The organism is Curvibacter cyanobacteriorum (genome assembly GCF_028649475.1).
Classification (GTDB): Bacteria; Pseudomonadota; Gammaproteobacteria; order Burkholderiales; family Burkholderiaceae_C; genus Curvibacter; species Curvibacter cyanobacteriorum.
The window spans coordinates 1-57,211 of sequence record NZ_JAQSIP010000014.1; the positions used below are offsets into that span (position 1 = coordinate 1).

General features: G+C 67.8%; 48 protein-coding genes and 1 riboswitch. Of the genes, 18 read left to right on the top strand and 30 right to left on the bottom strand.

What is annotated here, in order from left to right:
• On the top strand, positions 1-478 hold a 478-nt coding region (locus PSQ40_RS20455; RefSeq protein ID WP_273953746.1), incomplete at its 5' end, for a hypothetical protein.
• 257 nt (positions 479-735) lie between these two features.
• Here the strand turns inward: PSQ40_RS20455 and glmS are convergent.
• Positions 736-2,637: a glutamine--fructose-6-phosphate transaminase (isomerizing) gene (gene glmS / locus PSQ40_RS20460; protein WP_273953747.1), complete on the bottom strand. Its 1,902-nt coding sequence runs from the start codon at positions 2,635-2,637 to the stop codon at positions 736-738.
• A gap of 194 nt (positions 2,638-2,831) precedes the next feature.
• On the opposite strand from glmS, the gene PSQ40_RS20465 reads away from it, so the two are divergent.
• Positions 2,832-3,353 (top strand): Lrp/AsnC family transcriptional regulator, encoded by a 522-nt coding sequence (locus PSQ40_RS20465; RefSeq protein ID WP_273953748.1) that lies wholly within the window; start codon positions 2,832-2,834, stop codon positions 3,351-3,353.
• Between the two features lie 61 nt (positions 3,354-3,414).
• Here the strand turns inward: PSQ40_RS20465 and PSQ40_RS20470 are convergent, their stop codons facing one another.
• Positions 3,415-4,236: a sensor histidine kinase gene (locus PSQ40_RS20470; RefSeq protein WP_273953749.1), complete on the bottom strand. Its 822-nt coding sequence runs from the start codon at positions 4,234-4,236 to the stop codon at positions 3,415-3,417.
• 7 nt (positions 4,237-4,243) lie between these two features.
• Positions 4,244-5,656, bottom strand: a complete 1,413-nt coding sequence (gene glmU, locus PSQ40_RS20475; protein WP_273953750.1) for a bifunctional UDP-N-acetylglucosamine diphosphorylase/glucosamine-1-phosphate N-acetyltransferase GlmU — start codon at positions 5,654-5,656, stop codon at positions 4,244-4,246.
• Between the two features lie 55 nt (positions 5,657-5,711).
• Between glmU and PSQ40_RS20480 the strand changes: the two genes are divergently transcribed.
• Positions 5,712-6,575 (top strand): DUF6279 family lipoprotein, encoded by an 864-nt coding sequence (locus PSQ40_RS20480; protein WP_273953751.1) that lies wholly within the window; start codon positions 5,712-5,714, stop codon positions 6,573-6,575.
• 110 nt (positions 6,576-6,685) lie between these two features.
• On the opposite strand, the gene PSQ40_RS20485 is transcribed toward PSQ40_RS20480, so the two are convergent.
• Positions 6,686-7,228 carry a DUF2917 domain-containing protein gene (locus PSQ40_RS20485; protein WP_273953752.1) on the bottom strand — a complete coding sequence of 181 codons (543 nt, stop codon included), beginning with the start codon at positions 7,226-7,228 and terminating at the stop codon, positions 6,686-6,688.
• 149 nt (positions 7,229-7,377) lie between these two features.
• Between PSQ40_RS20485 and PSQ40_RS20490 the strand changes: the two genes are divergently transcribed.
• Positions 7,378-8,373, top strand: coding sequence for a LysR substrate-binding domain-containing protein (locus PSQ40_RS20490; protein WP_273953753.1), 996 nt, complete (start codon positions 7,378-7,380; stop codon positions 8,371-8,373).
• 132 nt (positions 8,374-8,505) lie between these two features.
• A complete protein-coding gene (locus tag PSQ40_RS20495; RefSeq protein WP_273953754.1) occupies positions 8,506-9,642 on the top strand; it encodes a GGDEF domain-containing protein in 1,137 nt (378 codons plus the stop codon).
• Here the strand turns inward: PSQ40_RS20495 and tyrS are convergent.
• Entirely contained in the window at positions 9,629-10,864 is a 1,236-nt protein-coding gene (tyrS, locus tag PSQ40_RS20500; protein WP_273953755.1) for a tyrosine--tRNA ligase, read from the bottom strand. The two genes, PSQ40_RS20495 and tyrS, sit on opposite strands and share 14 nt — an antisense overlap.
• A gap of 181 nt (positions 10,865-11,045) precedes the next feature.
• Here tyrS and PSQ40_RS20505 point away from each other — a divergent pair, with 181 nt between their 5' ends.
• A complete protein-coding gene (locus PSQ40_RS20505) occupies positions 11,046-12,401 on the top strand; it encodes a peptidoglycan DD-metalloendopeptidase family protein (RefSeq protein ID WP_273953756.1) in 1,356 nt (451 codons plus the stop codon).
• A 9-nt stretch (positions 12,402-12,410) separates the two neighbouring features.
• Positions 12,411-13,574 carry an anhydro-N-acetylmuramic acid kinase gene (locus PSQ40_RS20510; protein WP_273953757.1) on the top strand — a complete coding sequence of 388 codons (1,164 nt, stop codon included), beginning with the start codon at positions 12,411-12,413 and terminating at the stop codon, positions 13,572-13,574.
• Positions 13,575-13,758: 184 nt separating this feature from the next.
• Here the strand turns inward: PSQ40_RS20510 and mdtD are convergent, their stop codons facing one another.
• From mdtD to PSQ40_RS20550, 8 genes are all read right to left on the bottom strand, one after another.
• Entirely contained in the window at positions 13,759-15,207 is a 1,449-nt protein-coding gene (gene mdtD / locus PSQ40_RS20515; RefSeq protein WP_273953758.1) for a multidrug transporter subunit MdtD, read from the bottom strand.
• Positions 15,208-15,290: 83 nt separating this feature from the next.
• On the bottom strand, positions 15,291-15,656 hold the full coding sequence (erpA, locus tag PSQ40_RS20520) for an iron-sulfur cluster insertion protein ErpA (protein WP_273953759.1): 366 nt from the start codon (positions 15,654-15,656) through the stop codon (positions 15,291-15,293).
• 58 nt (positions 15,657-15,714) lie between these two features.
• Positions 15,715-16,110: a bactofilin family protein gene (locus PSQ40_RS20525; RefSeq protein ID WP_273953760.1), complete on the bottom strand. Its 396-nt coding sequence runs from the start codon at positions 16,108-16,110 to the stop codon at positions 15,715-15,717.
• 40 nt (positions 16,111-16,150) lie between these two features.
• A complete protein-coding gene (locus tag PSQ40_RS20530; protein ID WP_273953761.1) occupies positions 16,151-16,858 on the bottom strand; it encodes a DUF6776 family protein in 708 nt (235 codons plus the stop codon).
• Between the two features lie 92 nt (positions 16,859-16,950).
• The gene (gene rpsI / locus PSQ40_RS20535; protein ID WP_273953762.1) at positions 16,951-17,343 is read right to left on the bottom strand and encodes a 30S ribosomal protein S9; all 393 of its coding nucleotides are present in this window, start codon (positions 17,341-17,343) and stop codon (positions 16,951-16,953) included.
• A 9-nt stretch (positions 17,344-17,352) separates the two neighbouring features.
• The gene (gene rplM, locus PSQ40_RS20540; RefSeq protein ID WP_273929256.1) at positions 17,353-17,781 is read right to left on the bottom strand and encodes a 50S ribosomal protein L13; all 429 of its coding nucleotides are present in this window, start codon (positions 17,779-17,781) and stop codon (positions 17,353-17,355) included.
• A 358-nt stretch (positions 17,782-18,139) separates the two neighbouring features.
• Positions 18,140-19,168 (bottom strand): porin, encoded by a 1,029-nt coding sequence (locus tag PSQ40_RS20545; protein ID WP_273953763.1) that lies wholly within the window; start codon positions 19,166-19,168, stop codon positions 18,140-18,142.
• A 423-nt stretch (positions 19,169-19,591) separates the two neighbouring features.
• The gene (locus PSQ40_RS20550) at positions 19,592-21,535 is read right to left on the bottom strand and encodes a serine/threonine protein kinase (protein ID WP_273953764.1); all 1,944 of its coding nucleotides are present in this window, start codon (positions 21,533-21,535) and stop codon (positions 19,592-19,594) included.
• 153 nt (positions 21,536-21,688) lie between these two features.
• Here PSQ40_RS20550 and PSQ40_RS20555 point away from each other — a divergent pair, with 153 nt between their 5' ends.
• On the top strand, positions 21,689-22,615 hold the full coding sequence (locus PSQ40_RS20555) for a 23S rRNA (adenine(2030)-N(6))-methyltransferase RlmJ (protein ID WP_273953765.1): 927 nt from the start codon (positions 21,689-21,691) through the stop codon (positions 22,613-22,615).
• Positions 22,616-22,722: 107 nt separating this feature from the next.
• On the opposite strand, the gene PSQ40_RS20560 is transcribed toward PSQ40_RS20555, so the two are convergent.
• The 4 genes from PSQ40_RS20560 to ahcY all read right to left on the bottom strand — a co-directional run bounded on the left by PSQ40_RS20560 (position 22,723) and on the right by ahcY (position 26,528).
• Positions 22,723-23,250, bottom strand: coding sequence for a septal ring lytic transglycosylase RlpA family protein (locus tag PSQ40_RS20560; protein WP_273953815.1), 528 nt, complete (start codon positions 23,248-23,250; stop codon positions 22,723-22,725).
• A gap of 2 nt (positions 23,251-23,252) precedes the next feature.
• Positions 23,253-24,128, bottom strand: coding sequence for a methylenetetrahydrofolate reductase [NAD(P)H] (gene metF / locus PSQ40_RS20565; protein ID WP_273953766.1), 876 nt, complete (start codon positions 24,126-24,128; stop codon positions 23,253-23,255).
• Positions 24,125-24,913 carry a TlyA family RNA methyltransferase gene (locus tag PSQ40_RS20570; RefSeq protein WP_273953767.1) on the bottom strand — a complete coding sequence of 263 codons (789 nt, stop codon included), beginning with the start codon at positions 24,911-24,913 and terminating at the stop codon, positions 24,125-24,127. The genes metF and PSQ40_RS20570 overlap by 4 nt, the downstream gene beginning before the upstream one ends.
• Positions 24,914-25,094: 181 nt before the next feature.
• The gene (gene ahcY / locus PSQ40_RS20575) at positions 25,095-26,528 is read right to left on the bottom strand and encodes an adenosylhomocysteinase (protein ID WP_273953768.1); all 1,434 of its coding nucleotides are present in this window, start codon (positions 26,526-26,528) and stop codon (positions 25,095-25,097) included.
• Positions 26,529-26,592: 64 nt separating this feature from the next.
• Positions 26,593-26,671, bottom strand: a riboswitch (S-adenosyl-L-homocysteine riboswitch).
• A 258-nt stretch (positions 26,672-26,929) separates the two neighbouring features.
• Between ahcY and PSQ40_RS20580 the strand changes: the two genes are divergently transcribed.
• The 8 genes from PSQ40_RS20580 to PSQ40_RS20615 all read left to right on the top strand — a co-directional run bounded on the left by PSQ40_RS20580 (position 26,930) and on the right by PSQ40_RS20615 (position 37,115).
• Entirely contained in the window at positions 26,930-28,558 is a 1,629-nt protein-coding gene (locus tag PSQ40_RS20580) for a peptide chain release factor 3 (RefSeq protein WP_273953769.1), read from the top strand.
• A gap of 253 nt (positions 28,559-28,811) precedes the next feature.
• Positions 28,812-29,768 (top strand): glycosyltransferase family 2 protein, encoded by a 957-nt coding sequence (locus PSQ40_RS20585; RefSeq protein WP_273953770.1) that lies wholly within the window; start codon positions 28,812-28,814, stop codon positions 29,766-29,768.
• Positions 29,765-30,187, top strand: coding sequence for a GtrA family protein (locus PSQ40_RS20590; RefSeq protein ID WP_273953771.1), 423 nt, complete (start codon positions 29,765-29,767; stop codon positions 30,185-30,187). The genes PSQ40_RS20585 and PSQ40_RS20590 overlap by 4 nt, the downstream gene beginning before the upstream one ends.
• Positions 30,188-30,284: 97 nt before the next feature.
• A complete protein-coding gene (locus tag PSQ40_RS20595; RefSeq protein ID WP_273953772.1) occupies positions 30,285-31,037 on the top strand; it encodes an SGNH/GDSL hydrolase family protein in 753 nt (250 codons plus the stop codon).
• Between the two features lie 64 nt (positions 31,038-31,101).
• On the top strand, positions 31,102-32,922 hold the full coding sequence (locus PSQ40_RS20600) for an ArnT family glycosyltransferase (RefSeq protein ID WP_273953773.1): 1,821 nt from the start codon (positions 31,102-31,104) through the stop codon (positions 32,920-32,922).
• A 286-nt stretch (positions 32,923-33,208) separates the two neighbouring features.
• Positions 33,209-34,414, top strand: a complete 1,206-nt coding sequence (locus PSQ40_RS20605; protein WP_273953774.1) for an acyltransferase family protein — start codon at positions 33,209-33,211, stop codon at positions 34,412-34,414.
• Positions 34,415-34,503: 89 nt separating this feature from the next.
• Complete coding sequence (locus PSQ40_RS20610) at positions 34,504-36,279, top strand: ArnT family glycosyltransferase (RefSeq protein WP_273953775.1); 1,776 nt, start codon at positions 34,504-34,506, stop codon at positions 36,277-36,279.
• A 17-nt stretch (positions 36,280-36,296) separates the two neighbouring features.
• Positions 36,297-37,115: an HAD-IIB family hydrolase gene (locus tag PSQ40_RS20615; protein ID WP_273953776.1), complete on the top strand. Its 819-nt coding sequence runs from the start codon at positions 36,297-36,299 to the stop codon at positions 37,113-37,115.
• Here PSQ40_RS20615 and PSQ40_RS20620 read toward each other — a convergent pair.
• From PSQ40_RS20620 to PSQ40_RS20640, 5 genes are all read right to left on the bottom strand, one after another.
• Positions 37,095-37,487 carry a hypothetical protein gene (locus tag PSQ40_RS20620; RefSeq protein WP_273953777.1) on the bottom strand — a complete coding sequence of 131 codons (393 nt, stop codon included), beginning with the start codon at positions 37,485-37,487 and terminating at the stop codon, positions 37,095-37,097. The two genes, PSQ40_RS20615 and PSQ40_RS20620, sit on opposite strands and share 21 nt — an antisense overlap.
• Before the next feature lie 41 nt (positions 37,488-37,528).
• Positions 37,529-38,491, bottom strand: coding sequence for a tripartite tricarboxylate transporter substrate binding protein (locus PSQ40_RS20625; RefSeq protein WP_273953778.1), 963 nt, complete (start codon positions 38,489-38,491; stop codon positions 37,529-37,531).
• A gap of 219 nt (positions 38,492-38,710) precedes the next feature.
• Positions 38,711-44,458: an excinuclease ABC subunit UvrA gene (gene uvrA / locus PSQ40_RS20630; RefSeq protein WP_273953779.1), complete on the bottom strand. Its 5,748-nt coding sequence runs from the start codon at positions 44,456-44,458 to the stop codon at positions 38,711-38,713.
• A 163-nt stretch (positions 44,459-44,621) separates the two neighbouring features.
• Positions 44,622-44,855: a hypothetical protein gene (locus PSQ40_RS20635; RefSeq protein WP_273953780.1), complete on the bottom strand. Its 234-nt coding sequence runs from the start codon at positions 44,853-44,855 to the stop codon at positions 44,622-44,624.
• Positions 44,856-45,026: 171 nt separating this feature from the next.
• Positions 45,027-46,691 carry an MFS transporter gene (locus PSQ40_RS20640; RefSeq protein ID WP_273953781.1) on the bottom strand — a complete coding sequence of 555 codons (1,665 nt, stop codon included), beginning with the start codon at positions 46,689-46,691 and terminating at the stop codon, positions 45,027-45,029.
• A 383-nt stretch (positions 46,692-47,074) separates the two neighbouring features.
• Here PSQ40_RS20640 and PSQ40_RS20645 point away from each other — a divergent pair, with 383 nt between their 5' ends.
• Both PSQ40_RS20645 and PSQ40_RS20650 read left to right on the top strand, forming a co-directional pair.
• Positions 47,075-47,383, top strand: a complete 309-nt coding sequence (locus PSQ40_RS20645) for a DUF485 domain-containing protein (protein ID WP_273953782.1) — start codon at positions 47,075-47,077, stop codon at positions 47,381-47,383.
• Positions 47,380-49,110, top strand: coding sequence for a cation acetate symporter (locus PSQ40_RS20650; RefSeq protein WP_273953783.1), 1,731 nt, complete (start codon positions 47,380-47,382; stop codon positions 49,108-49,110). Before PSQ40_RS20645 ends, PSQ40_RS20650 begins: the two co-directional genes overlap by 4 nt.
• Before the next feature lie 100 nt (positions 49,111-49,210).
• Here PSQ40_RS20650 and PSQ40_RS20655 read toward each other — a convergent pair whose 3' ends face one another.
• The 8 genes from PSQ40_RS20655 to PSQ40_RS20690 form a co-directional block, all read right to left on the bottom strand.
• A complete protein-coding gene (locus tag PSQ40_RS20655; protein WP_273953784.1) occupies positions 49,211-49,879 on the bottom strand; it encodes a 3'-5' exonuclease in 669 nt (222 codons plus the stop codon).
• Complete coding sequence (locus PSQ40_RS20660; RefSeq protein WP_273953785.1) at positions 49,876-51,702, bottom strand: DUF294 nucleotidyltransferase-like domain-containing protein; 1,827 nt, start codon at positions 51,700-51,702, stop codon at positions 49,876-49,878. The genes PSQ40_RS20655 and PSQ40_RS20660 overlap by 4 nt, the downstream gene beginning before the upstream one ends.
• Before the next feature lie 95 nt (positions 51,703-51,797).
• Positions 51,798-52,430, bottom strand: coding sequence for a 2-hydroxychromene-2-carboxylate isomerase (locus PSQ40_RS20665; RefSeq protein ID WP_273953786.1), 633 nt, complete (start codon positions 52,428-52,430; stop codon positions 51,798-51,800).
• Positions 52,431-52,462: 32 nt separating this feature from the next.
• Complete coding sequence (locus PSQ40_RS20670) at positions 52,463-52,702, bottom strand: DUF1289 domain-containing protein (RefSeq protein ID WP_273953787.1); 240 nt, start codon at positions 52,700-52,702, stop codon at positions 52,463-52,465.
• Positions 52,699-53,205: a YbaK/EbsC family protein gene (locus tag PSQ40_RS20675; RefSeq protein ID WP_273953788.1), complete on the bottom strand. Its 507-nt coding sequence runs from the start codon at positions 53,203-53,205 to the stop codon at positions 52,699-52,701. The genes PSQ40_RS20670 and PSQ40_RS20675 overlap by 4 nt, the downstream gene beginning before the upstream one ends.
• Positions 53,206-53,278: 73 nt before the next feature.
• On the bottom strand, positions 53,279-54,187 hold the full coding sequence (locus PSQ40_RS20680; protein ID WP_273953789.1) for a hydroxymethylglutaryl-CoA lyase: 909 nt from the start codon (positions 54,185-54,187) through the stop codon (positions 53,279-53,281).
• A gap of 37 nt (positions 54,188-54,224) precedes the next feature.
• Positions 54,225-55,154: a 2-hydroxyacid dehydrogenase gene (locus PSQ40_RS20685; RefSeq protein WP_273953790.1), complete on the bottom strand. Its 930-nt coding sequence runs from the start codon at positions 55,152-55,154 to the stop codon at positions 54,225-54,227.
• A gap of 47 nt (positions 55,155-55,201) precedes the next feature.
• Entirely contained in the window at positions 55,202-57,199 is a 1,998-nt protein-coding gene (locus tag PSQ40_RS20690) for an acetyl/propionyl/methylcrotonyl-CoA carboxylase subunit alpha (RefSeq protein WP_273953791.1), read from the bottom strand.
• Positions 57,200-57,211 lie beyond the last annotated feature (12 nt).

Consider the following 57,211-nt stretch of genomic DNA (forward strand, 5'->3'; position numbering starts at 1 on the left):
TGTCCAGGACCAGGGCCGTCTTTCTCTTGGCCGTCCAACGCTTGATGTCGTCTTCCATCAGGGTGCTCATCTGTGTTTCCTTTCAACGATAACACCTGAGCAGGAAATTTCTGGGTCAATACAACCTTGCACCAGGCCAGAACATCCGTGGTCATCTGGCGCACGGACTCCAACGAAGTCAGACCACGCAGCAGCCTGGGCCGCATACCACCGGCTCGTTTTGCCGAGTTGCATCGCCAGCGCGCTGGCGATGCAACTCAACAACCTTCAATTCAAAAACAAATCGATTAACCTTGAACTTGGACTTCCACTTTTGATTGGTACGTCTGCAGGGGGCAGGTCAGACTTCCCCTTTGACCATCAAGTGATCCTGACTGAGAAGTACAGAAGGCTCACTGAAGATGAGTGGGAGCCAACCCGGGAACTGATGGAGCCACTGTTGAAAAAGATGTACGACGCAACCCTCTCGCAAAGCTGAAGAGCGCCCAACTCGCTGCAGCTAACGCATTGAGTGCCCAGCGCTGATGAGCAAGCCCCCTCGCGGCAACAGTCACTGTACGACACACATCTATTGAGGGTCGCGCACGGGGTTCCTGTTCTCTCCTACAAGACTTTGTGACAGTCCGGGAGTTCTTCAGCGCACTTTGTCTCAGACTCTGTTGCTTCGTCTGAGACTATGTTGCGCTGTCTCAGACTCTATTGCCCGTGAACACTCGTGTCGGGGAACCCCGCCCCTCACTCCACCGTCACACTCTTCGCCAGGTTCCGCGGCTTGTCCACATCGGTGCCACGCGCGCAGGCGGTGTGGTAGGCCAGCAGCTGCAGCGGCACCACATGCAGCAGCGGGGACAGAGCGCCGTAGTGCTCGGGCATGCGGATCACGTGCAGACCCTCGCCAGTTTCGATGCGGGTGTCGGCGTCGGCCAGCACATACAGCACGCCGCCGCGCGCGCGCACCTCTTGCAGGTTGCTCTTGAGCTTTTCCAGCAGCGCGTCGTTCGGCGCCACGGTGACCACGGGCATCTCGCTGGTCACCAGCGCCAGCGGGCCGTGCTTGAGTTCACCGGCGGCATAGGCCTCGGCGTGGATGTAGGTGATCTCTTTGAGCTTGAGCGCGCCTTCCAGCGCGATGGGGTAGTGCAGGCCACGGCCCAGGAACAGGGCGTTTTCCTTGCGCGCAAAGTCCTCGGCCCAGCTGATGATTTGGGGCTCCAGCGCCAGCACCGCCTGCAAGGCCGCGGGCAGGTGGCGCATGGCCTTGAGGTGCTCGGCTTCGGCCTCGGCGCTCAGCAGGCCGCGGCTCTGGGCCAGCGCCAGGGTCAGCAGGAACAGGCCCGCCAACTGGGTGGTGAAGGCCTTGGTCGACGCCACCCCGATCTCCACGCCGGCGCGGGTGATGTAGGCCAGTTTGCACTCGCGCACCATGGCGCTGGTGGCCACATTGCAGATGGTGAGGGTGTGCTCCATGCCCAGGCTGCGCGCGTGGCGCAGGGCGGCCAGGGTGTCGGCGGTTTCACCGGACTGGCTCACCGTGACCACCAGGCTGCGCGGGTTGGGCACGGATTCGCGGTAGCGGTATTCGCTGGCGATCTCGACCTGGGTCGGGATCTTGGCGATCGACTCCAGCCAGTACTTGGCGGTGCAAGCGCTGTAGTAGCTGGTGCCACAGGCCAGGATCAGCACGGAGTCGATTTCCTTGAAAACGCGCCACGCGGCGGCACCGGTCTCGCCGGGCTGCGCACCCAGCCCATCGAACAGCTCGGGCACGATGCCAGCCACGCCTTCGAGGGTGTCGGCAATGGCACGGGGCTGCTCGAAGATCTCTTTTTGCATGTAGTGGCGGTACGGCCCCAGCTCGGCCGCGCCGCTGTGCGCCTGCACGGTGCGCACAGGGCGGGTCACGGGCTGGTAGCCGCCTTGGTCGTCGCGGCCCAGCACCCAGTAACGGCCCAGTTGCACGTCCACCACGTCGCCCTCTTCCAGGTAGACGATCTGGTCGGTCACACCGGCCAAGGCCATGGCATCGCTGGCCAGGAAGTTCTCGCCCGCGCCCTCTCCTTGCGTGGCGCCCACCCCCAGGATCAGGGGCGAGCCCGCGCGGGCCCCGATGACCCGGTGCGGCTCGTCCTTGTGGAACACCGCGATCGCATACGCGCCGTGCAGCTGCACCAGCGCGGCGCGCACCGCATCGAGCAGATCGCCGTCGTACAGGCTGTCGATCAAATGGGCAATGACCTCGGTGTCGGTCTGGCTGGCAAACACATAGCCGCGCGCTTGCAGGGCGGCGCGCAGCTCGTCGTGGTTCTCGATGATGCCGTTGTGCACCAGGGCGACCCGGGCTGCGCGTTGCGGCTCGGCCCCCGGGCCATGGCTGAAATGCGGGTGCGCGTTGTGCACCGCCGGCGCGCCGTGCGTGGCCCAGCGCGTGTGGGCGATGCCGGTGACGCCCTGCACGTCGTCGGTGGCCACTTGGGTCAGCAACTCGGCCACGCGTGAAGTGCTGCGCGTGCGGCGCAGACCATCCGACCAGACCGCCACACCGCAGGAGTCATAGCCCCGGTACTCCAGGCGCTGCAGGCCCTGAACCAGCACGGGAACGATGTTGCGGGTAGAGACGGCGCCGACGATGCCACACATGGGGAGGTCCTTGTAGGTTCAAAAAAATGAAAAGGGGGCCCGGGGTTGGGTGCCTTGGGCACCGGGCCAACCGCAGAGACTGGAACGGATGTTAGAAAGAAGTCTGAAAAATAAATGATCTAAATTTCAGCTCATGTGAAATTAAAATTCACCCCGTCCATTTGTTGAAATAAAAATTCATTTAAATAGCTTTTATGGAACAAATACCACTCGACAGCATCGACCTGCAGCTGCTGGAGCAACTGCAGCGTGACGCCAGCCTGAGCAACCAGGCCTTGGCCGCGCGCGTACATGTGTCGCCACCCACCTGCTTGCGGCGGGTCAAACGCCTGCTGGACGCGGGCCTGATCGAGCGCCAGGTGGCGCTGCTGAGCCCCGACCGGCTGGCCCCCTTGCTGGGCCACGGCCTGACCGCCCTGGTCGAGGTCACGCTGGACCGCCAGGACGCCGAGCGCCTGGCTGCGTTCGAGCAGCGCGTAGCGGCCGACGACGCGGTACAGCAGTGCTACCGCGTGTCGCCCGGGCCGGACTTCGTGTTGGTGGTGGGTGCGCCGGACATGCCGGCTTACCTGGCGCTGGCGCAGCGCCTGTTCACCAGCGATGCCAATGTGCGCAATGTGAAGGCCTTCTTCAGCATCAAACGCAGCAAGTTCGAGCCGCGCTTGCCTTTGCCGCTGACACCCGGGCCCGCCAGCGCCGCCAGCGCCGCGCGCTGAGGACCGAGGCGGGTGACGGGCCAGAGGGCGGGGCTGGGCGCCCCTGGTTCGCCCGGAACGCTCAGGCCAATGGCAATTGCAGCGTGACCGTACAGCCCTGGTTCAGTTCGCCATGCAGGCTGATCTGGCCGCCCAGGCGGTCCACGATGCGCCGTGCCGCGGCCAGGCCGAGGCCCAGGCCCTCAAAGTCGCGCGTGGCGTGCAAGCGCTGGAACACCCCAAACAACTGCGCCTGGTGCTCGGGGTTGTAGCCGGCGCCGTTGTCACGCAGGGTCAGCACCAGCTGTGTGCCGTCCACCGCGGCGGTCAGTGCGATCTCGGCGTCGGGGCGCTGGCGGGTGAACTTGAGCGCGTTGTCCAGCAGGTGCCGCAGCAGATCGCGCAGCAAGGCCAGGTCGGCGCGCACCGCCGGCAAGGCCGCCAGCTCAGGCACCTGCCACTGCACACAGCGGTCGGGCGCGCTGGCCTGGGCTTGGCGCAGGGCATCTTGCAGCACCTCGCCCAAGGGCAGCGCCTGCAGTTGCAGCTCGGCGGTGCCGATGCGGCCCAAGGCGATCAAGCCGTCAATCATGCGGCCCAGCTGCTGGGCCGACTGGGTGATGGTGTCCAGGAACTGCAGCGCCGCGGGGTCGGCATTGCTCTCCAGCACCAGCTCGCGCACCAGTTGGCCATACGACACCACGTGGCGCACCGGCGAGCGCAGGTCGTGCGAGACCACACGCAAGAAGGCCTGCTGGTCATCGCGCCGGGCCTGCAATTCGGCGCGCAGGCGCAGCACCTCTTGCGCCAAGACGGCCGGGTCCTGCGCCTGCCAGGCGGCCAGGCTGTCCTCGGGCGCCACCGCCGGCGCGGCGGCGAGCGATGGGGGCTTGATCTCGCTCATCGCGGCATCAGGCTTTGGGGGCCTTGGCGGGCCGCTGCCAATTGGCAATGCTGACCTGACGCGCCCGGCTGACGCTGAGCGCCCCGGGTGCCGTGTCCTTGGTGATGGTCGAACCACCGCCCACCGTGCCGCCCGCCCCCAGGGTGACCGGCGCCACCAGCACGCAGTTGCTGCCCACATGCACGTCGGCTTCGATCACCGTGCGGTGCTTGTTGGCACCGTCGTAGTTGGCGGTGATGCTGCCCGCGCCGTAGTTGACACGCTCGCCCACGGTGGCGTCCCCCAGGTAGGCCAGGTGGTTGGCCTTGGCGCCGGCGGCCAGGGTCGAGTTTTTGACCTCGACAAAGTTGCCAATGTGCACCTCGGCCCCCAGGCGGGCGCCCGGGCGCAGGCGGGCGAACGGACCGATCAAGGCCCCCTCCCCCACCTCGACACCGGCTTTTTCGCCGTCGATGTGGGTGAAGGGGTGGATCACCGCGCCGTCGGCGATGCGGGCGTTGGCGATCACGCAATGGGCGCCGATGCGCACCCGGTCGCCCAGGGTGACGGTGCCCTCGAACACACAGTTGATGTCGATCTCCACGTCGCTGCCGCAGTGCAGCTGACCGCGAACGTCCAGCCGGGCCGGATCCGCCAGGCGCACCCCGGCGGCCATCAGCGCCTCGGCCTGGCGGGCCTGGCAGGCCCGCTCCAGCGCGGCCAGTTGCTGCGGGCTGTTGACACCGGCCACCTGGGTTTCGTCCTCGGTCGGCACCCCCAGCACGCCCACGCCGTCGGCCACCGCCATGGCCACGATGTCGGTCAGGTAGTACTCCTGCTGGCTGTTGTGGTTGTTCAGGCGCGCCAGCCAGGGCTTGAGCAGGCGGGCCGGCACGGCCATGATGCCGGTGTAGGTTTCGCGGATGGCGCGTTGCTCGGGCGTGGCGTCCTTGTGCTCGACGATGCCGCGCACCGAGGCGCCCTCGCGCACGATGCGGCCGTAACCCGTGGGGTCGTCCAGCGTCACGGTCAGCAAGGCCAGTTGCTGACCCGCACTGGCCTGCACCAGGGCCTGCACGGTCGCCGCCTCGATCAGGGGCACGTCGCCGTTGAGGATCACCACCACCCCGTCGTCCGGCAACAGCGGCACGGCCTGTTGCACAGCATGGCCCGTGCCCAGCTGGGGCATCTGGCGCGCATACTGCAGGGTGCCCGCGGTGCTCAGCGGGTGGCTGGCCAGGTGGGCCTCGACCGCCTCGGCGCCATGGCCCGTGATCAGGACCACGCGACGGGGGCTCAAGCCCTCGACCGTGTCCAGCACATGGCGCACCATGGCGCGGCCTGCCACCTTGTGCAGCACTTTGGGCAGACTGCTCTTCATCCGCGTGCCTTTACCCGCGGCCATCACCACGACATCCAGAACTGGTAAAAATCCTGACATGAAACGTCCTTTTGCTTGTTGCTTACCCTCGGCTGCCGGGGAAGGCCTGGCGCCGTTGCGACGGATTATCACGCGGGCCGGTCTGCTGATTTCGATTGGCTTGCTGACGGCGTGCAGCACCCTCAAACTGGGCTACAACGCCCTGCCTGAATTCACCTACTGGTGGGCCGATGGCTACGTGGATTTCGACAGCGAACAGTCGCTGCGGCTGAAACAAGACCTCAAAGACCTGCAGGCCTGGCACCGCCAGCAAGAACTGCCGCGCTACCGCGAGCTGCTGCAAAGCGTCGAAAAGCGCCTGCCGGGCGAGGTCAGCGCCGAGCAACTGTGCGAACTGGTGCCGCCGGGGCGTGAACGCGTGCAGGCCCTGGTGGACCAAAGCGCGCCCCTGGTGGCGCGGCTGGCACTGAGCCTGAGCCCCCCTCAGATAGCCCAGCTGGCCAAGAAGTACAGCCGCAACGAGGATGATTTCCGCAGCGACTGGGTCGACCTGAGCCGAGACAACTACCTCAGCAAGCGGCTGGACGAACAGGTGGAGCGGGCCGAGCGCCTCTACGGCCGCCTCAACGCCGCCCAAAAGCAGCTGCTCAGTGAGTCGGTGCGCTCATCGCCGTTCAACCCGCGCATGGCGCTGGCCGAGCGCCAGCGCAAACACCAGGACGCCCTGGCCACGCTGCGCCGCCTGATCGAAGCCCAGGCCACCCAGGCCCAAGCCGAACAAGCCTGGCGCGACTGGGCCGAACGCGCCCAGCGCCCCCCGGTGCCCGCCCACCGCGAGCAGCTGGAGCGCAGCCTGGAATTCACCTGCAACACCGTCGCGCGCCTGCACCAGCTGGCCACCCCGGAGCAGCGCGAGCGCGCCGTGCGCACGCTGCGCGGTTGGCAACGCGACCTGCAAGAACTGGCCGCCGCCAAGTAGCCCACCCCGCAAATGAACAAGCCGCTTCGGCGCCAGGCGCCAAGCGGCTTGGGTTGGCTGACGCCAGCCCCCCCCCGGCCCAGGGGCCTGGCGGGGGACACTGCGCCCCCTCAGGCCGGGTGCCCCTGTCGACCCCCCGTGATCGCCCAGAGCCCCAGGCGGACCACGCCGGTCACCAGCCGCCCCACCGCCTGCCCACCGGCCAGACCGGCCTGCCAGCCCAGGCCCAGGGCACGCCCCAGGTCGGCCAGCGGCTGGCGCACATCGCGCTGCCAGGCGGAGCTGGTGGCCTGGGGCTCGGTGAAGGGGCGCGCTGGCTGCACCTCACTCACCACCACCCCGGGCAGGGCCCAGTCCCAGCGGAAGGTCACCTCCTCGCGGGAGAAGGCCTCCATCACCACGGTCTGGCCGGCCTCCACCAGCAGACAGTCGCCCGGGCTCAGAAAGCGGTCCCCGGATTCATTGCCGTGCCCCCGATGGGGCCCGCTGAAAGTGAGCCAAATTCGGCCCTGCGTGACCTCCATCACACTGCGCTCCCGTGGGCGGAAGGTCACCGCGCGTTGGGCGACCAGTTTCCAGCCACCAGGGAACGCGCGGCCAGCCGGGATGACGGCAGCGGATTGTTGCGATTCCAGAACGGGGCGGGACAGCATGATGGACTCCTTGGTGCTTGAAAAGTCGTTGAAGAGCCTTCATGATCGGCATCCGCCAGGCTTCAGTCCAATGAAATAGCCTCCCCCGATTGATTCGCAAACCGCATGGGTCCTGCCCCCATGCCTTGGCCCCTGACCCACCCATACCGATGAGCAAAAGCAGCCCCGCGATCACCCATTTGCGCAGCCGACCGGTCGCCGTTGGCCACCTCCGGGCCTTTGAAGCGGTGGCCCGCCACCTGAACTTCCGCATCGCCTCCGAGGAACTCGCACTGACCCAATCCGCCGTCAGCCGACAGATCCAGGCGCTGGAGGACGAGGTGGGCGTGCCCCTGTTCCTGCGCCACACCCGGGCGGTCGAACTGACCAGCGCGGGCGCCCAGTTGTTGCGCACCCTGCTGCCTGCCCTGGAACGCATCGACGGCACGGTGCGTCAGATCCGGCAGAGCGCGGGCCGGCAAAGCGTGGCCGTCACCACCTGGGCCTCATTCGCGTCCATGTGGCTGATCCCCCGGCTCGAGGCCTTCCAGCAAAGCCACCCGGGCATCGACATCCGCATCGACGCCACCGACACCGCGGTCGACCTCGAAACCGCCGACGTCGACCTGGCCCTGCGCTACAGCCTGCCGGGCGGCCCGGTGCGCGGCGCCCAACGCCTGTTTGGCGAACAGTTGGCCCTGGTCGCCAGCCCCTGGCTGTTGAAGAGCGGCCAGGCGATTCGGCAACCGGCCGATGTGGCCCATTTCACCCTGATCGAGGCGGGCGACGCGCACCGCACCCAGCACATGGAATGGCTGACCTGGCGGCGCTGGTTCCAGACCCAGGGCCTGCTCAACCTCGAGCCCAAGCGCTGGCTTTACTTCAACTACGCCCACCAGATCGTGCAGGCGGCGCTCACCGGCCAGGGCGTGGCGCTGGCCCGCATGCCACTGATTGCCGACAGCCTGGCCTCCGGCGACCTGGTCGAAGTGCTGCCCGGGCACCGGCTCGACTCCCCCCTGGCGTATTGGCTGCTGGTGGGCCCGCGCAGCGCCCAGCGCCCCGAGGTCAAGGCCTTCTCCGACTGGCTGCAAGCCGAGGCGGCCCGCACGCGGGTCACGGTCGGCGAGGTGCCCGACACCGATTTGTGCGACGACCTGGGCTGAACGCTGGCCCCCAGCGCCCCACTGTGGTGATAATCCCGACGCAAGGGTGCGCTGCCCCGCCGACCGTCACCACAGGCCCGGACCGCGCCCGACCGCCAGCCCGCCGGACCCACCCACCGACCACGCCTGACCATGCCACCTCCCCTGCCCGCCACCGAGTGGCTGAACGCCAGCCTGGCCAGCCACAACTACCGCCTCCTGGTGCGCCAGGCCGCGGTGCTGGGCATGGTCATGCACCTGCTGTTCATTGGGGTGTTTGGCTACGCCGGGGTGCCCGTGCTGGCCGCCTTCAATGTGCTCAGCGTGGCCACCTTCGCCTGGTCTTGCTGGGAGACACGGGCGCGCGGTCGCCTGGTGGTGGCGGCCGTGCTGCCGTGCATCGAAGTCTTGCTCCACGCCACGCTGGCCAGTGTGCTGGTGGGCTGGGAAACCGGCTTTCACTACCTGATGCTGCCTTTGCTGCCGCTGGTGATGCTGGCCTCCAACACCGCGCAGCGCCTCAAGGTGCTGATCGCCACGCTGGTGGCGGTCATCTACATGGCCCTGAACGTCTGGACCACGCACCAGGCGCCCTCACACCAACTCGACCCGCTGCTGGAGAGCAGCCTGCGCTACACCAACATCCTGAGCCTGTTCGCCATCCTGGGGGTGCTGTCGCGCTGCTACCTGGGGGTGGTGTCGCGGGCCCAGCAGGCGCTACTGGCCCAGGCCTCGACCGACCCGCTGACCGGCGCGCTGAACCGCCGCCGCCTGCTGGAGATGGCCCAACTGGCCACCGCGCGCAGCAAACGCAACCACACCACGCTGTCGGTGCTGCTGTGCGACATTGACCATTTCAAGTCGGTCAACGACCAGCACGGTCACGACGGCGGAGACCGGGTGCTGAAGGCGTTCTTCCAGTGTTTGCAAGAGCAGGCCCGCGAGGTCGACTGCGTGGCCCGCTGGGGCGGCGAAGAATTCCTGGTGCTGCTGCCCGACACCGACCTGACGGGCGCCCTGACCGTGGCCGAGCGACTGCGCCGCCGCGTCAGCGACTGCACGGTGAACCTGGACAGCGGCGCCCAGGTGCGCTTCACGGTGACGATTGGCGTGGCCCAGCTCAAGCCCGCCGAGCCCTTTGCCCAGGTGGTGTCGCGCGCCGACGGCGCGCTCTACGCGGGCAAGCAAGGCGGGCGCAACCGGGTGCTGGCCGCGGGCAGCCCGGTCAAGGCCGTGTCTTCGGGCCCGGCCCCGACCGAGCCCTCGCCTCAGCGCGTCACGCCAGCGTGACGCGGGCGAACTTGCGCTTGCCGACCTGCACCACGTAGGTGCCGGCGCCCAGCTTGAGGGCCTTGTCGCTCACCACACCCGAGTCCACGCGCACCCCACCGCCCTCGATCAGGCGGCTGGCTTCGCTGGTCGACGGCGCCAGGCCGGCGGCCTTCAACAGCGCACCAATGCCCATCGGGGCGCCCGACAGGGTCACGGCCGGGATGTCCTCGGGCACGCCCCCCTTGCTGCGGTTGATGAAGTCCTGCTCGGCGGCATCGGCCGCGGCCGCGCTGTGGAAGCGGGCCGTGATCTCCTTGGCCAGCGCCACTTTGGCGTCCTTGGGGTTGCGGCCCCCTTCGACCTCGGCCTTGAGCGCCGCGATCTCGGCTTCGCTCTTGAACGACAGCAGGGTGTACCAGCGCCACATCAGGGTGTCGGAGATCGACAGCACCTTGGCAAACATGGTGTTGGGGTCTTCGCTGATGCCGACGTAGTTGTTCTTGCTCTTGGACATCTTGTCCACGCCGTCCAGGCCTTCGAGCAGCGGCATGGTCAGGATGCACTGGGGCTCCTGGCCGTACTCCTGCTGCAGGTGGCGACCCATCAGCAGGTTGAACTTCTGGTCGGTGCCACCGAGTTCGAGGTCGCTCTTGAGCGCCACCGAGTCGTAACCCTGCATCAGCGGGTACAGGAACTCATGCACGCTGATCGACTGGCCGGTGGTGAAGCGCTTGTGGAAATCGTCGCGCTCCATCATGCGGGCCACGGTGTACTTGGCGGCCAGCTGGATCATGCCGCGGGCCCCCAGCGGGTCGCTCCACTCGCTGTTGTAACGGATCTCGGTCTTGGCCGGGTCCAGCACCAGGCTGGCCTGGCGGTAGTAGGTCTCGGCGTTGGCCTTGATCTGCTCGGCTGTCAGCGGCGGGCGGGTGCTGTTGCGGCCCGAGGGGTCGCCGATCATGCTGGTGAAGTCACCGATCAGGAAGATGACCGTGTGACCCAGGTCCTGCAGCTGGCGCATCTTGTTGAGCACCACGGTGTGGCCGATGTGGATGTCGGGCGCGGTCGGGTCCAGCCCCAATTTGATGCGCAGCGGCACGCCCGTGGCCTCCGAACGGGCCAATTTCTGCACCCAGGCGTCTTGCGGGATCAGCTCATCGCAGCCCCTCAGGGTGACGGCCAGCGCCTCGCGCACACGATCAGTCACGGGGTAGTTTGTAACAGCAGCAGCTTGATTCATAAGGGTTTTTTCAGATGTCGGGGCAGGCGGCCCAGCTATACTCGATTGGCTCGCAAAAGTGGATTTTAATTGGCCCGCTTTTTGCGACCGGTTCTGTCATTGGCTGAACACCTGCAACCGTCGGGAACCTTGCCCCGACACGCTGCCTTTTTCGGGGCAGAACGATCCTGGGGACTGATTCTTGAAATACGGTTTCACCGCCGCTGGCGAGCTTTTGTGGTCTCGACTGGCGCAACAGATTGAACGTCATCCAAAACGAGTCACCGCCCTGGTGGCGGCCCTGCTGCTCGGCGGCGGGGGCGGCGCCTTCGCCGTGGCCTCGATCGCCCCGGACGCCGCCGACCTGCCGGTGCGCCAGATCACCGAACAGATCCCCACCCCGTCGCTGCAGGCCCAGGTCGAAGCGCTGGACGTGCACCAGTTCAACCTGTTCCGCTCCGACACCGTCCGCGCCACCGACAGCATCGACACCCTGATGCAGCGCCTGGGCCTGAGCGACCCCACCGCGGCCGCCTTCCTGCGCAACGACCCGCTGGTGCGCATCAGCCTGCTGGGCCGCACCGGCCGCCAGGTCAGCGCCGAGGCCACCGACGATCACCGCCTGCTGCGCCTGACCGCCCGCTGGGCCCCCGACGACAGCAACACCTTCCAGCGCCTGGTGTTCGAGAAAACCCCGCAAGGCCGCTACACCTCGCGCATCGAAACCGGCCAACTCAGCGCCAGCAGCAAGTTGGCGGGCGGCACCATCCGCAGCTCGCTGTTTGCCGCCACCGACGACGCCGGCATCCCCGACCAGGTGGCCACCCAACTGGCCGAGATCTTTTCGGGTGACATCGACTTCCACCGCAGCCTGCGCAAGGACGACCGTTTCTCGGTGGTCTACGAAACCCTCGAAGCCGACGGCGAACCCCTGCGCACCGGCCGCGTGCTGAGCGCCGAGTTCATCAACGCCGGCAAGACCTACCAGGCCATGTGGTTCCAGGAACCCGGCCAAAAAGGCGGCTACTACACCCTGGACGGCAACAGCCTGCGCCGCGCCTTCCTGACCTCGCCGGTCGAGTTCTCGCGCGTCACCAGCGGCTTCAAGATGCGCTTCCACCCGATCCTGCAAACCTGGCGCGCCCACCTGGGCACCGACTACGCCGCCCCGGTGGGCACCGCCGTGCGCTCGGTGGGTGACGGGGTGGTCGACTTTGCAGGGGTGCAGAACGGCTACGGCAACGTGGTGATCGTCAAGCACCGCAACAACCAGACCACGGTCTACGCCCACCTGAGCCGCATCAGCGTGGTGCGCGGCCAGACCATCAGCCAAGGCCAAAACCTGGGTGCCGTGGGTGCCACGGGCTGGGCCACCGGCCCCCACCTGCACTTTGAATTCCGCGTCAATGGCGTGCACCAGGACCCGATGACGATCGCCCGCCAGAGCGAATCCATCCCAGTATCCACCGCAGCGCGCCCGGCCTTCAACCGCCTGGCCTCGGCCATGCGCATCCAGTTGTCCGCCGCCGCCTCGGTGCAGCAGGCCAGCGCCGACTGAGCCCCGCCCATGGGCGCTGCGGCCGACCATTTCATTGGGCTGATGTCCGGCACCTCGCTCGACGGGGTGGACGGGGTGCTGTGCCGCTTTGAGGGCGATCAACCCCAGGTCGTGGCCCATGTGGCCCTGCCCTTCACCCAAGGCCTGAAGCAGACCTTGCTGGACCTGAACACGCCCGGCACCAACGAACTGCACCGTGCGGCCCTCGCCGCCAACGCCCTGGCGCGCACCTACGTGGCGGTGGTGGCCCGACTGCTCGGCGAAGGCGGCCTGCCGGCTTGGCGCGTGCTGGCCATCGGGGCGCACGGCCAGACGGTGCGCCACCAGCCCGGCCTGCACGATGGCACGGGCTACACCCTGCAACTGAACAACCCCGCCCTGCTGGCCGAGCACACCGGCATCGATGTGGTGGCGGATTTCCGCAGCCGTGACATCGCGGCCGGCGGCCAGGGCGCCCCCCTGGTGCCCGCCTTCCATGCCCGCGTGTTTGGACAAAGCGAGCAAACCGTCTCGGTGCTCAACCTCGGAGGCATCTCCAACCTGACCGTGATCCCGCCGCGTCCGCCCGCGCAGACCCAGCGGGCCGGAGAAGTGCGGGGCTTTGACTGCGGCCCCGGCAACGCCCTGATGGACCATTGGTGCCAGCAGCACACCGGCCAGGCCTTCGACCGCGGTGGCGCCTGGGCGGCCCAGGGTGAGGTGCACACCGGGCTGCTGCAAGCACTGCTCAACGAACCCTTTTTGGACCAGCCGCCGCCCAAGAGCACCGGCCGCGACTTGTTCAACCCCGACTGGCTGGCCCAGCGCCTGGCAGCGTGGCCCGGTCTGCGGGCCGCCGATGTGCAGGCCACCTTGACCGAGTTCACGGCGCTGGCCTGCGCCAACGCCCTCAAGCTGCATGGCCAGGGCAGCCGGCAACTGCTGGTCTGTGGTGGTGGCGCGCTCAACGACGAGCTGATGCGCCGACTGCGTGCCCAGTTGCCCGACCTCAGCGTGCGCTCCACCGCCGCGGCCGGGCTGCCCCCGCTGCAGGTGGAGGCCGTGGCCTTTGCCTGGCTGGCACGCCAGGCGGTGCTGCGCCAAACCGGCAGCCTGCCCAGCGTCACTGGCGCCGAGGGCGCGCGCATCCTGGGGGCCCTCTACCCAGCCGGCGATCCCCCGATCCGGCTCTGATCAGCCCGGGAGCCGTGGGGTGCGGTGGATCTGACATGACCTCACCCAAGCTCACCTGACGTGACGTGGTGAGTTCCAGGCCGCGACGGCACCCGAAATTCGGCACCCGCCGCCCGGAACCCGAAGCCACACCGCCAAGAAGGCGCCCCGTGCGGGCGCGGCCTCCCTGCACCAGCCACCAGCCTCAATGCCCCGTCGGTCCCTCGGCCTCGGGTGAGCGCGCGGTGCCCACCGACGCCTCGCCCAGTGGCAATTGCCAGAAGATGGCAGCGGACGCCAGCGTGATCAGCCCCATGGTGAAGAAGGTGGCATTGAACGCCGACAGGGTGTCAACCCGTGCCAGGGTGGGTGCACTGCCCGAGCCGATCCAGGCCGTGAAACCCGCCAGCACCGCGCCTGCCACGGCCACCCCCATGCCCATGGCCAGCATCTGCACCATCGACAGCAGGCTGTTGCCACTGCTGGCCTGCGGCCCCTCCAGGTCCTTGAGGGTCAGCGTGTTCATGGCGGTGAACTGGATCGAATTGACGGCGCCAAACACCGCCAGCTGCAGCACCCGCAGCCACAAAGGCTGGGTCGGCGTGATGAGCGCAAAGCTCATCATGCTGAGCCCCACCAGCACCGTGTTGCCCACCAGCACGCGGCGGTAGCCCAGGCGCGTGATGAGGGGCGTGGTGATGCGTTTCACCGCCATGCCGGCCAGGGCCACGGGCAGCATCATCAGGCCGGCCTCAAAAGGCGAGTACCCCAGGCTGACCTGCAGCAGCAAAGGCACCAAGAAAGGCATGCACGAACTGCCCAGGCGCGAAAACAGGTTGCCCAGCAGGCCGATCGCCAGCGACACCACACTGAACAAGCGCGGAGAGAACAGCGGCTGAGGCACCCGCATCGCATGCAGCCAGTAGGCCACCAGGCTGGCCAGGCCAAACACCAGCAGCACCAACACCCCGGCATGCCCGAGCCCCAGGCCCGACAACCCATCGAGGGCCAAGGACAGCGACACCATGCCCGAGGCCAGCCAGAGGTAGCCCGACCAGTCAAAGGGCTCGACCGCCACGGGCGCACCATCGCGCATGAAGCTGTAGGCCGCCACCGCGCCGACCGCCCCCACCGGCAGGTTGATCAGAAAGATCCAGTGCCAGGACGCCACCTCGACCAGCCAGCCCCCCAGCGTCGGCCCGATCAGCGGGCCGATCAGCCCCGGGATGGCAATGAAGCTCATGGCTTGCAAAAAGCGTTCGCGCGGGAAGGTGCGCAGCACCGCCAGCCGCCCCACCGGCAACAGCAAGGCCCCACCCAGGCCCTGCACCACGCGCGCCGCGACCAGCTGCGCCAGCGTGGACGACACCGCACACAACAGCGAGCCCACAGCAAACAGGCTGATGGCACAGACATAGACCCGGCGCGTGCCAAACCGGTCCGCCACCCAGCCCGAGGCGGGGATCAGCATGGCCATGGCCAGCGAGTACGCGACGATCACCGACTGCATGCGCAGGGGGCTTTCGTGCAGGCTTTTGGCCATCGCGGGCAAGGCCGTGTTGACGATGGTGGCGTCCAGGGTCTGCATGAAGAACCCCAGCGCCACCAGCCACAGCAAGCGCTGCTGAGAGCGCAGGTCCTGAACGATGGCCATGGCGGATTACTTTCTCTTACAGGCGGGCGAAAAGAAAAAACCGCCTCGAGGGCGGTTTTGTCGGGCAGCGTGCGGGACGCGCTTCAGACCGAGAAGCTGGAGCCACAGCCACAGGTGGTGGTGGCGTTCGGGTTCTTGATCACGAACTGTGCACCTTGCAGATCTTCCTTGTAATCGATCTCGGCCCCCAGCAGGTACTGGTAACTCATCGCGTCAATCAGCAACGACACACCGTTCTTGGTCATCGTGGTGTCGTCTTCGTTGGTGATCTCGTCAAACGTGAAACCATACTGGAAGCCCGAGCAACCACCGCCCTGCACAAACACGCGCAGCTTCAGGTCAGGGTTGCCCTCTTCAGCGATCAAGTCAGCCACCTTGGCGGCCGCGCTGTCGGTGAAAACGATGGGGGTGGGCATTTCGGTCGGCATCGACTCGACAACAGCACTCATGGGGATCTCCGGAAACGGTTTGGTCTGAATAGTACAAGAATTCGCTCGGGAATTCCGGTCAGTGGGAATTAGCCGTCAATGACAACAGGGGCTTTTCGTCCATCTGCACCGCGGGGCACAGCATGCCCGCCACCACCGCGCCCTGGTGCATCTCCAGGGCCTTGTAGTAGATGTCGCCTTCGATGCGGGCGCGCGGCTGCAACTCCAGCAGTTCGCGGGCGTGCACCGGGCCTTGCACCCGGCCATTGATGATGACGTGGTCGGCATACACGGCACCGATCACCGTGGCGGTTTCCGAGATCACGAGCAGGCTGGGCTGCGACTCATCCACCCGCACATCACCCACCACGTCGCCGTCGACCCGCAGGCCCTCGGCGAAGGTGATGTTGCCGTCGATGCGGCTGCCTTGGGCGATCAGGCTCTTGATGGGCGGTTGCTTCTTCTTGGCGAACAAAGTCAGTCCTTTCGAGGTCGGTAAGCCGTGTGACGGCCGCTCACAGCTTCAGGGTCTGCACGGCGCGCGACCCATTGGCGTCCAGCACCCGGGCCGTGATCTGCTTGACCACCGCCTGGGCCGGCAGGTCCACCACCCCTTCGAGGCGGCGGTACTGGCGGAACTGCAGGGGCACCGGGCCTTGCGGCAAGGGCATCTCCCAGGGCTTGCCCGCGAGCGTACCCGACAACAGCAACTCGAGACGGCCCTTGAATTCGGGGCCCGCCTTCACGGGCTGGATCACCAGCACCTGCCAGCGTAACTGCTGCCCGGCCAGGGTCTCGGCCTGCAGCCCGCGGATGCCGACGTCGTCCTGACTGTTGGCCGGGATCAGCTTCTCAAAGAAACCCAGGTCGTCGCGCAGCGAGCGGTTGTCCTGCTCCAGTTGGTGCACCTGCGCCAGCAGGCGCTCCTGGGTCGCGCGCTCGGCCGTCAACAGGCTGCCCGACGTGTTGGCCACCGACTGCGCCTTGTCGCGCTCGTCACGCATCTGGGCCAGCTGCTCGCGCAGCGCCAGCACCTCTTCCCGGGTGTGCGGCTCCAGGCCAGCGAGGTTCTTGCCAAACTCAAACGCCCACAGCGCAATGGCGGCGCAAAAGCCCAGCATGATGGCCAGCACCGCCCAACGCAAGGGCCAAGGCATGGCGCTGCGCACGGCCACCCGAGGGGCACTGATGGTGAGGCGTCGACGAAGCAGGCGAAAGCGCATGGGCCGGTGGCGAAAAGACAAAAAGGGGGAGCGTAAAACAAAAAAACCGCAACAAGTCGGACTTGTTGCGGTTTTGCAGAAAGAAACGCTGATCAGCGCTTGCTGAACTGCTTGGCGCGGCGAGCAGAGTGCAGGCCGACCTTCTTACGTTCCACTTCACGGGCGTCGCGGGTCACGAAGCCGGCTTGGCTCAGTGCGGGCTTCAGCGAAGCGTCGTAGTCGATCAGAGCGCGGGTGATGCCGTGACGGGTTGCACCGGCTTGGCCGGATTCACCGCCGCCGTGCACGTTGACCTGGATGTCGAAAGATTCAACATGCGAGGTCAGCACCAGGGGCTGCTTGGCGATCATGATCGAGGTTTCGCGGCCGAAGTAGGACTGGATGTCCTTGCCGTTCACCGTGATCTTGCCAGTGCCTTTTTTCAGAAACACACGGGCGACGCTGGACTTGCGACGGCCGGTGCCATTGTTCCATTCACCAATCATCTCGGCTCCTTACAGTTCCAGCACTTTGGGTTGCTGCGCGGTGTGGGGGTGCTCAGCACCGCCGTACACCTTGAGCTTCTTGATCATGGCGTAACCCAGAGGACCCTTGGGCAGCATGCCCTTGACGGCCTTCTCGATTGCACGGCCAGGATGCTTGGCTTGCAGGTCGCGGAAGTTGGTGGCAGTGATGCCGCCGGGGAAGCCAGAGTGACGGTAGTACACCTTGTCCAGGGACTTGGTGCCGGTGACCTTGATCTTGGCGGCGTTGATGATGACGATGAAATCGCCAGTATCGACGTGAGGCGTGTAAATGGCTTTGTGTTTGCCGCGCAGACGGAGGGCAACTTCGCTGGCTACCCGGCCGAGCACCTTGTCGGTGGCGTCAATCACAAACCACTCGTGCTTCACGTCTGCGGGCTTAGCGCTGAACGTAGACATGTATTGCTTTCGAGTTGGTTGCCGGCCTGAAAGGCCGGCTGCAAAAAGCCCTTTTCCACGGTCGGTGTTTCTCTTCTGGAAACCTCTTAGGTGGGGATCGCCCAGCCTGCCCATCCACCACCCTTGCGGGTTGAAGTCTGATGCGGGTCCAAGCTGAACCTGCGGCTTCGGGATCGGCAGCAATGGCTGCGCAGACTTCGCCGCGGGGCTAAAAACGCTGCGAAGCCTTCTATTCTACAAAATACAGGGCCGCACGTCCAGCAGCAAGGCCCAGGGCCCTGCCACCTTCCGGCGGCCATGCAAAAAAGGCGCAACCTTTTCAGGTTGCGCCAATGAAGAAACTCACTCGCACAAAAAATCAGAAGGAATGACGGATGCCCACGCCGAAGCTGGTGCCAGTGGACTTGGCGGTGATCTTGTCATTCATCAGCACCGCGTAGACATCGGTGCGCTTGGACAGGAAGTAGTCGTAACCCAGGCTGGCGGTCTTGCGCGAAATGCCGCTGTCCAGCGAGGTGTTGGCGTAGGCCGCCAGCACCTTGCCAGCACCGACCGGTGCGCTGACGCCGACCGAGGTGGTCTTGGCCTTGGGCGTCAGGTTGTTGGCGGCTTGGCCATAGGTCAGGAAGGCCTTGGCCACGGTGAAGTCATACGAGCCACCGAGCATCCAGTCCTTCTTGGTGTTGGCCGGCGAGAAGGCGGTCACCACGGGGTTGTTCAGCTGATCGCGCTCGTAGAAGCCGGTCAGGGCCAAGGGGCCATTGAAGTACATGGCGTTCACGCCGATGTTCTTCTTGCCCGAATTGCCGGTGGTGCTGTCCAGGTTGCTGAACTGGTAGTGCACGTTGCCCGACAGGCCGCCGAATTTCGGCGTGCTGTAGATGACTTCGTTCGACCAACCGGTGTCCGACGGGGTGGTGGCGGTCCAGCCCGTGCCGTTGAACAGGCCCACGTTCGCGTGCAGCACCAGCGGCGAGAAGGTGAAGGAATCACCGAAGGGGTTGGCGATCACGGTCGGCAGGAAGTTGGGGGCCAGACCACGGCCCACGGTCACGGCACCGAAACCACCCGACAGGCCCAGGTTGGCGTCGCGCGAGAAGAAGGTGTCGCCCGTGAAGCGGCCCGGCACGCCCGAGTTGACTTGCATGAACGAGGTCAGGGCGAAGTTGGCACGCAGGCCGCCACCCAGGTCTTCAGAGCCCTTGAAACCGATCCAGGAGGTGGTCATGCCACCGCTACCGACTTTGCTGGTGCGGCCGCCGTCACCCGCCATGCGGATGGAGCCGGCGTAGGTATCCAGCAAGCCCATGACCTGAACGGTGCTTTGAGCATGGGCACCACCGGCCATCGCAGCCAGCGCCAAAATAGACATGAGGGACTTTTTCAAGTTGTTCTCCAGAGGTTTAAACAATCAATCAACGGACATTGCGAAATCGAACGGGGGGTCATGTCCTGCCGAACCGCCTCAGTGGCCACCGGGGACCACCGCCGGACACCCCTCTGCGATGGGGTGGCGTGCGGGGGCCGTGGTGTCAAGGCCGGCCTGGACCGGGGCTGAAGCGACTTACCGACGTTACCGACCGTTTCAATTTAATGACAAGCAATACCTGGGCCATCCAAAACTTCACATAGTGGCCATAAGAGTCTGATTACACCTCAGGCAACCGACCTGGGTTAGGCAAAAGTCAAGCCCCAAAACCCCACCGGCCTCCCCCGACCTCGCGGCGGGCGCCATCGGGCCCGAAACCCTGGATTTTGCGGGCTCACCGCTGCTGCGCGGGCCCGCATCAGCCTGCTGGGCGATCAGCGCTCAGAACAGGCGCTCGGAACGCTCCTGCAAACCCCGCCGGTAGTCGACACAGGCCTTGGTGGCCGTGTTTTCTGGCCGCGCACAGGCTTGGTGCATGCACATGGTCTTGGCCAACACGTGGCTGTCCGCACACAGCGCTGCACCACTGCCACTGGCGGCACCGCCCGCCGGGGCGACCGGCTCGGGGCCGGGTCGGTTGCTGGCGGCCTCGGCGCCACGCCCCTCGTCACGGCCCGCGGTGCGCGCGCCCGCGGCCGACCCGGACGCCGCGCCCCGCGAGGCCGCCCCCGTGGCCGCAGCGCCGGTCGCCGCAGGGGGCACCGCCGCCGCTGCCGCTTTGCGCTGAGACGAATCGCTGGCCCCGCCCGGTGTCACCGCCGTCGAACGCGCTGCCGGGCTGCTGCCGGCTCGGGGCGACTCCGCCACAGGGGCGGAGGTCGGCGCGGCGGTCGGTGCGCCAGCCCCAGCCTGGCCCTCGGTCGGCTGGGCCGGCCCGGGCGCCGGAGGCGATGCAGCCGCAGCGCCTGCCGAAGCCGCGGGGGCGGCCGGCTCGGCCAGCTCGGTGATGACGCCGGCGTCGGGGTCGTGCGACACCTGCCACCACCACCCGAGCCCGGCCCCCAGCAGGGACAGCAGCACCACCCCGATCACCGTCTGGCGCCAGTGCAGCGCATCTGCCGACGGTGGCGCCCCCGCTGCGCGGGGCACCACGGGGGGCACAGCCGCTGGCGCGGCCACCTCGGCGGCGGCCAGCGGCACGGTGCGCGCGGCGGTGGAGGGGGCCTCGACGCGGGTCGCGGACACGGCCGCGGGCGGCCGCGCATCGACCGACAGCGCCTGCGGCCAGGTGAAGTCCAGGTCAGGCTCCGGCGTGGTGGGGGACGGCGCGGGCCCGGGCAGGACGGTGGTGACGTCGGTCGAGCCCGGCTGGGGCGGGGGAGCGCTCCCCGGCGCCTGCCAGAGGTCGCCCAGTTCGGCGCGCCAGTCAAAGCGGCTCAGGCGCGCCAGGTCCACCGACAGGCCCATGGCCTCGGCCAGCGCCTGGGTGCTGGCCGGTCGCTGCTCGGGCCGGATCGCCAGCGCCTGCGACAGGCTGGCCACAAACGGCGCCGAATAGGACTGGCCGAACTCGGCCTCCACCACCCGCGCCACCTCGGCCAGCGGCAGCATGCGGTCCTTGATGATGCGGAAGGTGGCCGGCGGCGCTGGCTTGTTGCACAGGCAGTCATACACCACGGCGGCCAGCGAATACAAATCAGACCAGGGCCCAGGGTGCATGTCCTCGGCCTCGGCGTACTGCTCGATGGGCGCGTAATTGACCTTCAGGATGGCGGTGTGCTTTTGCGTCTGCTCCCCCACCGCGCGCCGCGCCGCGCCCAGGTCCAGCAGCACCGGCGGCCCCAGGTCTTGCAAGAAGAGGTTGTCGGGCGACACATCGCGGTGCAGGGTGTCCCCCTCGTGCAGCACCGACAGGGCCCCCAAGACCCCCCCCAGCACCTGGCGCAACCAGGCTTCGGGCGGCGGGCTGCGCATCTGCTGACGGGCCTGCTTGAGGGTCATGCCCTGGTACAGGGGCATCACCATGTAGGCGGTGCCGTTGGCCTCCCAGAAGCGGAACACCTTGACCAGCGAGGGGTGGTCAAAGCGGGCCAGCAGCCGCGCCTCGCTGAGGAAGCCTCGCAGACCCGACTCGTAGGCCGGCCCGTCGGCCGATGAGCGCGTGGCCACGCGCTGCCCTTCGGCACGCCCGGCCAGGGCGCTGGGCATGTATTCCTTGATGGCCACCGGCCGGTGCAAGGAATGGTCAAAGGCTTGGTACACCAGACCAAAGCCCCCCACCCCCAGCAAGCCCGTGATCTCGAACTCGGCCAGGCGCTCGCCCACGGCCAGCGCATCGACATGGGTCAAGGCGGCGGGAGAGGCGTCAGGAACGGGGGAGGTCATGGACAACAGGAACAGCGGCGGCGTTCCGAGACCCGGAAGTCGCGGCGACAAAGCCCTGATTTGAACAATTTACAGGCGCCGAGGATAGCGCCTGCTGCGGCAAAAGGCAGAGCGGATGCCAACAAATACCGCCGCCCCGTTACCATTGGCGCCATGTTCAGTTACCGCCACGCCTTCCATGCAGGCAACCACGCCGATGTGCTCAAGCACACCGTGCTGGTGTCCGCACTCCAATATTTGACAGAAAAAGACGCGGCCCTGACCGTGATCGACACCCATGCGGGGGCCGGTCTGTACCGACTGGATGGCGACTACGCCACCACCAGCGGGGAGGCCGAGCAAGGCATCCGCGCCTTGCTCGCCGGTCCGGTGGTCGAGCCCGAACCAGTCGACCCCAACGCGCCCAAGGGCAAGTACGCGCCCAAGAAAGAAGGCTTCAAGCTCGCCCCCGCGCTGGCCGACTACGCCGAGCAGGTGCGCGCCTTCAACAGCGGCAACTCGCTCAAGGTCTATCCGGGCTCACCGTTCATCACGCAGCGCCTGCTGCGCAGCCACGACCGCCTCAAGGTGTTTGAACTGCACCCCACCGATGCCCGCGCCCTCGAAGGCAACATCGCCCAACTCGAAGTCGGCCGCCAGGTCGCTGTGCTGCGCGAAGATGGTTTTGAAGGCGTGAAGAAGTTCTTGCCGCCGCCAGCACGCCGTGCCCTGCTGCTGTGCGACCCCAGCTACGAAATCAAGTCCGACTACCTGCGCGTGCAGGACCTGATTGCCGACTGCCTGAAGCGTTTTGCCACCGGCACCTACGCGGTCTGGTACCCGATCATCCCGCGCCCCGAGGCGCACGACCTGCCGCGCCGCCTCAAGACCATGGCCAACAAGGCGGGCAAGGCCTGGCTGCACGCCACGCTGACCGTCAAGTCGGGCAGCAAGTCGGGCGGCGGCCTGCCGGCCAGCGGCATGCTCCTGATCAACCCGCCCTACACCCTGAAAGACCAGCTCAAGGAAGCCCTGCCCCAGATGGTGCAGTTGCTCGGTCAGGACAAGGGCGCGGGCTTCACGCTGGACAGCGGCAGCTGATCCCGCCGGCCCGGGCGGCCCGGGCGGGCGTCGCCGGCAGGCCCTTTGAATGCGCGGTGGGCAGGCGGCCTGCCGCCCTACCCCCCCGCTCCCCGGTCCGAACCGGATCACTGCGCGCAGACGCGACCGGTCACGGCCGGCAGGGACAGGGCCACTTCTTTGATCCCCGTGCCCAGCAAGTCCAGCGCCAGCGCGGCCGCGCGGCTGAGGTCAATGATGCGGCCCGCCGTGTGCGGCCCGCGGTCGTTGATGCGCACCAGCACCTCCTTGCCGGTGACCAGGCTGTGCACGCACACCTTGGTGCCAAACGGCAGCGTGCGGTGGGCCGCGGTGAAGGCATTCATGTCAAACCGCTCGCCGCTGGCGGTGCGACGGCGGTGCAGCGCCAGGCCATACCAGGAGGCCGACCCGCGCTCAAAGAACAGCTCATCGGGCGACATCAGGGTGCTCAGCGGGTCGCCCACGAGTTCGGGCAAGGACGCCGCGTCAGGCCCCTGGGCCGGGGCGCTGTCGAGCGTGTCTCGCGTGGGCAGGCTGAGCCCCGGCACGGCGCCAAAGCCAGCCTCGGCCGACAGCGCCCCGGCGCTGCCCAGCAGGCCCGCCAACAAGACGCCGCTCAGCAGCAGGCGCCGCATGCTCAAGCCGACAAGGCCAGGCGGTCCAGCAGCGCCAGCGTGGCGGCGCTCTGGTTCATGGTGTAGAAGTGCAAGCCCGGCACGCCAGCGTTGCGCAACTGGTCGCACAGGTCGGTGACCACGTCCAGGCCGAAGGCCTTGATCGACTCCACGTCATCCCCGAAGGCCTGCAGGCGCAGGCGGATCCAACGCGGGATCTCGGCGCCACAGGCGTCCGAAAAACGCATCAGCTGGGTCGAGCTGGTGATGGGCATGATGCCCGGCACCACCGGCACGTCGACGCCCAGGCGGTAGGCCTCGTCGACGAAGCGGAAGTACGCATCGCTGTTGTAGAAGTACTGCGTGATGGCCGCGTCCGCGCCCGCGCGCACCTTGGCCGCATAGGCCTGCAGGTCGGCCTCGGGCGAGCGGGCTTGCGGGTGCACTTCAGGGTAGGCCGCCACTTCGATGTGAAAGTCACGCCCGGTCTCGGCGCGGATGAAGGCCACCAGGTCGCTCGCATACTGGAACTCGCCCCCCGCACCGTAGCCGCTGGGCAAGTCACCGCGCAGGGCCACCAGGCGCTTCACGCCCATGGCCTTGAGGGTGGCCAGTTGCTCGCGCACCGAATCCCGCGTGGCGCCGATGCACGAGAAGTGCGAGGCGGCGCTGACGCCTTCGGCCAGGATCTCGCGCACGGTGGCAAACGTGCCTTCCTGGGTCGAGCCCCCGGCCCCGTAAGTGACCGAGCAGAACTCGGGCGAGCGCTGGTACAGCGCCTGGCGCACGGTGCGCAGCTTGGCAGCGCCTTCGGGCGTCTTGGGCGGGAAAAACTCAAAGCTGACCGGCAGACGGGCCGAGGCCGCGCCGGATGTGGAACTGGATGAGCTCTGACTCATGCCGCTCTCCTTGCATGGATGAAAAATTCACGGTTGCCATCGCCACCGCTGATCGGGCTGTCGAACCAGTCCTGCACCTGCAAACCGAGTTCGGCGCAGGCGCCACGCAAACGCGCTTCGACCACCGCGTACATCGCGGGGTCGCGCACGATGCCCCCCTTGCCCACCTGGCCAGGCTGCAGCTCGAACTGCGGCTTGACCAGCATCAGCAGGTCGCCGCCCAGGCCCAGCATGGGCATCAGAGCGGGCATGACCAAGGTCAGCGAGATGAAGGACAGGTCCCCGGTGATGAGGTCGAACTGACCGTCAAAAGGACCGCGCGGGCTTTCCAGCCCCTCGCATTCCGCCATCAGTTCCAGCGTGGTCATGTTGCGCGCATTGAGCTGCTCGATGCAGGTCACGCGGTCGTCGAAGCGCAGCCGCTCATAGAGCTGGCCCTGGCCCACGTCCACGCCCACCACATGGGCCGCGCCGGCCTGCAGCAGGCAGTCGGTGAAGCCCCCGGTGGACTGCCCCACGTCGAGGCACAGGCGCTCGCGCACCGACACGCCGGTGTGGCGCAGGGCGCCTTCCAGCTTGAGCCCGCCCCGCGACACGTAGCGCGCCTCGGCGGTGTCGACCAGTTCGATCTGAGCGCTGTCGGGCAGCTCCTGGCCGTTCTTGACGACCGCCACCCACGGCGAAGCCTCGCTGGGCCGCCACTGCACCCCCGCCGCGATCAGGCGCGAGGCCTGCGAGCGGGAGACGGCCAAGCCGCGCTCCACCAACAACTGATCAGCTCGCATGGAACCCTTTGGAAAAAGATGGGAAACAAGACCGGCAGGCCCGCCGGGCGCCCGGTCTGAAGAGGCGCAAGCGGCGCCTCAAAAAGACACCGCCCGTGGCACCCCGGCGGTGCCGGGGGTGCCACCAGGGTCAGGCCCCGCACGGGACCTGACCAGCGCTCAATGAACGCTCAATGAACGCTCAATAGCGGTAGGTGTCGGGCTTGTACGGGCCTTGCTTGGACACGCCGATGTAGGCGGCCTGCTCGTCCGTCAGCTCGGTCAGCATCGCGCCGACCTTCTTCAGGTGCAGGCGGGCCACCTTTTCGTCCAGGTGCTTGGGCAGCACATAGACCTGACCGCTTTCGTAGGCTTCGCTGCGGGTGAACAGCTCGATCTGCGCGATGGTCTGGTTGGCAAAGCTCGACGACATCACGAAGCTGGGGTGGCCGGTGCCGCAGCCCAGGTTCACCAGGCGGCCCTTGGCCAGCAGGATGATGCGCTTGCCGTCCGGGAAGATCACATGGTCGACCTGGGGCTTGATCTCTTCCCACTGGTACTGCTCCAGCGTGGCGACCTGGATTTCGTTGTCGAAGTGACCGATGTTGCAGACGATGGCCTGGTCCTTCATGGCCAGCATGTGCTCGTGGCGGATCACGTCCTTGTTGCCGGTGGTGGTCACGAAGATGTCGGCCTTGTCGGCGGCGTACTCCATGGTCACGACCTTGTAGCCTTCCATGGCGGCTTGCAGGGCGTTGATGGGGTCGATTTCGGTCACCCAGACTTGGGCCGACAGGGCGCGCAGGGCCTGGGCCGAGCCCTTGCCAACGTCACCGTAACCGGCCACGCAAGCTACCTTGCCAGCGATCATCACGTCGGTGGCGCGCTTGATGCCGTCCACCAGCGATTCGCGGCAGCCGTACAGGTTGTCGAACTTGCTCTTGGTGACCGAGTCGTTGACGTTGATGGCGCGGAACATCAGCGTGCCCTTGGCCGACATTTCCTTCAGGCGGTGCACACCGGTGGTGGTTTCTTCGGTCACGCCGATGATGTGGGCGCTCTTGCGGGTGTACCAGGTCGGGTCCACGGCCAGCTTGGCCTTGATGGCGGCGAACAGGATGCGCTCTTCGTCGCTGCCCGGGTTGGCCAGCACCGAAGCGTCCTTCTCGGCTTGCTTGCCCAGGTGCATCAGCAAGGTGGCGTCGCCGCCGTCGTCCAGGATCATGTTCGGGCCTTCGCCTTCGGTGCCTGCGGCGCCGAAGTCGAAGATGCGGTGGGTGTAGTCCCAGTAGTCTTCCAGCGACTCGCCCTTGACGGCGAACACCGGGGTGCCGGCCGCGGCGATGGCGGCTGCGGCGTGGTCCTGGGTCGAGAAGATGTTGCACGAGGCCCAACGCACTTGCGCGCCCAGGGCTTGCAGGGTTTCGATCAGCACAGCGGTCTGGATCGTCATGTGCAGCGAGCCCGTGATGCGGGCGCCCTTGAGCGGCTGCGACGGGGCGAACTCTTCGCGGATGGCCATCAGACCGGGCATTTCGGTCTCGGCGATGCGGATTTCCTTGCGGCCCCAAGCCGCCAGGCCGATGTCGGTGATCACACAGTCGGTGTTCACGGGGGTGTTGATACGTGCATTCATGGTTTGCTCCAAAACGGATTTTGAAAAAACCACTTGCCGGGGCGAAAAAACTCATCGCACGGGAAGTGGATGAGCGTCGTTGCGGTGTCGGTCCGAGCCTCACACCCCGCCTGTTTGGGGGTGCTGCAACGCTCCTCGGATCGAGCTATTTTATGCCAACTGCCAGGGGGGTGGCCGCAATGTCCCGGGCGCCGGCTCAGGTTAGCGCCCGCACCACCGCCGTGCCGGGCGAAAACCGGCGCTGGCTGGGCCCGGGGCCGCAAGCCTTTAAAATCGTTGGCTGCGCCCCACCGGCCCCCTTGCGGGCCCGGGTCTCAGCCCACCGCCGGAGCGACCCCATCGCGTCGCCCACCGGCCCCGAATTTCGCGCGCCGCCCCCGCGCCAACACCAAAGCCTGCCCGTGTCCTACGCCAACGAAACCCGCCGCCGCCGCACCTTTGCGATCATTTCCCACCCGGACGCGGGTAAAACCACGCTGACCGAAAAACTGCTGCTGTTCTCGGGCGCGATCCAGATCGCCGGCTCGGTGAAAGCCCGCAAGGCCAGCCGCCACGCCACCTCGGACTGGATGGAGATTGAAAAGCAGCGTGGCATTTCGGTCGCCTCGTCGGTGATGCAGATGCTCTACCGCGAGCACGTCATCAACCTGCTCGACACCCCGGGCCACAAGGACTTCTCCGAAGACACCTACCGCGTGCTGACCGCGGTGGACTCGGCCCTGATGGTGATCGACGCGGCCAACGGGGTGGAAGCCCAGACCCGCCGCCTGATCGAGGTGTGCCGCCAGCGCGACACGCCCATCCTGACCTTCGTCAACAAGATGGACCGCGAAGTGCGCGAGCCGCTGGACATCCTCGACGAGGTGGAACGCGAACTCGGCATGCCCTGCGTGCCCATGACCTGGCCCGTGGGCCAGGGCAAGAGCTTCGCCGGCATCATCAACCTGCGCACCCAGGCCATGACGGTGTTTGAAGCCGGCAGCGAGCGCCTGCCGCAGGACTTCGAGAGCATCCCGCTGAGCGAGCACGAGACCCTGTTGAAGCGTTTCGGGGCCGAGTACGAGTCCGCCCTGGAGGCCATGGAACTGGCCACCGGCGCCTCGCCCGCTTACGACCACGCGGCCTTCCTGGCCGGCAAGCAGACCCCGGTGTTCTTTGGCTCCGGGGTCAACAACTTCGGGGTCATGGAGGTGCTGGACGCGCTGGTCGACCTGGCGCCGCCACCGCAGTCGCGCAAGAGCACCGTGCTGGTCAACCGCCAGCCGGTCGAGAAAGAAATCCAGCCCGAAGACGGCGCCTTCTCGGGCGTGGTGTTCAAGGTGCAGGCCAACATGGACCCCTCGCACCGCGACCGCATTGCCTTTGTGCGCATGGCCTCGGGCAAGTACACGCCGGGCATGAAGCTGCGCGTGCAGCGCACCGGCAAAGAGCTGCGCCCGACCTCGGTGGTGACCTTCCTGTCGCAGCGCCGCGAAGCGGTGGACGAGGCCTACGCGGGCGACATCATTGGCTTCACCACCCACGGCGGCGTGCAACTGGGTGACACCATCACCGATGGCGCCAGCCTGCAGTTCACCGGCCTGCCCTTCTTTGCGCCGGAACTGTTCATGACCGTGATCCTGAAGAACCCGCTGCGCACCAAGCAGCTGCAGCAGGGCCTGGCCCAGCTGGGCGAAGAAGGTGCGATCCAGGTTTTCAAGCCCGACATGGGCGGCGCCATGCTGCTGGGGGCCGTGGGCCAGCTGCAGTTTGAAGTGGTGCAACACCGCCTGAAGGCCGAGTACGACGCCGACGTGCGCCTGGAAAGCAGCCAGTACACCGGCGCGCGCTGGATCACCGCCGACACCCCGGCCGAGCTGAAAGCCTTCACCGACGCCTACCCGATGCGCCTGGCGCACGACGCCGCCGACACGCTGGCCTACCTGTGCACCTCGCCGTACGACGTGCGCCTGGCCCAGGAGCGGTTTCCGAAGATCCACTTCCACCCGCTGCGCGAGCACGCGGGCCTGGCCCTGCAGACCGCGGGGTAAAGTCGGCGCCAGCGTGCAGGGTTCAGTCTGGCGCGGTGAGGGCTTGTGGCAACATACGCCCTCATGCAGAGCCAGCGGGCCTGCGGCGGCTCGGCACGCGTCCAGGCTCGCCGCGACCCAGCGAAGAGCCCAGGGAGAAACCAAGCAACGCCGCGATCGGCCCCTCCGGGGTGGCGCGCGCGCGTGATCCCTTGTTGACGCGCCCAGGTCCCTTGCTGCCCAAGCCCTACCGCCTTTTCAATTGATCGCCGCCATGACGTCCAGTCCGACACCGACTCCCCTCAACTGCCGCGTTGCCGTGGTCCTGCCTTGCTACAACGAGGCCCTGGCCATTGGCCAGGTGCTGGACGAGTTCAAGGCCTGCCTGCCCGAGGCCGAGGTCTACGTGTTTGACAACAACTCCAGCGACGACACGGGCGCCATCGCGCGCCGGCTGGGCGCCACGGTGATCCCGGTCGCCTTGCGCGGCAAGGGCAATGTGGTGCGGCGCATGTTCGCGGACGTCGAGGCCGACGTCTATGTGATGGTCGACGGCGACGCCACCTACGACGTCACCCACCTGCGCGAGCACATCCGCCTGCTGCAAGAGCGGCGCCTGGACATGCTGGTGGGCTGCCGCAAGGACGACGGCAAGGACCCGCAGACGTACCGCCCCGGCCACCGCCTGGGCAACCTCATGCTGACCGGTTCGGTCAGCTGGATTTTTGGTGGCGGCTTCACCGACATGCTGTCGGGCTACCGGGTGTTCTCGCGCCGCTATGCCAAGTCCTTCCCGGCCATGTCGCAGGGCTTCGAGACCGAAACCGAGCTGACGGTGCACGCGCTGGAACTGCGCATGCCCTACGCCGAAGTCGACATCGTCTACCGCGCCCGCCCCGAGGGGTCAACCAGCAAGCTGTCCACCTTGCGCGATGGCTGGCGCATCCTCAAGACCATCCTGAAGCTGTTCATCAGCGAGCGCCCGCTGGCCTTCTTTGGCCTGCTGGCCGCCTTCCTGGCCCTGCTGTCGGTCGGCATCGCCGCACCGCTGGCCTGGACCTACTTCCAAACCGGCCTGGTGCCGCGCCTGCCCACCGCCGTGATGGCCACCGGCATCATGATGTGCTCGGCCCTGTCGCTGGTGTGCGGCGCCATCCTGCACACCGTGACGATCGGTCGGCGTGAGGTCAAGCAACTGACCTACCTGGGCATTCCCCTGCACCAGCCATGAGCCGCCGGGTGTCACGTCAGTTCCTGTTTTTCTGTGTCGCCGGGGTGATCGGCCTGGGGGTCGACACGGCGGTGCTGTACGCCCTGGCGCCCTGGCTGGGCTGGTATGGCGCGCGGGTGGTGTCCTTCCTGAGCGCGGCCACCGCCACCTGGTGGCTGAATCGGCGCTTCGCCTTCGCCAGCCCCAGCCCCCTGACCGAGCCCTGGTGGCGCCAGTACCTGAAGTACCTGCTGTCGATGACCGTGGGGGGCCTGGTGAACTACGCCGTCTACGTGGCGACCCTGCAGTGGGTGCCCATCGACGGGGCGGCCCTGCTGGGCGTCGCGCTGGGCAGCATTGGGGGCCTGGGCTTCAATTTCGTGAGCGCCCGCTACCTGGTGTTTCGCCAACGGCAAGCCCCCCACAACGCTTCTTCTTGAACCCGCGCACATGACGGTTGCTTTCCAGATCGGCCTCTGGCCAGCCACCTTCAGACCGGTCGCCACCTGCGCCTTTGCTGCCCTCCGGGAAACCTGAATGTCCCCCGCCACCTTGTCCAAAACCACGCCCGTTCGCCCCCATTCGCGCGCACGGCGCCTGCACACGAGCTGGCGTGTCTGCCTCGGCGCGGGCCTGCTGAGCCTGGCCGCCTGCGGCGGTGACCACCGCCCGCCCCCGCCCGTGGCCCGCCCTGCCCCCGCGGCCCCCAGCCACCGCAGCGGGCCGGGCACCACACTGCCCATCATTGGGCTGTATGGCGACAGCCTGCTGGCTGGCACGGCCACCGGTCAGCCCAACAACCTGATTGCGGTGCCACCCGTGCGCCGGCTGCGCGAACTCAGCCACGACCGCATGGTCACCATCGACTACTCGCGCCCCGGGGCCACCACGGTGGACGCCCTGCGTGGCGGCTACGCCATGCCCTTCAGCGCCTGGGACGAACACATGAAAACCGCGCCCGAGCAACTGGTGGTGCTGCGCTACGGGGGCGCCGACTTCATCCTCGGGGTGCAGGAAAAAGAGTTCCGGCGCAGCCTGACCCAGCTGGTGCGAGGCGCCCAAGCCCACGGCAAGACGGTGGTGCTGGTGGGGCTGATCCCGGTGTTCAAAGGGGTGATGAAGTTTGACAAGGTGCTGCGCGCGGTCGCGTGGGAAACCCGCGTGCGCTACATCGAGCTGGCCCGCGTGCCGTTCCAGAAGCACGAGCTGATCGATGGCATCCACCCGGGGCAGGCCTACTCGGACCGCTTGATCCAGAAGCTGACCCCGCAGCTGATCCAGGCGCTTTGAGTGCGGCCCATGCACGCTCTCTTTGTGGCATGCCGGCCCACCGGGCCCGACGACACCTTGCACCATGACTGACGCCCTGTCTTTTGCCGCCGGGCAGTACGCCACCCTGGCGTGGCTGCTGCTGGCCTTCTGGGGGCTGGGCCAGACCCTGTTCAAGCAGGTGCTGCGGGTGCGCGGCACCGACCCCTGGCTGCAGTGGGCACTGGCCTGCAGCAGCGGCATGGGCCTGACCGCGCTCGCGCTGCAAGCCCTGGGCGTGGCCGGGCTGCTGCGCCGTGGGCCGCTCAATGGGGTGTTGCTGACCGGCCTGCTGCTGGCCATCTGGCAGTTGTGGCAGTTGTGGCAACTGGGGCGCGAGGCGCGGGGGAGGCGCCAGCGCGCCCAGCCCCAGCCCCAGCCCCAGGCCGACGGCCCCTCGGCCCCGGGCTCGGCCTGGCTGCGCGCCGCCTGTGCCTTGCTGGCCCTGGGCCTGCTGGTGCCCACCTGGGTGGCGCCGCTGAGCCCGCCCTTTGAATGGGACGAGATGATGTACCACCTGCCGCACGCGCGGCAATGGGTCGAGAACGGCCGCCTGAGCGTCAACGAGTGGCTGCGCTACCCCTGGTTTCCGTACAACTACAACCTGCTGTACGCCGCAGGCCTGATCTTGCGCGGGGACCAATTCACCCACCTGCTGCACGCGCTGGCGGGCTGGCTCACCACGCTGATGGTGTACCGCCTGGGTCTGCGCCACGCGGGCCCGTTGACCGCCCTGGGCGGCACCGCGATCTGGGTCGGCATGAACCTGTGGTTCTTCTCCAATGCCTATGTGGACCTGGGCGTGGCGCTGTTCGTCACCGGGGCCGGGGCCGCCTGCCTGTTGTGGCTGGAAGACCCCAAGGCGGGCCGCGGCTGGCTGCTGGTCAGCGCCTTCTTGATGGGCGTGGCGGTGGGCGCCAAGTACCAGAGCCTGTTCTTTTTGCCGCTGTACCTGGCCGTGCTGCTGTGGCGCGACCGACGCCCGGCCACGCTGGCGCTGGCCACGGCCGTGCTGCTGCTGCCCAGCCTGTACTGGTACGTGCGCAACGCGGTGCTGACCGGCGACCCCTTCAGCCCCCTGGGTGGCCAGGTGTTCGGCTTCCATGACTGGAACGCGCGGGATCATTGGTTGCAGTTCCAGGACCTCAAGCGCGTCGCCAACTGGCCCGAGTTCCCACTGTGGCCGCTGCTGCTGACCCCTCTGCTGCGGCCCTGGCGCAGCGGCCTGGCCTGGGCCTGCGCCGCCGCCTTCAGCGCCTACGCGCTGGTGAGTTGGTACGTCACCTCGCACTACGACCGCTACCTGGTGCCGTCGATGCCGGTGCTGGCCCTGCTGTCGGCCTGGACCTGCGTCGAACTGCTGCGGCGCGGCAGCCACGTGCTGGCGCGCCGCTGGCCCGCCATCACCCCGGCGCGGCGGCGCGGCGGCCTGTGGGTCGCGCTGGCCCTGGCCGCCGCCCTGGTGGTGAACTACGCGCGGCAGGAGTGGCACCACTACGCCTGGCGGGTGTCCCCCACCCAGGCCCAGCGCGACCAGTTCCTGCGCCAGCAGATCGTGGCCTATGACCTGCTCCAGCACCTGCGCACCCTGCCCGGCCTGAAGATTTACCAATGGGGACTGGAGGACGCGATCTACTACGCCCCCAACCCGATCTGGGGCGAGGTCTTTGGCCCCTGGCGCCAGGCCGACCTGGTCGACCTGTCGGCGCCCGAGCTGGCAGCCCACCTGCACCGACAAGGCTTCAACACCTTGCTGGTGCGCGACAACGTGTTGGAGCGCCTGCAGCAGTTGCCCGGTTTCGAGCAGCACTTCACGCTGTTGAGCGACGGCAAGGGTGGCCAGGCCTTCCAGATCTTGCCGCCCTGAGGCCCCATGATCGTGACCATGCCCGCCCCCCGCGCCCCCACCTGCCGCGCCCGGCCCGAGGGGCTCCGGCGCGCCTGTGCGGCCCGCGCGCCCGTCGGGATGACGGCGCCCCGGCCCGCAGCCCGAGCAGCGCCGGACCGACGACCGGCGGCACAGCGCAGCCCTAGACTTGCCGGGGTGCATCCCCAACCGACCGCTGTCCACGCCCGCTGGGGCGCCCGCGGTCAGACGCGCCTGCCGCTGCGGCGGCGGGCCCCAGCAACCCACGCGGGAGTCGGCCCCTTCCATGGCTAATGCAACCCTGTCCCCCCACCGGACCACGCCCCCCGCGGCCCCCGGGCTTCCCCATTTCGCGGCGCTGGACAGCCTGCGCGCGCTGGCGGCTGGGCTGGTGTTCCTGTACCACTTCCATGTGCTGGAGCCGGGCTCGGGCCTGAGCCTGTTCACCCACCTGCCGGTGCTGCAGATCGGCTGGATCGGGGTCGACCTGTTCCTGCTCATCAGCGGCTTCGTGATCACCCGCTCGGGGCTGTCTCAAAACGCCCTGAGCACGCCCCAGGACCGGCGCCAGTTCATGGTCCGGCGGCTGGCCCGCATCGTGCCGCTGTACCTGGTGACCAGCGTGTTCTGGCTGGTGTGGGTCGACCCCTCGCCGGTGCTGCAAGGCTGGAGCACCACCCTGATGCAGATTGGCAGCCACCTGGTGTTCCTGCACAACCTGTGGCCCAGCACCCACGGGTCGATCAATGGCCCGACCTGGTCGATCGCACTCGAGATGCAGTTCTATGTGTTCATCGCGCTGACGCTGCGCTTCATGCCCCGGGGCGCGCCCTGGAAATGGCTGCTGGGCCTGATGCTGCTGGCCTGGGCCTTCAAATGGGCCGTGGCCCTGGGCCTGCGGGGCGCCGACAACGCGGTGCCCCTGATGGTGATTTACTCGGGCGAACTGCCGGGCACGCTGGACGAGTTCGGCCTGGGCATCTTCCTGGCCCTGATGCTGCACCGCCAGCCCGGCTGGCTGCAGCGCTGGAGCCAGCCCGCCTGGCGCCATTGCCTGCTGTGGCTGGCGCTGTTCGGGCTCGGCTTCAATGCCTGCGTGCAGGTGATGGCCCACCACGGCGACTACTGGGGCAACGCCTGGATGGTGGTGTTCTGGAAGACCGGCCTCGTGGTCTCGTTCTTCTTTCTGCTGCTGGCCGCGCTCAGTGTGCCCGGCGGGGTGCAGGGCCTGTTGAAGCCGCTGAACTACCTGGGCCAGATCAGCTACGGCATCTACCTGTGGCACATGCCGGTCCTGAAGCTGTGGCAACAAAGCGGCACCCTGCATGGCGGCCCGCTGCTGGCGGCCGTGACGGGCTGCACCCTGGCGTTGGCGGTGCTGACCTGGCATGGGCTGGAGCGGCCCCTGAGCCAGGCCCTCCCCCGCCTGCCCTGGATCCAACGCTGGTGCCAGGGGGCCGCGGCCCCCCGGCGCCGCCACGCCCCAACCTGACCCCTCTGGCAGGGCCGCCGAACCGCCGCCCTGCCCGTCCCCACCCCTTGTTCACAGCCCACCGCCCCCTGCCCGACTGACCCAAGACCATGACTGAACTGGCCTTCATCCAAAAGTTTTACGGCGCCCTCGCGGGCCTGGTGCTGGCCTTCTGGGGCCTGGGGCAGGCCACGCTGCTGGCACTGCGCGCCCCCCGGGTCGAGGACCGCTGGCTGGGCTGGGCGCTGACCACCACCCTGGGGCTGGGCCTGTTCATCGTGCTGGTGCAGGCGCTGGCCGTGGCCGGCCAACTGCACCGACCGGCCCTGTTCGGGCTGCTGATCCTGGGCTGGGGCCTGGCGGCCTGGCGGCTGTGGCGGGCCTGGTGCGAGCGCGAGCGCCTGCTGCCTGGCCGCACCCGCCCGCCGCGCACCTGGCATGCCTTGGACCTGGTGGCGCTCTGGGCCGTGCTGATGGCGCTGGCCCCCACCCTGGTCGCCCCGCTGGCCCCACCGCTGCAATGGGACGAGCTGATGTACCACCTGCCGCACGCCAAGCAGTGGGCCGAAAGCGGGCAACTGACCGTCAATGGCTGGCTGCGCTTCCCCTGGTTCCCGTACAACTACGACCTGCTCTACGCGTGCGCCCTGCTGCTCAAGGGCGACGTGCTGGCCCACCTGCTGCACGCGCTGGCGGGCTGGCTGGTGGCCGTGATGGTGTACCGCGTGGGCCTGCGCCACGGCGGCCGGCTGACCGCCAGCCTGGCCACGGTGACCTGGCTGGTGCTGGGGGGCTCGCTGTACGGATCGGCCTACATCGACCTGGGCATCGCGCTGTTCCTGAGCGCCAGCGCCACGGCCCTGTGGCTGTGGGGGCAGGACCGCCGCCGGGTCAGCTGGCTGCTGGTGGCCGCCTTCATCCTGGGGCTGGCCGTGGGCAGCAAGTACCAGGCCCTGATTTACCTGCCCTTCTTTGGCGCGGTGCTGCTGTGGCAGGAGCGCCGGCCTTCGGTCTGGCTGCGCACGGCAGCGGTGTTCCTGCTGCCCTGCCTCTACTGGTACGTGCGCAACGCCGTGCTCACGGGCGACCCGTTCAGCCCCTTGGGGGGCCGCCTTTTTGGCTTCCACGACTGGAACGAATGGGACCTGAACGCCCAGCTCAATGACCTCAAAGGGGTGGCCAACTGGCCGCCCAAGATCCTGTGGCCGGCCCTGCTGAGCCTCTTGATGCCGGCGCTGTGGCGCGACCGGGTCTGGCGCGGCCTGCTGCTGCTGAGCGCCTACGCCACCGCGGTGTGGTGGGCCACCTCGCACTACGACCGCTACCTGCTGCCGGCCTTCCCGCTGCTGGCCTTGCTCAGCGCGCGCGTGATCAGCGCCGGGCTGGCGCGCCTCTGGCAAGCCTGCCCACGGGTCGTGATCGAGCCGCGCTGGGTGGGTCAGCAACTGGGGCTGCTGCTGGCGCTGGGCGGCGTCGGTCTGTTGGGCCAGTACGGCTGGACCGCCAGCGAAAAAGCCCTGCGCCAGGTGGCCTTCACGCCCGAACAACGCGAGGTCATCCTGACCCGGGCGCTGCCCGCCTACCCGCTGGTGCAGCGCCTGCACCAGCCGCCGGGGCGTCGCATCTACCAGTTCGCGCTGGAGAACCTGACCTACTACGCCCCCAACCCGATCTGGGGCGAGATTTTTGGCCCCTGGCGCAACCACGACCGCATGTTGCTGGGGGCCAAGGGCCTGGCCGAGCGCCTGCGCGCCGAGGGCTTTGACACCCTGCTGATCCGCAACGACGTGCTGGGCATGTTCAAGCCCGACGCCGACTTTGACCAGTATTTCCGTTCGATCGGCCAGGCCCCTGGGGCCGAGGCCTTCGACCTGCTGCCCCCCTGAACCCGGAACCCGCCCCGATGCAGCCGCTGCACACCCTGCCCCCCACCCGCGCCGCCGCTGTGCGCGGCGTGTTCACCGACATCGACGACACCCTGACCACCGACGGCGCCATCACGTCCGAGGCCCTGCAAGCGCTGCAGGCCCTGCGCGACGCCGGCCTGACGGTGATCGCCATCACCGGGCGGCCGGTGGGCTGGAGCGAGCCCTTTGCACAGCAATGGCCGCTCAATGCCCTGGTGGCCGAGAACGGGGCCGTGGCCCTGATCCCCACCCGGGACGCGGCGGGCCAGCCCGGCCTGGACCGCCTCTACCAACAAACCGCGGCGCTGCGCGAGATCCATTGGCAGCGCATGCAGGCGCTGCTCAGCGAGATCGAAGCCCGCGTGCCCGGCGCGCAGCGCGCCACCGACTCCTGGGGCCGCGAGACCGACATCGCGATCGACCACAGCGAGTTCTGCCAACTGCCCCAAGCGGCCATCGACGCGGTGGTGGCACAGATGCGCGCGGCCGGCATGAACGCCACCGTCAGCAGCATCCACATCAATGGCTGGTTTGGCGACCACAACAAGCTGCAGGGCGCGCGCTGGATCTGGCAGGCGCTGACGGGTCGGGCCCTGGACGCCGAGCTGGACCAATGGGCCTACATCGGGGACTCGACCAACGACCAACTGATGTTTGAGCATTTCCCGCTCAGCGTGGGGGTGGCGAATGTGAGCCGTTTTGTGCCGCAGTTGCAGCACCTGCCACGCTATGTGACGCCCAGCGAACGCGGGGCGGGTTTTGCCGAACTGGCGCAGGCCCTGCTGCGGGCGCGCTCAGCGGCTGGGACGGCCTGAACCGCCCGCGGAGGGGGCCTGGCGCTCGGCGTCTGAAGCCGCCTCCGCCTCGGGCTCGGGGAGCTCGATCGCGGCATCGCAACCGATGCCGGCGGCGATCCAGCGCCGCGCCAGGCGGGCCAGCAGCGCCTCGGCCCAGCGCCCGGGCACCGGGAGGTACTGCGCCGGGGCCTGCATCAAACCGCAGCGGTAGACCGACTGGGCCGGCACCCATTGCAGCGCCCGGCAGGCCCCCTGCCGGCGACGCGAGACCAACACGCCCAAGGGGCAGGGCTCGGCCAGGCAGCACACCCCGCAGCCATTGCAGGGCTGGCCCCAGGCCGGTTTGGGCGGCGCCTCGGGGTGGATTTCAATGACGCGGTGTTCGGACATGGTGTGGGCCTGCCATCATGCCAGCCCGCCCAGCCGCCCGCTCACTGGGGCTTGTTCAGGCCCAGTTTGTCGATCAACACCTTCTCGCGTGCCGAGGTGTCCTGGGCAAACTTCAGGTACTGCGCGCTGTCCATGTAGTTGGGCAGCATGTCGTAGCGGGCCAGGGCCTGCACGTAGCTGGGCTCCTCCATGGCCTTCTTGAAGGCGTCGTGCAGGCGCTTGACCACCTCGGGCGGGGTGCCCTTGGGCGCGGCAATGCCGAACGGCGAGTTCTGCACCAGGTCCAGCCCCAGTTCCTTGAGCGTGGGCGCATCGGGGAACTTGGCCAGGCGCTGGTCGCCCCAGGTGTTGAGGACACGCAGCTTGCCGGCCTCGACCTGCGGCGCAAAGCCGGTCGAATCCGCCGCGGCCATGACGTGCCCGCCCACCACCGCCTGCATCAGGTCGGCGCTGCCCTTGTAGGGGATGTGGCTCAGCTCGATGCCCAGCTTGTTGGCCACCAACTCCATGGTCAGGTGCGGGCTGGTCAGCGTGCCGGTGGAACCGAAGGTCAGCTTGCCCGGGTTGGCGCGCGCGTAGGCCACGAAATCGTTCCAGTTCTTGATCGGGCTGTCCGAGCGCACCACCAGGCCAAAGGCGTAGCCCGTGACGTTCAGCACGTAGCTGAGGTCCTTGAGCGGGTCCCAGGTCATCTTGGTGGTGTAGGGCATGCGGAACACGCCCAGCGGAATCTGCGCCAGCGTGTAGCCATCGGCCGGCGCGCTCTGCAAGCCCTGTGCGGGCAGGGTGCCACCGGCGCCGGGCTTGTTCTCGACGATCACGGCCTGGCCCAGGATCTTGGAGGCGTTCTCGGCCAGCGAGCGCATGGTGATGTCGGTCGGACCGCCCGCGGGAAAGGCAATCACCAGCTTGATGGGCTTGCTGGGAAAGGCTTGGGCCTGGGCGCCCAGGGCCGTCGCGGCCAGGGAAGCGGTGGCGAGTTGAATCAGTTGTCGTCTTTGCACGGGGGGTCTCCTGAAATGGGTCGGCGCGCTCACGCTCAGCCGTGGGCCTGCGGGCGCTGAGTCCCCCGGTATACAAGCGCGTTCAAGCCGCCCCTGTCACCTGTGCGCCAAGCCCTACAGCGCGCTGGGCTTTGCCACCGCCAAGCCGCCGCCACGTGCAGTCACGCGGCGGCTTGGACCAGGCGCGGCCGGGGCCCACGGGCCCCGCCACGGTCTGGCTCAGGGCTTGCCGCGTGCCAGCACGGGCGCCAGGGCCCGACCGGTGTGGGTGCCGCGCTGCACCAGTCCCTCCGGGGTGGTGGCGGCGACGATGCGGCCGCCGTCCTTGCCTCCTTCCGGCCCCAGGTCGATCACCCAGTCGGCCTCGGCCATCACGTCGAGGTCGTGCTCGATCACCACCACGCTGTGGCCGCCATTGACCAGGCGGTGCAGCACATGGATGAGCTTTTCAACGTCGGCCATGTGCAGACCCACCGTGGGCTCGTCGAGCACATACAGGGTGTGCGGCGCCTTGTTGCCACGCCGGGTCACGTCGTCACGCACCTTGCTGAGTTCGGTCACCAGCTTGATGCGCTGGGCCTCACCGCCGCTGAGCGTCGGCGACGGCTGCCCCAAGGTCAGGTAGCCCAGGCCCACGTCCTTGAGCAGTTGCAGCGGGTGGCTGATGTTGGGCATGGAGGCGAAGAAATCGACCGCCTCGTCCACCTCCATCTGCAACACGTCGCCGATGCTCTTGCCGCGCCAGGTGACGGCCAAGGTCTCGGGGTTGAAGCGCGCACCGTGGCAGGTCTCGCAGGGCACCTTGACGTCGGGCAGGAAGCTCATTTCGATGGTGCGCACGCCCGCGCCTTCGCAGGCCGGGCAGCGGCCCTCGCCGGTGTTGAACGAGAAGCGCCCTGCCGCATAACCGCGCGCCTTGGCCTCCAGGGTTTCGGCGAACAGCTTGCGGATGGTGTCCCAGAAACCGATGTAGGTCGCCGGGCAGCTGCGCGGGGTTTTGCCGATGGGGGTCTGGTCCACCTCGAGCACCCGGTCCACCGACTCGTAGCCGGTGACGCCGCTGCAGCCCACACGCGGCGGCAGGCGGCCCTCGGCCAGCGCGGTGCGCCCGGCCTGGGTGCTGCGCAGGGCCACCAGGGCCTGCACATTGGTCAGCAGCACATCGCGCGCCAGCGTGGACTTGCCCGACCCGGACACCCCGGTCACGGCCACCAGTCGCTTGAGCGGCACTTGCACCGTCACGTTGGCCAGGTTGTGCAGCTGGGCGCCCGCGACGCTGAGCCACTGGCCGCCCTCGGGCTCGGACAGCACCGGCCGGCGCGGCGCCAGCGGGTGGCGCATGGCGTCGCGCAGGTAGCGGCCGGTGACCGACTCGGCGCACGCGCCAATCTGCTCGGCCGAGCCCTGGGCCACCAGGCGGCCCCCGCGCTTGCCCGCGCTGGGCCCGATGTCGATGATGTGGTCGGCGTGGCGGATGGTGTCCTCGTCGTGCTCCACCACCACCAGGGTGTTGCCCTTGTCGCTGAGGCTTTGCAGGGCCTTGAGCAGGATCTGGTTGTCGCGCGGGTGCAGGCCAATGGTCGGCTCGTCGAGCACGTAGCACACGCCCTGCAGGTTGCTGCCCAGCTGGGCGGCCAGGCGAATGCGCTGCGCTTCACCGCCGCTGAGCGTCGGGGCGCCCCGGTCCAGCGTCAGGTAACCCAGGCCCACTTCGTCGAGGAAGTCGAGCCGGCTCTTGATCTCGGGGATCAGGTCGCGCGCGATGTCGCGCTCCCGCTGACTGAGCTCGTCCACCAGGGACAGCGACTCGATCCACTGCCGCACCTCGAGCACCGACAGGCGCGCCGTGTCGGTGATGCCGACGCGGGCGAACTTGACCGCCCGCGCCACCGCGTTGAGGCGGGTGCCCTCGCAGGTGGGACAGGCCTCGTCGACCAGGTCCTCCACCTCGGGTTCGGCAAAGGTTTGCTCGCGGCCCTTCTGGTCGTCGTCGCGCACCGAGTCATCGAGTGCCTTGCGTTGCTCCTTGCTCAGCCGCACCCCGGTGCCAACGCAGTCGGGGCACCAGCCGTGCTTGCTGTTGTAGCTGAACAGGCGCGGGTCGAGCTCGGCGTAGCTGGTGCTGCACACCGGGCAGGCGCGCTTGGTGCTGTATTGGGTGAGGCGACCGATGGCGGCGGTCGAACGCCCCTCCTCCATCGCCGCCTGCAGACCATCGAGTTCGCTGAGCACATGCAGCACGCCCTTGCCCAGGTCCAGCGCGGTGGCCAGGCCGCTGCGCAGCTGCGCTTCGGTTTCGGGCTGCACGCGCAGGCTGAGCACGGGCAGCTCGATGGTGTGTTCCTTGAAGCGGTCGATGCGCGGGAAGCCGGTCGTCGGCAGGAACTGCCCATCCACCCGCAGGTGGGTGTAGCCCCGCGGGCGGGCCCAGTCGGCCAGCTCGGTGTAGACACCCTTGCGGTTGATCACCAGCGGCGCCAGCAAACCAATGTGCTGACCGCGGAACTGCCTCATCAACTGGGCCACGATGCTGTCCAGCGTCTGCGGTTGCACCGCGGCGCCGTCGTGCACGCAATGCTGCACGCCGAGCTTGACGTAGAGCAGGCGCAGGAAGTGCCAGACCTCGGTGGTGGTGCCGACGGTGGACTTGCGGCCCCCGCGCGACAGGCGCTGCTCGATCGCCACGGTGGGCGGGATGCCATAGACCGCGTCCACCTCGGGCCGCCCCGCGGGCTGCACGATGCTGCGCGCGTAGGCGTTGAGGCTTTCGAGGTAGCGGCGCTGGCCTTCGTTGAACAGGATGTCGAAGGCCAGCGTCGACTTGCCCGAGCCGCTGACCCCGGTGACCACGCTGAACTTGCCGCGCGGGATGTCGACCGTCAGGCCCTTGAGGTTGTGCTCGCGCGCGTTGACGATCTGGATCGCGTCGGCCCCGTGCGCGGGCGCCTGGCGCCGGGCACGGACCAGGGTCTGCAGCGGCACGCCCTCGGCCACCGCGTGGGCGCCCAGGCCCATGCTGCGGTCGTACTCGCGCAGGGCCTGGCCGGTGTGCGAGCTGGGGTGGGCGCGCACGTCATCGGGCGTGCCTTCGGCCACGATCAGGCCGCCGCCGTCGCCGCCTTCGGGGCCCAGGTCGATCAGCCAGTCACTGGCGCGGATGACGTCGAGGTTGTGCTCGATCACCAGCAGCGAATGCCCGGCCTCGAGCAGCTTGCGCAGCGCGCGCATCAGCTTGGCAATGTCATCAAAATGCAGGCCGGTGGTGGGCTCGTCGAACAGGAAGAGCGTGCCTTTGCGCGCCACCGGCTGGCGGCTGCTGCTGCCGTTCTTGGCGGCTTCCGCCAAGAAGCCGGCCAGCTTGAGGCGCTGCGCCTCGCCGCCCGACAGCGTGGGCACGGGCTGGCCCAGCTTGACGTACTCCAGGCCCACATCCACGATGGGCTGCAGCGCGCGCAGCACCTCGCGGTCGGCAGCAAACAGGCGCGCGGCCTCGCTGACGGTCAGGTCCAGCACCTCGGCCACGCTGAGGCTGCGGCCGCCGCGTTCGACCTTGACCTCCAGGATCTCGGGCCGGTAGCGCTGGCCGTCGCAGTCCTGGCAGCGCAGGTAGACGTCGGACAGGAACTGCATCTCGACGTGCTCGAAGCCCGAGCCACCGCAGGTCGGGCAGCGCCCGTCGCCGCTGTTGAAGCTGAACTTGCTGGCGGTGTAGCTGCGCTCGCGGGCCAGCGGCGCGGTGGCGAAAATCTCACGGATCGCGTCCCAGGCGCCCACGTAGCTGACCGGGTTGGAGCGCGCGGTCTTGCCGATCGGCGACTGGTCGACGAACACCACCTCGCTGAGGTGGTCGGCGCCCAGCAGGCGGTCGTGCAGGCCCGGGGTTTCGGTGGCTTTGCCAAAGTGGCGCAGCAGGGCCGGCGCCAGCACGTCCTGGATCAGCGACGACTTGCCCGAACCCGACACGCCGGTCACACAGACCAGGCGCTGCAAGGGGATCTCGACCGAGAGGTTGCGCAGGTTGTGCTCGCGCGCGCCTTCCAGGATCAGGCGCGGCGTGTTGTCCGTGACCAGGCGCTGAAAGCCCAGGCTGACCTGTTTGCGCGCGCCCAGGTACTGGCCGGTCAGGGTGTCGGCGCGGCGCAGGTCGTCGGTGCTGCCATCGAACACGATCTGGCCACCGCGCTCGCCCGGGCCCGGTCCCATGTCGATCATGCGGTCGGCCGCCAGCATGACGGCCGGGTCGTGCTCGACCACCACCAGGGTGTTGCCCGCGTCACGCAGGCGGTGCATGGCCTCGGTGATGCGGTTCATGTCGCGCGGGTGCAGGCCGATGCTGGGTTCGTCGAGCACAAACAGGGTGTTGACCAGCGAGGTGCCCAGCGCCGTGGTCAGGTTGATGCGCTGCACCTCGCCGCCCGACAAGGTGCGGCTTTGCCGGTCCAGCGTCAGGTAGCCAATGCCCACGTCGCACAGGTAACGCAGGCGGGTGGTGATCTCGTCGTACAGCAGCTTGAGGGCCTGGATCTCACCGTCCGCGCCGGTGCCGGGCTGCGGCAGGTGCAGGGCGTCAAAAAAGCGCCGCAGGCGGTCCAGCGGCAGCAGCATCAGGTCGTGCAGACACAGACCGGGCAAGGCCTCGAGCTGCTCACGCTGCCAGGCCACCCCGGCCGGCATGAAGCGCTGGTCCGGCGCCAGCACGGCGTCGGCGGCCTCGCGCGAACCCAGGCGCCACAGCAGGCTTTCGGTCTTCAGGCGCGCACCGGCACAGGCGCCGCAGGGGGTGTAGCTGCGGTACTTGGACAGCAGCACCCGGATGTGCATCTTGTAGCTCTTGGTCTCCAGGTACTCAAAGAAGCGCTTGACGCCATACCAGTGCTGGTTCCACTTGCCGTTCCAGTTGGGCGAGCCCTGGATGACCCACTGCTGCTGCTCGGGGGTCAGCTTGTACCAGGGGGTGTCGCGCGGGATGCCCGCGGTCTCGGCGTGGCGCATCAGGTCGTCCTGGCACTCGGCCCAGGCCGGGGTCTGCATCGGCTTGATGGCGCCAGCGCGCAGGGTCAGCTTGTCGTTCGGGATCACCAGGCCGTAGTCAACCCCGATCACGCGACCAAAGCCACGGCAGGTCTCGCAGGCGCCCACCGCCGAGTTGAAGGAGAAGGCCGACGGAATCGGCTCGCTGTAGCGCAGATCGCTGTCGGGGCAGTGCAGCCCGGTCGAGTAGCGCCAGAGTTCCGGCTCGGCTTCGCCCTGGACGGCATAGACATTGAGGCGCCCGCTGCCGCGCTTGAGCGCGGTTTCAATGGCTTCGATGGCGCGGGCCTTCTCGACCGTGCCGACGCGGAAGCGGTCGGCCACCACATCGAGCAGCTTGCGTGGCCCGCTGGGGGTGGCCACCTCGCGCTCGGCCTGCACCCGGGTGAAACCACTGGCCGACAGCCACTGTTCGACCTCCTCGGCGCTGGTGCCCGCGGGCAGCTCGACCGGGAAGGTCAACACCAGGCGCGGCTCCTGGCCGTCCACCGCCTGGGCCTGGGCGCGCTCGCGCAGCTGGCTGTAGACGGTCTCGGGCGAGTCGTGGCGCACCGGCTGGGCGGTCTGGCGGTCAAACAGCTGGGCCGCGCGCGCAAACAGCAGCTTCAGGTGGTCGTTGAGCTCGGTCATCGTGCCCACCGTGGAGCGCGAGCTGCGCACCGGGTTGGTCTGGTCGATGGCGATCGCCGGCGGCACCCCCTCGACCCGGTCCACCGCGGGCTTGTCCATGCGGTCCAGGAACTGGCGCGCGTAGGCCGAGAAGGTCTCGACGTAGCGGCGCTGCCCCTCGGCGTACAGGGTGTCAAAGACCAGGCTGGACTTGCCCGATCCGCTGGGCCCGGTGACCACGGTCAGTTCACCCGTGCGGATGTCCAGATCAAGGTTCTTGAGGTTGTGCTGGCGGGCGCCGCGGATTTTGATCAGTCCCTGGGTCATGTGCTGCTCGATTCGGGTGGAGGCAGAGCATTTTAGGCAGCGCCCCCTGACTGCCGGCCCCACCGGTCGCAATGCCCCTCGATTCGAGTCACTGAGCCGCAGCGCCCAAAAAAATGCCCCGGCACCACCCAAGGTGGCCGGGGCGGGCGCAGTCGAGCGCGGCTTACTTGGCGGCCGGGGCGGTGGCGTCCGCGGCAGGCGCGGCCGGGGCCGCGGTGGTCGGCGTGCCCGCAGCCGCCGGGGCAGCAGCCGGGGCCGCCGGCGCGTGTGCCGGCTCGGCCGCATGGGTGTCACCGCCGTGCTTTTCGCCCCCCATGTCCAGGCTGTCGCCGCCCTTCATGATCACAAACATGGCCACCGCAGCAAAGGCAATGAAAGCCACCAGAATTTTCCACATGATTGAATCTCCAACTCGATCTTCTGATTGAACAGACAGGCCACGGGTGACATACCGGTGGCGCCATTCAAGCCAGCGGCCGGCAGGGGCCCAGCCGCTGGCTTGAATGGGCGGGTGGCCAGGCCACCCGCTGGGGGACCGGACTGCAGGGCAGCCCGGTCGGGTTCAAGGTCAGTCGCCGGCGTAGATGTCGACGTCCTTGGTTTCACGCACGAACAGCAGACCAATGACCAGGGTCACGGCGGCGATCACGATCGGGTACCAGAGGCCGTAGTACATGTTGCCGTTCTGCGCCACCATCGCGAAGCTGATGGTCGGCAGCAGGCCACCGAACCAGCCGTTGCCGATGTGGTACGGCAAGCTCATCGAGGTGTAGCGGATGCGGGTCGGGAACAGTTCCACCAGCATGGCGGCGATCGGGCCGTAGACCATGGTCACATAGATCACCAGCACCGTCAGGATGGCGACGATGGTGAACTTGTCCACCTTGGCCGGGTCGGCCTTGCTGGGGTAGCCAGCGGCCTTGAGGGCTTCGGACACTTCCTTCTTGAAGGCGGCAATTGACTTGGCGCTGGCCTCGTCGAACTTGTAGTTCACGACCGTACCCACCGGGGCCACGATTTCCTTGTCGCCAATCTTGACCTTGGCGGGGCCGGCGGCGGCAGCGACCTGGTTGTCGTAGCTGACCGAGTTCTGGGCCAGGAAACGCTTGGCGATGTCGCAGGACTTGTAGAAGTCGATCTCACGCGCCACCGGGTTGCCCTGGAAGGAGCAGTCACCCGCGGCAGCGGTCACCACGATCTGGTTCTTCACTTGGGCCGCGGCCAGGTCGGGGTTGGCGGCATTGGTCAGCGCCTTGAACAGCGGGAAGTAGGTCACCGCGGCAAGCAGCATGCCGGCCAGGATAATAGGCTTGCGACCGATGCGGTCCGACAGGGCACCAAAGACCACGAAGAACGGGGTACCGATCAGCAGCGACACGGCCACCAGGATGTTGGCGGTGGCGCCGTCGACCTTCAGCACGCTGGTCAGGAAGAACAGCGCATAGAACTGACCCGTGTACCACACCACGGCTTGGCCAGCGACCAGACCGAACAGGGCCAGGATCACGACCTTGAGGTTCTTCCATTGGCCGAAGGCTTCGGTCAGCGGGGCCTTGGAGGTCTTGCCTTCAGCCTTCATCTTCTTGAAGGCCGGCGATTCGTTCATCGACAGGCGGATGAACACCGAGATGCCCAGCAGCAGGATGGACACCAGGAACGGGATGCGCCAGCCCCAGTCGGCGAAGGCGGCTTCACCGATCACCGTGCGGGTGCCCAGGATCACCATCAGCGACAGGAACAGGCCCAGGGTCGCGGTGGTCTGGATCCAGGCCGTGTACGCGCCACGCTGACCGTGCGGTGCGTGCTCGGCCACGTAGGTGGCGGCACCGCCGTATTCACCGCCGAGCGCCAGGCCTTGCAGCATGCGCAGTGCGATCAGGATGATCGGCGCGGCCACACCGATGGTGGCGTAAGACGGCAGCACACCCACAATGAAGGTCGACAGGCCCATCAGCAAGATGGTCACCAGGAAGGTGTACTTGCGGCCAATCATGTCGCCCAGGCGGCCAAACACCAGCGCGCCGAAGGGGCGCACGATGAAGCCCGCGGCAAACGCCAGCAGCGCGAAGATGAACGCCGCGCTCGGGTCGAGGCCCGAGAAGAATTGCTTGGCGATGATCGCCGCCAGCGATCCATACAGATAAAAGTCGTACCACTCGAATACGGTGCCGAGCGAGGAAGCGAAGATGACCTTCTTTTCTTCCGCGGTCATGGGCCTGGGTGCAGCTGCCATGGTTGTCTCCATTTGGGTTTGTGTTGTGCGACACGTGACGCCTTGTGTCGGTGTCGACTATCAAAACCTTCGCTGACCGTTGGCTGACAAAAAGGGCCCGTTCCGGGGGGTTTGGGGCCCAAATCGCGCGGCTCAGTGTTTGTACCGATAGGGCTTTCTCTAGGCCCCGGATTTGTCTCAATTTACAAATTGACAAACATCAATAACTGCTCTGCAACCCGCATGGACATTGGGTTTCGTCGTTTTTAAAGGCCAGCGCAAGGGGATTCCTTATCCCTAACTTACGTAAGGACTTGGTCAGCCCCCCTGCCCACAATCAAAGCGCCAAGACAGTGCCTGCCGGCTGTCCCTGACACCCGATCCACCCTCTGGAGAGAGACATCATGAGCGACCCCATCGTCGACAAGATAAAAAGCAACCCCAAGTACCAGACGCTGCAGAAAAAACGCAACGGTCTGGGTTTTCTGCTGACCGTGCTGATGCTGGTCGTTTACTACGGCTACATCGCACTGATTGCCTTCAACAAACCCTTCCTCGCGCAACCTGTGGGCGCCGGCGTGACCTCGCTGGGCATCCCCATCGGCATGGGCGTGATCGTCTTCACCATCATCATCACGGGCATCTATGTGAAGCGCGCCAACGGCGAGTTTGACGAGCTGACCAAGGACATCCTGAAGGACGCCAACTCATGAACAAGCCCCTTCAATACCTCCTGGCGGCCGCGCTCGCGCTGACCGCTGCAGGCTCGGCCCTGGCCGCCGGTGGTGACCTCGGCGAATCCGCCAAGCAGTCCACCAACTGGACCGCCATCGTCATGTTCGGCGCCTTTGTGGCCGGCACCCTCTGGATCACCAAGTGGGCCGCCGCCAAGACCAAGTCGGCGTCCGACTTCTACACCGCCGGGGGCGGCATCACGGGCTTCCAGAACGGCCTAGCGATCGCTGGCGACTACATGTCGGCGGCGTCCTTCCTGGGCATCTCGGCGGCCGTGATGGCCACCGGCTACGACGGCCTGATCTACTCGATCGGCTTCCTGGTGGGCTGGCCCATCATCACCTTCCTGATGGCCGAGCGCCTGCGCAACCTGGGCAAATTCACCTTTGCCGACGTGGCCGGCTACCGCTTCAAGCAGACCCCGATCCGCGCGTTTGCGGCCTCGGGCACGCTGGTGGTGGTGGCGTTCTACCTGATCGCCCAGATGGTGGGTGCCGGTCAGCTGATCAAGCTGCTGTTCGGCCTCGAGTACTGGATGGCGGTCGTGATCGTCGGCGCGCTGATGATGGTCTACGTGCTGTTCGGCGGCATGACCGCCACCACCTGGGTGCAGATCATCAAGGCCTGCATGCTGCTGGCGGGCGTGAGCTTCATGGCCTTCATGGTGCTGGCCAAGTACGGTTTCAGCCCCGAAGCGCTGTTTGCTGAAGGCGTCAAGGTCAAGACCGCGATCGCTGCCAACGCTGGCAAGACCCCGGACGAAGCCGCCAAGATCGGCCTGTCGCTGATGGGCCCGGGCGGCTTCATCAAAGACCCGATCTCGGCCATCTCCTTCGGCATGGCCCTGATGTTCGGTACCGCCGGTCTGCCCCACATCCTGATGCGCTTCTTCACCGTGCCGGACGCCAAGGAAGCCCGCAAGTCGGTGCTGTGGGCCACCACCTGGATCGGTTACTTCTACGTGCTGATCTTCATCATCGGCTTCGGCGCCACCACCCTGGTGCTGACCAACCCTGAAATGGCGGATGTGGCCAAGGGCGTGATCAAGGGCGGCGCAGGCACGGCCAACATGGCCGCGGTGCTGGTGGCCAAGTCGGTCGGCGGCGACGTGTTCTATGGCTTCATCTCGGCCGTGGCCTTCGCCACCATCCTCGCGGTGGTGGCTGGCCTGACCCTGTCGGGTGCCTCGGCGGTGTCGCATGACCTGTACGCCACCGTGTTCAAGAACGGCAAGGCCGACAGCGCCTCCGAACTGAAGGTGTCGCGCATGACCACCATCGGTCTGGGCATCGTCGCCGTGGTGCTGGGCATTGCCTTCGAGAAGCAGAACATCGCCTTCATGGTGTCGCTGGCCTTCGCGATTGCCGCCTCGGCCAACTTCCCGGTGCTGTTCATGTCGGTGCTCTGGAAAGACTGCACCACCAAGGGCGCGGTGATCGGTGGCTTCCTGGGCCTGATCTCCTCGGTCGGTCTGACCATCGTGTCGCCTTCCGTCTGGGAAGCCACGCTGGGCTACCCCAAGGGTTCGGCCTGGTTCCCGTACTCGTCGCCGGCGCTGTTCTCGATGTCGATCGGCTTCTTCGGGGTCTGGCTGTTCTCGGTGCTGGACCGCAGCGCCCAGGCCACCAAGGAACGTGCCGCCTTCGCGTCGCAACAAGTGCGTTCGGAAACCGGCCTCGGTGCCTCGGGTGCCTCGGGCCACTGAGCCCACCGCAGCCTGGCCTCCCAGCCGGCCCCAGGGCCGCTGGGGGCCCCTCTCCACCGGGCTTCGGCCCGGTTTTTTTTCGCCTGCGGCCCGGGTGGGATCAGCGCGCCAACAGCGCGCGCAGCTTGATGAAGGCCAGGCCCGCCATCACCGCGTCGTTGAGGGCGTCGTGCGCGTCGCGCAGCGGCAGGTCCAGGTCGGCCATCAAGGTGGCAAAGCGCAGGTCGATGTCGGCGTTGTCGTGCTGCTGGTAAGGCATGAGCTGGCGGAACTTGTGGTCGTAGTACAGCGCCGAGACCTCGATCTGGGGCTGTGGCAGGCCCTGCCCCAGCAGCGGCCGCACCAGGCGGTTGAGCATGGCGACATCGAACTCCAGGTAGTAGCCCACCAGAGGCCGGCTGCCAATGAAGTGCAGCAGGCGGCGCGCGGCGTCCTCGGGGCTCAGACCGGCGGCCACATCGCGCTCGCGCAAGCGGTGAATGCGCACACTCTCGGGCGAGATGCCGCGCTGCGGCCGCACCAGCAGCTCCAGCCGCTCGCTGGTCATCAGGCGGTTGCCGACGATGCGCACCGCACCAATCGACACGATCTCGTCCTGCCGCACATTGAGGCCGGTGGTTTCACAGTCCAGCGAGACCCACTCGTGGGGCGGGGGTGGCTCGAACAGGGGCGCAAAGGCCGGGTCCTTGAGCCGCCACAGACCCCACTGGCGGCGCAGGCGCCGCTGCAAGCGCTGCGCCAGGGTGGGTTGCAGGCTCAGCGAGGTCATGCCAGGACATCCAGGTGGAAGCGGTGCCGCAGCAGGGCCTTGAAGCGCTTGACCGCGCCCAGCGAGTCCTTCAGCAAGTCGCGCTCGAGCACGCTCAGCGAGGCCAGGTCCAGCGTCCCCGTGATCGGGCGCTGCTGCTCCCACTCGGCCAGCCCGGCCTTGAGCTTGAGGCCCATGAAGACCTGCAGGCTGCTGTTGAGCTCGGCCGCCAGGTCGGCCGACAGGGCCCCCCGCGCCACCAGCGCGCTGAGGCGGGCCACGGTGCTGGTCTCGCTGAGCTGGGCCGCCAGCGCCAGGCTGCGCACCCCATGCACCAGCGGGAAGATGCCTTCTTTCTTGAGGTGGAGCTGGCGCCCCTCGTCCCCCAGCGAGAACCAGCGGCTGAGCCAGCCGCTGGACTCGCCAAATGCGTCCAGCGCAGCGGCAAAGCGGCTCAGGCTGGCCTCGTGAGTGATCGACAGGGCCTGCAGGCTGTGCTGCACCTGCGCCAGCAAGGCCGGGTCGCCGCAGGCCGCGTGGGCGTCCATGAAGATGGCCAGGTGCATGAGCTTCTCGGGGTCGGGCCACAGCAACCAGTCGCGCACGCGGTGGCTGAACTCGGCCACCGTGCCGCGCCAGGCGGGGCGACTGAGCATGACGCCGCCAGGGCATTCGGGGTAGCCAAAGCGGCTCAACACCTCGGAGAAGCGCTGACACAGGGCGTCCAGGTCGGCGGGCGGCAGGTAGCCGTCGCGCAGCACCAGGGCGTTGTCCTGGTCGGTTTTGAGCAGCTGCTCGCCGCGCCCCTCGCTGCCCATCACGAACAGGCAGCTGTTGGCCACCAGGTCGGGCGGGGCGACCATGGTCCAGGCGCGCTCGAACAGGCGCAGGTTGAGCTGCTGCACCAGCTTGGCGATCAGGCCGACGCGGGTGCCGCCGCGATACAGCAGGCTGATCATGCGGTTGATCTGGCCGGCCGCCTGCGCCAGCCCGTCCAGGTCCTGGGCCTGTTCGATCTGCACCGTGATCAGGTGCGAGTGGTTGCCCAGGAAACTGAACAGGTCCAGCGCCTCGAGGATGCCCCGCACCTCCTCGCCGGCCATCACCACCACCCGGTGCACCCGGCTGCGCAGCATCAAGGCCATGGCGTCGCCCAACAGGTCGTCGGGGCGCACGGTGACCAGCGCAAAGCTGGCCAGCTCACCGACCGGCAAGCGGTCCAGCGGGCGCCCATCGAGCACCGCGCGCTGCAAACCCGTGGTGGTGAAAATGCCCAGGCGCGGTGGCGTGTGGGTGGCGTCGCGCACCAGCACATTGGCGGTGCGCTGGGCCTGGAACAGGCGCACCACCGCCAGCACGTCGAGGCCCGCCTCGACCAGCGGTGCGGGGCGCACAAAGGCCTGGTCGACCCGGGCCAGCGTCAGGGAATTGAGCTCGTGCTGGCCCTGCCGCTGGGCCAGGGTGCTGAGCTTGTGCCCCAGGTCGGAGAACAGCAGCGCCCCGAACGCGGCGTTGGACGCGATCAGCTCATTGACCGCCTGGTGCGCCAACTGGTAGGCCACCACCTCCTCGGCCGCCACAAAGTGGTGGCTGACCTTGCCCGCCACCAGGCCCCGGCCATCAAAGCAGTCGTCGGGGCCGCAGGTGGCCAGCACCTCGTCGCCGTCGAGCTGGTTGACCAGGCCCTTGATGATGACGAACAGGTGGGTGGGCGCACTGCCGGGGGCCAGGATGGTCTCGCCCGCGCGGAAGTACGCCACGTCCACGTGTTGACGCACCAGGCGCTGCTCGTCGGGCCCAAGGCAGTCAAACGGCGAGGCGGCAAAGTTGAAGGCGTTGGGCATGCGGGACTCCGGTCAGTGAACGCCCCCGGCCAGGGGCTGTGTGCAGCCAGCCTCCCATTCTCGGTCGCGCCCTGTGGGCCGACCTTGACGCAGATTCAGGACTTCAGACCGTTGCGCACTTCAGGGGCCTGCCCCTCGGCGCTGTCAAACCAGGCATCGCCCTGCAAATAGGCGCGCAACATGGGCAGGGCGTCGAGCCCCCAGAACACCTGACCGTCGACCCACCAGCTCGGCACACCAAACACGCCGCGCTGCTGCGCCTCGTCGGTGTTGGCGCGCAGCCAGGCCTTGACCTGCTCGGATTCGGGTTCGTGCTGCAGCCGCAGGCCGTCGCGCAAGGCTTGCAGCCGCACGGGGTCCAGCGGGTCCAGCCCGCCCTGCCAGACATGGCGCAACAGTTCACGCGCCACATGGCGGTTGATGCGGCCGTCGTGGCTGGTGGCCAGCGCCAGCCGCAACAGCGGCAAGGGCGCAAACGGGTGTTGGGTCGGCATTTGCAGGCCCACCCCGGTGCTGTGGCCCAGCCAGCGCACATGGCGGTAGGTCCAGTCGCGCTTGGGCTCGATGCCCGCGGGCCCCGGGTTGGCGTGCTGCTTCAACAGGGCGCCCAGCAGCACCGGCTTGAAGTGCAGGTGGTAGCTCAGGCCCTCCAGGGCCTGGGGCATTTGCTCCAACGCCAGCCAGGCATAGGGGGAGACAAAGTCGAGGTAGAAGTCGATGTGTTTCATGCCGAGGCCTGGGGCGAAGGGGGGAAGGATCGTCAGACCGGGTCGGGCTGGACCAGGCCGCTGCGCAACATCACCTGCTGCCAGACGCCGCGCTTGTAGGCGTCGCTGGCGCCGCTCCAGGCCCGCAATTCGTCCAGGGTGCGGAAGCAGCCCTCGCACACGCTGCGGTCGGAGGTCATGCGGCAGACCGAAATGCAGGGCGAGGGCACGTTGTCGACCGCGGCCAGCGCGGCCCGGGCCTTCTCGGCCAGGGGGGCGAGTGAGCGGCTCATGCGGCCACGTCCTGCACCACGTCGGCCACCGGCGCACCATCGGTCAGCCCCGCCAGGTCCTGCGGGCGCAGGCGGAACACCCCATGCGGGTGACCGGCCGCGGCCCAGACTTCCTCGAAGCGGAACAGCTCGCGGTCGATCAGGGTGACGGGCTTGTTCAAATGGCCCACCGGCGACACGCCACCGATGGCAAAGCCGGTGCTGGCCCGCACAAAGTCGGCATCGGCGCGACCGGTCTTGCCCACCAGCGCGTCGACCTTTTTCTCGTCCACCCGGCGGTCGCCCGAGGCGATCACCAGCACGGCCACGTTGTCGGCCTTGCGGCGGAAGATGATGCTCTTGGCGATCTGGCCCACGGCCACGCCCAGGGTGTCAGCGGCCTGCTGCGCGGTGCGGCAGGACTCGCCCAGCATCTGGGGCGCATGGGGATGGCCCTTGTCTTGCAGCAGCGCGGCCACGCGCTGCACGCCGTCGGGCAAAGATTTCAGTTCGGCACCACACATGATTGCGACGTTTCCTCGGTTCAACACGGAGCGCATTGTGCCGTGTTGGCGCCCCCCACGGGGCGCCAGGGGCTCAGCCCAGGCGCTTGTTGAGCACCGCGGTGGCGGCCCGCGAGTTGGGTTGGCGGCCCAGCGCCTGGCTGATGTAGACGCCGGCGTCGATCAGGCGGTCGAGGTCGATGCCGGTCTCGATGCCCATGCCGTGCAGCATGTAGACCACGTCCTCGGTGGCCACATTGCCGGTGGCGCCCTTGGCGTAAGGGCAGCCGCCCAGGCCGGCGACCGAGGTGTCGTACTGCCACACGCCCATCTCGAGCGTAGCCAGGGTGTTGGCCAGGGCCTGGCCATAGGTGTCATGAAAATGACCCGACACCTCGTCGAGCGCATAGACCTGCAGCGCAGCCTCCATGGCGCGCTGCACCTTGCGCGGCGTGCCCACGCCAATCGTGTCGGCCACACCGATGTGCTGCACGCCGATGTCCTTCATCAAGCGGGCCACCAGCGTGACGCGCTCGGGTGCGATGTCGCCCTCATAAGGGCAGCCCACGGTGCAGGAGATCGCGCCGCGCACCGCGATGCCAGCCGCCAATGCCGCCGACACCACCGGCGCAAAGCGCTCGATGCTCTCGGCGATCGAGCAGTTGATGTTCTTCTGGCTGAAGGCCTCGCTGGCCGCGCCGAACACCACCACCTCGTCGGGCCGCGACAGCACCGCGGCCTCGTAGCCTTTGAGGTTGGGGGTCAGCACCGCGTAGCGCACATCGTCGCGGCGCTGCAGACCGGCCATGACCTCGGCGTTGTCCCCCATCTGCGGCACCCACTTGGGGCTGACAAAGCTGGTGACCTCGATGTGCTTGAGGCCCGCGTCCTGCAGGCGGTGCACCAGTCCGATCTTGAGTTCGGCGGAGAGCGCCTGCTTTTCGTTCTGCAGGCCGTCGCGGGGGCCCACATCGACCAATTTGACGCGGCTGGGGAGAGTCATGGAAAGAAGCCTTCCTGTGGAGGTGAGCGCGCGCGGCTCAGTAGCCGCGCACCGGATCCACCACCCCGGCGATGGGCTCGCCGCGCTGCAGCGCGCGCATCTTGCCCACGATCTGGGCGATGCTTTCCTCGCGCAGCGTGCGCGCCGAGGTGTGCGGGGTGACGGTGATTTGGGGGTGCTGCCAGAAGGGGTGACCGGCGGGCAGCGGTTCGGTGCGGAACACGTCCAGCGTGGCGCCGGAGAGCTGACCGCTGGCCAGCAGGTCCAGCAGGTCGGCTTCGACCAGGTGGGCGCCCCGCGCCACGTTGATGACGTGGGCCCCGCGGGCCAGGCGCGACAGGTTGTCGCGGTTGAGGATGTTTTCGGTCTCAGGGGTCAGCGGCAACAGGCAGATCAGCACCTGCAGGCCCGCCAGAAAGTCGTGCAGACCGGCGCCGTCCATGGCGCCCGAGTAACAGGCCACGCCCTCGATCTGTTTGGGGCTGCGGCTGAAACCGCGCACCGGGAACTCGAACACCTGCAGGGCCCGCGCCACGCGCTCGCCCAGCACGCCCAGGCCCAACACGCCCACCTGGCAGGCGGCGCGGCTGCGCGGCTTGCGGTAAGACCAGCGGCCTTGGGCCACATCGGCCTGGTAACCGTCGAGCTCACGGAAGTGGCGGATCACGGCATGGGTCACGAACTCGGCCATCTGCACCGACATGCCGGCGTCGTCCAGGCGCACCACCAGGGTGCCCGGCGCGATGCGCTTTTGCATCAGCGCATCGACGCCAGCGCCGATGTTGAACAGGGCCTTGAGACCGCTCTGTTCATCGAGGAACTGCTGCGGCGGTGCCCAGACCACGGCGTAATCGGCCGGCGGCGCGCCGGGCTGCCAGACGCTGAGGGTGGCTTCTGGCCAGGCGGCTTGCAAGCCCGCCAGCCAGGGTTCGGGCTTGGTGTCGGTGAGGCAAAGGGTGATGTGCATGGGGCTGAAGTCTGCCATCAAGGCCCGGGCGACGCTGTCACCCCGGCTCAGGCCGCGGCCACCAGGCGCAGCAACTCGGCGCCGTCGCCCACCTGGTCGCCCGGGGCGAACAGCAGCTCCTGCACCACACCGTCGGCCGGGGCGGCGATGGTGTGCTCCATCTTCATGGCCTCCATCACGGCCAGGGCCTGGCCCTTGCTGACCTGGTCGCCCGCCTTGACCGCGAACGACACCACCTTGCCCGGCATGGGCGCGGTCAGGCGGCCGCCTTCGGACTGGCTTTCGCCGGCGTGGGCCAGCAGGTCGACCACGGTGATGCGGGTCGCGCCCGCGGCGGCAAACACATGGGCCACGTCGCCCAGCAGGTCCACCTGCACGGTGAGGCGTTGGCCCGCGAAGGTGATCTCCAGGCCTTGCGGCAGGGCACGCCATTGCAGGGCGCCGCTGTGCTCGCCCACGCTGAGCTGCAGGCTGCCGTCATGGCGGTACAGCAGGCGCGCCTCGTGCGGCTGGTCCTGGAACACCAGGCCAAAGCGGCGCACCGGCTCGCCGTGCGAGGCCCAGCCATCGCGCCGGCTGAAGGGGTCGGCGCCGGCCTGGGCCTGCTCCTGCGCCAGGGTGTGGGCCACCACCGCGGCGCTGGCCACGGCCAGGCCCAGGCGCTCCTGGTGGAACAGCACGGCCTGCTCGCGCGGGATCAGCGCGGTGTCCAGCCGCGCCTGGGCAAACGAGTCGCTGCGCAGCACATGGCGCAGGAACTGCACATTGGTCGCCAGGCCCACGATGTGGGTCTGCGCCAGGGCACGGTCCAGGCGGGCCAGCGCTTCTTCGCGGGTGGCGCCGTGCACGATCAGCTTGGCCACCATGGAGTCGTAGTAGGGGCTGATGGTGTCGCCCTCGCGCACGCCGTCGTCGATGCGCACCACGCCGCGCTCAAAACTGGTGCAGGCGGGCTTGCGGTAGACGTTCAGGCGACCGGTGGCCGGCAGGAACTGGTTGTCGGGGTTCTCGGCGCAGATGCGGGCCTCGATCGCATGGCCCTGCAGGCGCAGCTCGGACTGCTGCAGCGGCAGCGGCTCACCGGCGGCCACGCGCAATTGCCACTCGACCAGGTCGAGGCCGGTGATGGCTTCGGTGACCGGGTGCTCGACCTGCAAACGGGTGTTCATCTCCATGAAGAAGAAGTTCATGCTGCCGTCGGCGCGTTGTTCAACGATGAACTCCACCGTGCCCGCGCCCACGTAGTTCACGGCGCGCGCCGCGGCCACGGCGGCCTGGCCCATCTGTTCGCGCAGGGCCGGGCTGAGGCCCGGGGCCGGGGCTTCCTCGAGCACCTTCTGGTGGCGGCGCTGCACCGAGCAGTCGCGCTCGAACAGGTACACGCATTGGCCATGCTGGTCGCCAAAGACCTGGATCTCGATGTGGCGCGGGCGCTGCACGTACTTCTCGATCAGCACCGCGTCGTCGCCAAAGCTGTTGCGCGCCTCGCGCTGGCAGGAGGCCAGGGCCTCGGCAAAGTCCGCCGCCTGCTCCACCGCCCGCATGCCCTTGCCGCCGCCGCCCGCGCTGGCCTTGATCAGCACCGGGTAGCCGATGCGGTCGGCCTCGCGCTGCAGCAAGGCGGGGTCCTGGTCACGGCCGTGGTAGCCGGGCACCAGGGGCACGCCGGCTTTCTCCATCAGCTGCTTGGACTCGGCCTTCAAGCCCATGGCCTGGATGGCCGAGGCCGGCGGGCCAATGAAGACCAGGCCCGCAGCGGTGCAGGCCTCGGCGAACTCTTCGTTCTCGCTCAGGAAACCGTAGCCCGGGTGCACCGCTTCGGCGCCCGTGGCCTGGGCCGCGGCGATGATGCGCTGCCACTGCAGGTAGCTGTCCTTGGGGGCGCTGCCGCCGACATGCACCGCCTCGTCGCAGGCCGCCACATGCTTGGCCTGGGCGTCGGCATCGGAATAGACGGCCACCGTCTGCAGGCCCATGCGGCGGGCCGTGGCGGCGACGCGGCAGGCGATTTCGCCCCGGTTGGCGATCAGGATCTTCTTGAACATAGCGTTGACTCC

Bases quoted from the DNA above. Each gene is read 5' to 3' on its own strand.
- glmS (WP_273953747.1), bottom strand. From the start codon at position 2,637: ATGTGTGGCATCGTCGGCGCCGTCTCTACCCGCAACATCGTTCCCGTG.
- PSQ40_RS20465 (WP_273953748.1), top strand. From the start codon at position 2,832: ATGGAACAAATACCACTCGACAGCATCGACCTGCAGCTGCTGGAGCAA.
- PSQ40_RS20470 (WP_273953749.1), bottom strand. From the start codon at position 4,236: ATGAGCGAGATCAAGCCCCCATCGCTCGCCGCCGCGCCGGCGGTGGCG.
- glmU (WP_273953750.1), bottom strand. From the start codon at position 5,656: ATGTCAGGATTTTTACCAGTTCTGGATGTCGTGGTGATGGCCGCGGGT.
- PSQ40_RS20485 (WP_273953752.1), bottom strand. From the start codon at position 7,228: ATGCTGTCCCGCCCCGTTCTGGAATCGCAACAATCCGCTGCCGTCATC.
- PSQ40_RS20490 (WP_273953753.1), top strand. From the start codon at position 7,378: ATGAGCAAAAGCAGCCCCGCGATCACCCATTTGCGCAGCCGACCGGTC.
- PSQ40_RS20495 (WP_273953754.1), top strand. From the start codon at position 8,506: ATGCCACCTCCCCTGCCCGCCACCGAGTGGCTGAACGCCAGCCTGGCC.
- tyrS (WP_273953755.1), bottom strand. From the start codon at position 10,864: ATGAATCAAGCTGCTGCTGTTACAAACTACCCCGTGACTGATCGTGTG.
- PSQ40_RS20510 (WP_273953757.1), top strand. From the start codon at position 12,411: ATGGGCGCTGCGGCCGACCATTTCATTGGGCTGATGTCCGGCACCTCG.
- mdtD (WP_273953758.1), bottom strand. From the start codon at position 15,207: ATGGCCATCGTTCAGGACCTGCGCTCTCAGCAGCGCTTGCTGTGGCTG.
- erpA (WP_273953759.1), bottom strand. From the start codon at position 15,656: ATGAGTGCTGTTGTCGAGTCGATGCCGACCGAAATGCCCACCCCCATC.
- PSQ40_RS20530 (WP_273953761.1), bottom strand. From the start codon at position 16,858: ATGCGCTTTCGCCTGCTTCGTCGACGCCTCACCATCAGTGCCCCTCGG.
- rpsI (WP_273953762.1), bottom strand. From the start codon at position 17,343: ATGATTGGTGAATGGAACAATGGCACCGGCCGTCGCAAGTCCAGCGTC.
- rplM (WP_273929256.1), bottom strand. From the start codon at position 17,781: ATGTCTACGTTCAGCGCTAAGCCCGCAGACGTGAAGCACGAGTGGTTT.
- PSQ40_RS20550 (WP_273953764.1), bottom strand. From the start codon at position 21,535: ATGACCTCCCCCGTTCCTGACGCCTCTCCCGCCGCCTTGACCCATGTC.
- PSQ40_RS20555 (WP_273953765.1), top strand. From the start codon at position 21,689: ATGTTCAGTTACCGCCACGCCTTCCATGCAGGCAACCACGCCGATGTG.
- PSQ40_RS20560 (WP_273953815.1), bottom strand. From the start codon at position 23,250: ATGCGGCGCCTGCTGCTGAGCGGCGTCTTGTTGGCGGGCCTGCTGGGC.
- metF (WP_273953766.1), bottom strand. From the start codon at position 24,128: ATGAGTCAGAGCTCATCCAGTTCCACATCCGGCGCGGCCTCGGCCCGT.
- PSQ40_RS20570 (WP_273953767.1), bottom strand. From the start codon at position 24,913: ATGCGAGCTGATCAGTTGTTGGTGGAGCGCGGCTTGGCCGTCTCCCGC.
- ahcY (WP_273953768.1), bottom strand. From the start codon at position 26,528: ATGAATGCACGTATCAACACCCCCGTGAACACCGACTGTGTGATCACC.
- PSQ40_RS20585 (WP_273953770.1), top strand. From the start codon at position 28,812: ATGACGTCCAGTCCGACACCGACTCCCCTCAACTGCCGCGTTGCCGTG.
- PSQ40_RS20590 (WP_273953771.1), top strand. From the start codon at position 29,765: ATGAGCCGCCGGGTGTCACGTCAGTTCCTGTTTTTCTGTGTCGCCGGG.
- PSQ40_RS20595 (WP_273953772.1), top strand. From the start codon at position 30,285: ATGTCCCCCGCCACCTTGTCCAAAACCACGCCCGTTCGCCCCCATTCG.
- PSQ40_RS20600 (WP_273953773.1), top strand. From the start codon at position 31,102: ATGACTGACGCCCTGTCTTTTGCCGCCGGGCAGTACGCCACCCTGGCG.
- PSQ40_RS20605 (WP_273953774.1), top strand. From the start codon at position 33,209: ATGGCTAATGCAACCCTGTCCCCCCACCGGACCACGCCCCCCGCGGCC.
- PSQ40_RS20610 (WP_273953775.1), top strand. From the start codon at position 34,504: ATGACTGAACTGGCCTTCATCCAAAAGTTTTACGGCGCCCTCGCGGGC.
- PSQ40_RS20615 (WP_273953776.1), top strand. From the start codon at position 36,297: ATGCAGCCGCTGCACACCCTGCCCCCCACCCGCGCCGCCGCTGTGCGC.
- PSQ40_RS20620 (WP_273953777.1), bottom strand. From the start codon at position 37,487: ATGTCCGAACACCGCGTCATTGAAATCCACCCCGAGGCGCCGCCCAAA.
- uvrA (WP_273953779.1), bottom strand. From the start codon at position 44,458: ATGACCCAGGGACTGATCAAAATCCGCGGCGCCCGCCAGCACAACCTC.
- PSQ40_RS20635 (WP_273953780.1), bottom strand. From the start codon at position 44,855: ATGTGGAAAATTCTGGTGGCTTTCATTGCCTTTGCTGCGGTGGCCATG.
- PSQ40_RS20640 (WP_273953781.1), bottom strand. From the start codon at position 46,691: ATGGCAGCTGCACCCAGGCCCATGACCGCGGAAGAAAAGAAGGTCATC.
- PSQ40_RS20645 (WP_273953782.1), top strand. From the start codon at position 47,075: ATGAGCGACCCCATCGTCGACAAGATAAAAAGCAACCCCAAGTACCAG.
- PSQ40_RS20650 (WP_273953783.1), top strand. From the start codon at position 47,380: ATGAACAAGCCCCTTCAATACCTCCTGGCGGCCGCGCTCGCGCTGACC.
- PSQ40_RS20655 (WP_273953784.1), bottom strand. From the start codon at position 49,879: ATGACCTCGCTGAGCCTGCAACCCACCCTGGCGCAGCGCTTGCAGCGG.
- PSQ40_RS20660 (WP_273953785.1), bottom strand. From the start codon at position 51,702: ATGCCCAACGCCTTCAACTTTGCCGCCTCGCCGTTTGACTGCCTTGGG.
- PSQ40_RS20665 (WP_273953786.1), bottom strand. From the start codon at position 52,430: ATGAAACACATCGACTTCTACCTCGACTTTGTCTCCCCCTATGCCTGG.
- PSQ40_RS20670 (WP_273953787.1), bottom strand. From the start codon at position 52,702: ATGAGCCGCTCACTCGCCCCCCTGGCCGAGAAGGCCCGGGCCGCGCTG.
- PSQ40_RS20675 (WP_273953788.1), bottom strand. From the start codon at position 53,205: ATGTGTGGTGCCGAACTGAAATCTTTGCCCGACGGCGTGCAGCGCGTG.
- PSQ40_RS20680 (WP_273953789.1), bottom strand. From the start codon at position 54,187: ATGACTCTCCCCAGCCGCGTCAAATTGGTCGATGTGGGCCCCCGCGAC.
- PSQ40_RS20685 (WP_273953790.1), bottom strand. From the start codon at position 55,154: ATGCACATCACCCTTTGCCTCACCGACACCAAGCCCGAACCCTGGCTG.
- PSQ40_RS20690 (WP_273953791.1), bottom strand. From the start codon at position 57,199: ATGTTCAAGAAGATCCTGATCGCCAACCGGGGCGAAATCGCCTGCCGC.